Source organism: Priestia sp. SB1 (genome assembly GCF_038898415.1).
On sequence record NZ_JBBJSS010000008.1, the window covers coordinates 1 to 57,671 of the forward strand.

Below are 57,671 nucleotides of genomic sequence, written 5' to 3' on the forward strand. Positions count from 1 at the left end.
GACCCCTGTAGAATACAGAATTCAATCCTCATTAGCTGCCTAAATAACGTGTCTAACTTTTTGGGTTCAGTTCAAATTGTTCAGTTGATTTTTCAAGTAGTTTTTTCTGGTTCACGATTTTCAATTTGCAACAGTGAGAATTACCAAACTGACGCTTCACAGCGTCCTTTCTATTTTGGTCCGGTTAAAATATTTTCATACCCATATAAAAGTAAATGCCCCTAAACGGTCTAATTTAGGGGCATTTACTAGCTCAATTCATAGAAAGGTGTGTTGAGTTCATTTTTTAATAGTATGTTTGCCCTTTAGAACGTATGACAATTTATTAAAAAATGAAAAGCTACCTTTCATAAAGGTAGCTATGTCTACAAGTACGTTAGGTTGTAAGTGGAGCTACAATGCTTCTTAAGTAGTTTGTTCGAAGGATATTGCTCAAATGCATAAGATACCCTCTTTTCAAAAAGAATAAAAAAAGTGTTTGAAAGAGGTGTTGTTTTTATGGCAGGAACTTGGGCGTGCCTAATTCCATTTATTCTCGTAATTCCAATTTCAATATTGACCAAACAAGTACAGTCTGGTTTATTTGTGGGGCTGTTAGTTGGGAGCTATCTCCTTTATCCGGACATATTAGGTGGGGCTGAACACGTAATTAAATACTTAATTAACAATATTGTTGTCACAAATAATATTCGAATTATTGTTTTTCTATATGCATTCGCTGGGCTAGTAGGGATTATAAAATTAACCGGAGGAATTAAAGGATTTGTTCATTTAATTAGTAAAAAGGTAAAAACAAAAAAGAGTGCCATGATCCTTGCATGGGTTTCCACTCTTGGTACATTCAGCGAGCCTGATTTTCGTATCGTAACGATTGCTCCGATTATGAAAGCATTAAGTAAACGTCTTGGTATGTCTAAAAAGAGAATCGCTTATGCAATTGAATTTACCGCAAACCCAGCTATTGCTTTGATTCCAGTTGCAACGGCTTTTGTAGGGTACATGGTATCCATTATTGGCCAATCCCTCAAAACATCTGGAATCCATGAATCAGCTTACATGGTTTATGTAAAGAGTATACCTTTTAATTTTTTCTCCATTGTCATTATCTTAGTGGGCGTATATTACAGTTTTTTCAAAAAAGAGAAAGAAAACGAAGACGAACATATGGAGAACGCCCAAAAGAATCATCAAGCAAAATCTTTTAATCAAAATGAAAATACAAAACATAAACCACCACACACGACTGTTTTTAATGCTAAAAGAAGCAATTTAAAGAGTTCATTTAACATGGAGGCAGGAACAATCGTTGATGAACCAGATATTCATGGGGAAAGGACGGGAATGTTTGATCGAAACACTCCAAACCATGCGGATCAGCAAGAAGATTTAGATGCAGCTCACCGTGCCTATATTAAGGATACGCCAATACGTCCGTGGAATTTAATTGTCCCTATAGCTTTATTTTTATTGTTAACTCTGTTTCTCAGCTGGTGGGATGGTCATTCCAAAGCAAATGGCTTTTTTAATGCGTTTATAAAGAGCGATATGTTAGGAGTCATGTTAACTTCGTTATTAATCGCTATTATCATAGCATTTGCTATTTTTATCTTTCAGCGATTTCCAGTTAGCACCCTTGTTACCCATTTTGTGAAGGGTGGAAACGAATTGGTTAACGTTATCATTATGTTAGCACTTATTTGGGCTGTAACAGCTGTTTCGGAAGATCTAGGATTTTCCAAGTACATTACTTCTCATTTAACACCTTGGATATCTCATATGTTTATTGCTCCATCACTTTTCATCTTAGGAGCCGTGATTTCCTATTTTATTGGCTCATCGTGGGGAACATGGGGACTTTTAATGCCTCTCGGCGTAACATTAGCAACCCAATCGCATACAAGCATTTTAATGGCAATTGGTGCTGTCTTTGCTAGTGGTACATTTGGAGCATTTGCGTCCCCTCTCAGCGACAACACCGTGACAACCTGTACAGTTTTAGGAATAGATGTAGTTAAATATGCTCGTTCAAAACTTGTTCCAGCACTGATAGCTGCAGGTATTTCTGTGGTTTTATACGTTGGTTTTTCGTTCTTCGGATAGGATTTGGATAAGTAACTATTTATAGATAAAAAACACTAGCCTTAAGCTAGTGTTTTTTACGCTGTAAGCTACATTGTACCAAGTAGAAAAAAGAAGTGTCTTATCATTTACTTATAGTCAACAAGTATCAAGTTTTCTAAGACATGTTTACACTAGTATACCTACATGTCTTGATGCCAGCTTAAAGGTATTTTGCAGGGGACTAATAACTAATGGCAGATAGAATATTTTTTAAATAAGGAGTCTTAAGATAGTTAGTTTTTTCTTAATTGAAAGTATGCATATACACTTAGCGCAATAGATACTGTGACAATGCATGTAAGGGGAAAGAGGATCGTATTGATAAAATGATCATAGAACCACGTATACAGAAAAAACACCTCTCATGATTGGAATTCGCGCTTATAACTAATGTTTCGTAATTATTAGTGGCGTTTGAATTTTTTATTATCCTGAAAATTAGTAAACAAACCTGTTATGCTTTCTGCTTCTTTCTATTTTTCAAGAATGCAACTAGAAAAAGCAGAACCGGAATAATTGCTACGAGAGGAATATGAACAACAAACATTGCCATCTTTAGTCCTTCATAGTTATGTTCTTGAACATTGCTAGCAATAGTAATTGACAAAAAGAGAATGATTAGCCCAAATGGGTACGATAACCTTGATGGCGACTTCACATGAAATAAATTAGCTGCTCCTATTACAGCTGCATAAAATAACAAGCAGATTTTAAAGAAAATAGTGATAATTAAACCAAGCATAAAAAATACATCAAGTCGTTCTAAGAAATCGGCCACCTGGATACTTTCAACTGTACTAAGAAGAGGGAATTGGGAACGTGCAGTTAGATTAACACCGAGCACACTAATATTAATGAGCATCGTAATAACCAAATTAATTCCACTTAACCCGGTTGCACATAACATAGTCACTTTTGCCTTCTTAGGATTGTTCAAATAAGGCAAAATCATCGTAATTACAATAACTTCAGTAAATGGGAAATATAAAGTTTGCGTAAATACCACTTTTAAGACCGGTGATAACCCATTTTCCAAAATAGGCTGTAAATTTTTAAAATCAATTAATCCAGAAGATACAATTAGAATGAATCCACCAATTGCAAGAACATACATAAATATAAAAAGTAGCTCTCCTGATCGAGCAATGACCTCAATGCCTTTTCTAACGGTATAAATGATGACAAGAATTAATAGGGCGTTCGCGATAAATAAAGGTGTATCTGGATAGGCAAAAGTCAACAGCATTTCACCAAAATCACGCAAAACCCTTGAAGCGTCGTACATAAAGTAAAGAATGTAAACAAAGGCTAATATGCTGCCTAATACTTTACCTAAAATTTTTTGCATGTATTGAGTGGGCAAAATATCTGGGTAATAGAGGTAAAGCCTGTGGTAGACCAGCAGTAAAACAAAGCTGACCAACATTCCAAGTAGAATTGCAAGCCATGCATCTTGTTTCGCATCAATTGCAAGAGGAACTAACAAAGCGCTGCCTAGTTCAAATAAGATCATTAATATAAAAAGCTGACTAGCACTAATTTTAGCTTTTTCCATCTAGTTCTCCTCCTTTCCATTTTCCTTTGTTTTTGGATTTTTTTGCAATAGATAATGAATTTCTTATAAAAGTAACAACAGTCTAAAAATACTTTTTTTAGCTAATTAAACGTACTTTATCTCCATATCATTCCTTTTTTTAAAAATCTATCAAAAGAAGAATGACAAAAATCACGATAACAAGAGGTACCATTAAATCACTTCCTAGTTGGTATAGGTCCATTAAAATAAAGAGTTGAATGGCACCTCCCTTTCTTTACTTTTGATTTTCTTTTACTCCTGAAAGGAAAGATTTATTTCGCAAACCAGCTCGACGTATATAGGCCTCCACTGTAATATCCACATCTATTTTTGGAAAATACACATCATTCCATTCTGATTCTAGTTTTTTAAATTGATTCGGTCTAGTACGATGAATTACCTCGCCAAATCCTAGAATATCTGTTCTGTTTTTTTGTGCTCGTCTAATAGCCATCTTTAAGTCTTTTTTAATCTTTTGCCTTACGGATTGTTCCATCTTTGTGATGATCTCTGGATTCGTAATATCAACAGGTACCTCCATATCACCAATATCTCCTTCAACACGTGTATGAACAGAAATATGCGGTTGGCCATTCTTTACTTGCCCAGTGACAATTGTTTTTTGTCTTACAGTTTGGTAAGCAATGGCTTGTTTCTTTCCTTCCCAATCAATATCAACATCAGTACCTTGAACTTTATCAAGGAGCCATACTGTTCCTAGTGCTGGTTTTCCATATAACCAATCGACTAGTTTTCCCTCTTTTAATACTGCAATACCAGAAGCTTGAAGTGTTGCTTCTGGTGCACTTTCCTGAAGGTTATCTAGCTTTTGTGCTTCCTGAGGATTACCCACTAGACGAAAACCTGATACAACGGTTCCTCTTCCAGAAGATTCAAGGCTCTTCATCACCTCTTGGAGGGATGTTTTTAAATTCTCTCCCCATTTTCTTTGTGTAAATTCTAAGGTTTTCAGTATTTTGTTTGCTGGAATCTTATCAACGGGAGTTAGCGTTTTTACAATATCAGCTGCAGAAGAATGATTAGCAATCACAATTGTTGATGTATTCCGAAACTCTGGATCTCGATCTAGACCATCAATTAAGGTATTTAGCCCTTCTTCTTTGGCTAATTTCTCTCCAACTACAACCAAATTTGTATGGGCATAATATAATCGTCGAGAGATTCGTCCGGAAGCTCGTCTACTTGCTTCGACTAAATTATCCCCTGAAGCTGAATAGATTGTAATAGGAGGGCTTTGTGTGCCTCCACCTCCTCCTTGCATTCCTCCTGCAACGTTACCAGGATTAATAATTTGAAGCGTTATGTGATATCTTCCATCTTTTGTTTTATCAATGCCCAGAGCTGCGACAATAGCAAGGTCTGTTAATTCTTTTTTACTCCAACAACTTGTAAGAAATAGTGTCATTGTCGCTATCAATAATAGAAAAATTGCTCTACGCTTCATTGTTGTCACCCTCTTCAAAATCACGATTTACCATATTACGAGATGCAGGAGGACGTGGCTGTTGATCTTCAGCTTCCCGAATCGTGTTAGAAGTAACTAATCGAGGTCTCTGTCTCAACGTCCACCATGGTAGCCTTACAACAGTGTCACCATTGTCAACGGGGATAAAGGGAGCAAATGGAGACATATAAGGAATTCCAAACGACCGTAAGCTAGACAAATGTACAACGATCAGTAGAAGACATAAAATAATACCATAGAAACCAAATGTTGCTGCACCAATCATAAATAAAAAACGAATTAAGCGAGCTGAAATGGCCATATTAAAAGAAGGTGTAGCAAAACTTGCAATGGCTGTAATCGATACAATAATGACCATTGCGGGGGACACAATACTTGCTTGAACAGCTGCTTGACCAATTACGAGAGCTCCAACAATCGAGACGGCTGAACCAATGGCTTTTGGCAAACGTATACCTGCTTCTCGTAAAATCTCAAAGGTTAATTCCATTAGTAAAGCTTCTACGAAGGCTGGAAAGGGAACGGCCTCTCTTTGTGCTGCGATTGCGACAATAAGAGTTGTTGGTACCATTTCTTGATGAAAAGTTGTAACTGCCACGTATGTAGCTGGCGCAATTAGCGAAATCATAAACATCAAAATACGCAAAAGACGAATAGAAGTCGCAATATCAAAACGCGCATAATAATCTTCAGCCGATTGGAAAAACTGTATAAACACAGCTGGTGCAATAAGTACAAAAGGGGTTCCATCCACAAATATAGCAATGCGTCCTTCTAACAGATTTCCTGCTACAACGTCAGGTCTTTCCGTATTGTATACAGTTGGAAAAGGAGTAGCTGTTTGATCCTCTATCAATTGTTCAATATAACCTGACTCCAAGATGCTATCAATGTCAATTCGTTCTAATCGCTCACGAACTTCATTAACAACTTTATCATTGGCAATGCCATGTATGTACATGAACGTTACATCTGTCTTTGTTACACGTCCAACTTTTATAGATTCCATCCATAAATCGGGAGTCTTAATGATGCGACGTACCATAGCTGTATTTGTTCCCAGGGACTCTGTAAACGCTCCTTTTGGTCCTCGCACAACCATCTCGGTAGTAGATTCCGCAATAGAACGTTTCTCACCGCCTGCTGTACTAGCACTTAACGCTTGTTCTACTCCATCCACTAAGATAAGAGTATCTCCTGCCATTAAAGCTCCAAATAAATCATCAAAATTAGTGATGGGAGATATGTTTCCAATCGTCATTATATCTTTAGAAAACAAATCTATCACATTGTATCGATTTATTTCGTTCTTATTATTATCTTTCATGATAGATTGCAAAATGTACTCTTGAATCGATTGATTGTCTACAATTCCTTCTATATAGACAATTGCCGTTCTCATGTTATAATTTTCTCCTATTTTTATCTCTCGAATGACGACATCTGAACTATTTCCAGTTTTTTGTTTGATTATGTTGAGATTGTCTGACAAAGAAATTTGTATCAATTCTTCTTGATGATTAGTATCTTGGTTCTCTTTATCCTGTGTTCGTTTCTTTTTTTGTTTACGATCTTTAAAAAACGAAGGCATAGATTTAAACACCCTTCTTTTAGTTTTTATTACTTTAACCATATAAGCTGTTTTTATGTAGAAAGGTGTCAGCAGAAAAACTCACGCGGGTCTCATTCATGATTCTTGGAACTGCTTGGTCTCTACTATTCCTTGTGATATTGATTACACATGCATATTAAAATAAAAAAGAAGTTATCAAGGGATAACTTCTTTTTTATTATGAATATCTATAAAGTTATTAACTCTTATTATAACTGAATTACTTTAATTGTTTATTTTCATTTTTTTATTCGACATTTCATTTTCCAGAGATGTTTTTAGTTGTTCTTTGCTCATTATTAGTGCGGCCACAAATGCAAGCACGGTAGGAATGAGCGCCCACATAAATGTATGGGCGATAGAAGAAGAAAGAACTCCTACAATTTTATCTAACACAGGTGCTGGGATATGAGCACGAGCCTCAGGCGCAAGAATTACGCGAGGATCGTTAAATGTTGGGTTGTTGACCATTTGATCTTGTCCTGCAAAAATCTCCTTAAGTTTAGAAGAAAATTCGTCCCGTTGAATGATTCCAAAAATGGTAATACCAAGCGTCATGCCTAATGAGCGAATAAAAGAAACGGTTGAGTTAACGGATCCTCTTTGTGCCGGCTCAAAATGATGAATTGCTGCGTTACTAAGAACAGAGAATGTTGCTCCAATTCCTAGTCCTGTAAGAATCATATAGATTGTAACCAAGAAACGACTTGTATCAGGACTCAACGTTGTTAGTAAGAATACACCTGCTCCTAGAATAATTGTAACGACAATCATAATGCTACGATAGCTTAATTTATTCATTAGAAAACCACCGGTTGTGGCTGAAACGACAGAGCCTAACATCATCGGAAGCAATACAAGACCTGAGTTAGTAGCTGTTCCTCCAAGCACACCTTGGATATAGATAGGGATATAAACTGAAGCCGTGATGAATGCCATCCCACTAAAAAGACCCAAGAGGTTACTTGTAGTAAATAAACGAACTTTGAACATTCGAAAAGATATAATAGGATCTTTTACTTTTCTTTCAATTAAAATAAAAGCAACAAATAATACGACAAAAGCAATGAATAAACTTAAGATTTCTCCAGAACTCCACTCATATTTATTACCGCCAAGCTCTAAGGCAAACATTAAGCTGACAATAGAGCCAACCAGAGTTACAGCACCCCACCAATCAATTTTTTGTTTGGTATGCACTGGTGATTCCTTGTAGAAAAATACGATAAATGCTAATGCTAGAAGTCCCAAAGGAATATTTACATAAAATACCCAGTGCCAGTTGATGTAATCTGTAATATAAGCACCTAACAAAGGCCCAAAAATACTCGACAAACCAAAAACTGCTCCAAATAAACCGCCTAGTTTACCACGTTTCTCAACAGGAACCGTATCAAACATAATAGTAAAAGCAATGGGGATAAGTGCTCCGCCGCCAATTCCTTGAATTGCTCGGTAAATACTGAGTTGGATAATACTTTCTGCTGTACCACACAAAATGGATCCAATTAAAAAGACGATTAGTCCAAAAATAAAAAACAACTTACGTCCAAACATATCTGAGAGCTTACCGAATATGGGCATTCCCGCCATTTCGGCTACCATATAAGCTGATGTAACCCAGACAAATTTATCGAGCCCACCAAGCTCTCCAACTATAGTTCCCATAGCAGTAGCGACAATGGTGTTGTCCATAGACGCCATTAAAATTGCTAGCAAAAGACCTGCCAGCACTAGCTTTAAATTACCTTGTTTTGCATTCATATTTAATCATTTTTCTCCTTTTGTAACACAATAAATTCTGAAAGTGTGTAAATTCTAAATAACTGAACAAGCACCAGCCAGGGCTAGTCCACTGGTTCTTCTTTAGAATTAAGATATAACGATATCTCGCGTAACCATTCCCAATCCCATTTTAATTTTTCATCTTGAATATCGTCGATGGTAGATTGGATCCATTCTAACTCAGCTAGTGACATAGTTCTCTGATATTCCACCTCAAGTAAGAATAAGCGTGGAATCCCCCTACTTGTCGCTATTTCCATCTGTTTTTCTACGTAAGCTAATGTTTGCTCTAAAGCCAGCACTCTTTTTTGAAGTTGCTCTTTCACGTCTTCAGGTGTTAAAAGAGGGAGGAAAGAAATAGCAGCTGGAAATTCTAAGAATTCCTGTTTGGGTGTAGAAAGCATTTCTCTTATCCACTCGTACGCAGCTTCTCTCCCTTCTTCTGTTACTTCATAAACAATTAAATCTGGTCTCCCTTCGTTCTGCTTTTTCTCTTGAATGACAATCGCTCTATCGCGATGCAAACGATCAATGGTTTGATAGATGCTATTTCGATAACGAACGTTAATAACTTCATCCTTTCCTCTCTCTTTAATAAGCTGTTGCATACGATATGGATGCATAGGCTCTTCAACGAGGAGACAAAGTATAGCTAAAGCAAGAGGTGATTTTTTAATTTTATTTTTCATAGTTATAATATTACTATTAATAACATTACTAAAGCAAGAGTGAGATAAATCCAATAAGTACGGAGATAGATTTATCAGTTCCTAAAATATATCCCTAACTAATTGACTTAATGTTTTTTTATTTCCAAAAGAATGTATGATGTACTTAAATCTCAAGCCTTAAATGGTTTTATGTAAATAAACAGTTCCCGTAATATGTCATAACAAAAAAGCCGAAACGGTAACTCTCGGCTTTTTGAATCACATGATATCTATATAACTTTGTATACAATTAGTAAGAGCGTTTAATCTTCCCAAACCTCATTTATTAGGTCTTCAATTTCTTTTGAGAGTTTTTTCGTTTCGCTTTTATCAACCTCAACTTTGTCTCCGATGATATAAACCACGTCCCCAACTTGTGTATCTCGAGGGAAGATATCTTTAGGGTAGTCCTTTGTCTCGCCTCTGATTTCCACAACAGCAAATCCCTCTTCAAACCGATCAATAATACCTTTTATCTTTTTCATAATTACCTCGATTTTTTAACAGAATAAGATGTTCGATCACCAGTGATAATAATTGTATCACTTTGGTCTGTTCGGAGAATACTTGCTCTAGAATTTTTTAGTAAGTTCGCTACTTGAGAAGAGAAATTGATAAAGCCTTAAAAACGCTACTAAACGGTTAATTTATGCTTATCATCATTGTACTAGATTCATGAGTTGAATAAAAAGAGACATTACATATTAGTCGTATAAAATATATAAAAACCTTTTATTTATCTATCTTTTTTCAACTTAAGTCTTGATAATAAGGTCAGTGGTAGGTGCGACAACTGCAGCTCAGCTTACTTCAAAAGTTCGGTAAAAGGTGGCATTTTCTTACGTGAATGTCGAGATTGCAGCATGAAGAAGAGCATCTAAGTATAGAGCTTATATAGTAAAAGGAGAGTGATTTTTACCCTTCTCCTAATTATGTAAATGTAAATGTAAATGTAGTTGTGTTGACTCATTTTTAGAATTAGAAATATTTACTCTATTACACTGACGAGACCTTGTATTACAAACTACTTTAAAACGTAAGGCATCCGTTAATCGCTCCTCTTTTACCCTCTAATAATCACCTATTACTGCCTGTTCTGTCATCGTGAGAGAACGAAGTTTCCGAGGAATAAAAGCTCTTATCTCTTCTTCTTTATATCCAATTTGCATTATTTTATGATCTTGTAGAAATAATTTCATCTGTACCCTTTTCTGTCATACTAAGAATAGTCTTAATTTCATCTTCTGTAATAGGTTCATACGATAAATTTCTCTCAATATAATCAATTTGATGTTTCTCAAGCCAAGCCTTTGCTTTTCGACAAGAAATACAGCTGGTTGTCGTATATAGATGAATCATTTTTCACACCTCGTCTATATGTATTTTTTCAATCTTTAATTAATCAATGTAAATAAAAGTATATAGATTTCTAATAAGTAAAAGCCACTTGTATACTACAAGTGGCTTTTCGCTACGTGGAATACATTAGATGATTCACGTATTATTCCCATCTCTATTGTAGCATAACTTATCTATCTGTTTAATGTATTCTCGTCTTACTACGGATGCAAACAAGAGGCTGGCAATCTACGGTGTTCTTCCTGCTTACTTGATATTCTTGTTTATCATCCTTTTTCTCCTACATGGCAAACAACAAAAGCAGCAACAACAACGAATTATTAGTATACGGTGCTGAACAAGCAATCGATCAAATGAAATATGAAATGGCGAGCGAATTTGGTGTAAACCTTGGTGCTAATACAACTGCACCTGCAAACGAATCAATAGGTGGCGAAATCACAAAACGTTTTGTACAAATGACTGAACAACCACTTGGCAGGGGGACGTTTCTAAGACAATTTTATAATGATGGCTGAAGGAAGAATGGGTATCCATTCTTCTTTTTCCTTATTAAAATTAGACATATATACTTACATTTTAAAATAAAGATTTTGTTAAATGAAGCATCTCATAAGAATAAAAGACATCAATTTAATCTTTATCATGTATTGAAAAAGTAACATAACGCTGAGTTAAAAATAAAGAACAAATAAAGAATAGCTCAAAGATATTTATTATAGCTGTACTTGGAAGGTTAATGGGTATAGCACTTCCTGCAACCATAAGAGCTACTCCAATCATCATTATCTTCCATCGTGTTTCGCGATAGAGAGAAACTCCAACAACAAGTAAAATGAATGCCACAATAATAACCATTAAAGGTGGACCAGAGGCTCCTACAAGAGTATATCGAACAATGCCATACTCGCGTAATATCTCCGGATTTTTATTAATCGCTTCTATAATCTCATAACTAATAAGAGCAAGTGTACTCATTAGGAAGATGATTTTGAATATAAATTTGTTAACCCATTGAAGGTTAGATTGTTTAGCTACTCCATAAGCAAAAAGTAAAAGAGTAGGCGTGAATAAAGCATGGAACCAAAAGCGAAACATACTAAGAAGAAGGAGTACATTACCTTCCCCAATAAATGATCCCACAAAAATAATGATATTATCGTAAATCAAACCAACTATTACAAGAGGTAGAAATACCATATAAAAGGATACATTTCTTTTTTTAATAAGCTTTATGCTTAAAATCAGCAACGTTAAATAGCAAATACTAAACAGAAAATAGAGTATTGTATCAATCATTTTTTTCTCCTTGATTATTTAAGTCGAAACTAAAAGCTAAGTCTTATAATTTATTTTAGTGTCCCATCCCAAAGTTGCTTTTGTTCATTTAGCAATTGGCAACTTTTCCACTCCTTGCGCGTATTATTTTTTACTTTTACCTTTTGAACTGGAATGTTTTTTGCTCTTAAGGCTTTGATTAAAAGATCTATTGAATTCATAAAAGTCACCCTTCAACAAAATTCTCTTATAACAAACCATTAATTAGTTAATATTTTCTTTTAACCATGTTGAAGTAACACGAACCATTTCGTTCTGTTGTTTCTTTACAGATATAGATGATTTAGAGTCACCTTTCTGTGCTCCATAAATGCCAAATTGACCATGATTACCACCTTTTATTTCATGCATGGTTGTTTGTTGGGACAATAAATGCTTTGTATCTTCAATTTTTTCTACGGTTGATAAACCATCTTTTTCACCATAAATTGAAAGCATAGGAAGATTCTTATTTGAGAAATCAGTTCCTTCATCTGGATAAGAACCTAACAAGAACACACCATCAATTTCTTTAGGATGATTATAAGCAAATTTAGATGCAGTAACCCCGCCTAAGGAATGACCACCTACAACCCATTTTTGGACAGAGGAGTGAGCATCTATTATCTCCTGTGCTTTATTAGAGTCAAATAATGCAAAGTTAAAATTCACATTAGGTATAGCCACTAAATAACCTTGTTTTGCTAATTGTTTACCGTAATAGCTGTACGCTTCCGGTTCTACTTTTGCTCCAGGATACAACACAATTCCCACTTGATTATTATTTTTCGAGTTAAAAATAATCCAATCGTTTTCATACTTAATGTCCTTTTTATTCACAAGTGTATAAAGTTTTTGAGATGGTTCATACGTTTGTTGTGACCATGTAAAGAAACCAAGAAAACCTACCATGATCATTGCAACGAGACCAATGAAAAAATACGTCACTTTTTTCTTCATAGATGTATCCCCTTTCGTACTCCTTTGAATTTTTACAACTAATTCCCATTTCTATTTATGTTTTTATTCTAAGGACTTAGTGAGAGTTAGGTGAAACCTTACAAGTTAAGTAGCACTATATATTTAATTATATATACCAGAAGGTTAATTAATCAACTAGTTTAATTTTGGAAATATTTTGATCTGAAATAAGAGAAGTATGCTGAATTTCTGTATAAGATTAGGAGCTGTTGCAATCACTGCAAGTCAGCTTACTTCAAGAGCTCACTAAAATATCACATTTATCTTCAATAGTTAGGGAAGCTTCTGAACTCTCATTTACTTTATGCAAAAGGTGGACTATTAGGAATAGATACAGCATATAAAAACTCATTCCTTCTTACATAATTGGCTAACTCTTACCTACTGCGGTAAGGGTTCTTTGTTCTTTTCCGATTAGACAGACAAGATTACTGCAGTAGCTACATAGTATCTAAAGAATCTTAACTTCATCACCTATTTCAGTAACGTTACTGCGTTAATACAAGCTGTATACGCTTAGTGAAGCCCTTCATGGAATCTGTAAATGTTGTATCTAAAAAATAGGATATTCTGTTTTTGGGGATCACTACAAGAAAATGTGCGTATAAAAGCAGTGTATTTCACGATTGAAATTACACTGCTTTTGTTGTTGGAGCAAATATGCTGCTAAATAAATGAAGAAAGCCTAAAACACTCGATTTCTCTCTTATTACAATAAGGTTCTATCTGTGTTCAGGCCTCATTTCTAAGGATTCTTCCTCGAATTTTTGGTAGGCATTCTGTAATCCCATTATCACTTTTTTTATTTTAAAGTAGCCATTGGAATAAGCATATGTATCACGGATTTCTTCCCACATAAAATGATACATTTTTAAGTCTGATGTTTCACAAAAGATGAAATCGGTATAAGTACCGTCTCCAAACGCATCCGCGTCAAAGAATTTCACTTTAACATTCTCATTGTACTTTTCAATTATTGAATATAAATCTTCCGCAAGCTCTCTTCTTTTTTCACGTGTTAATGCTAACCACGTAGGATAAAACTCTAATAAAATTATAATGCCATGATTTAAGTTGTTTTTTTTCATCTTATTATCTCCTTTAGATTCACCAGAAATACAATGTAATTATACTACCTTTTAGTATTTAATGGTAAAATCGGTTTTCTTTACCGTTTAAATACTCGAATAAGTTAAATAGAGAAGGACCCCTACTAGGCTCTTTTAAATGCTCTAATGAAAATTAACATCATTTTTCTTTTAATCTGTTGCCATTGGTATGTTAAAACTAAACTAGACAGTTTTTTTAAGGTGTTTCATTTTGTATTGAATAGGACTCATATAATCAAGGGTTCCGTGGATACGCAAGTGATTAAACCAATGGACATAGTCTTGTAATTCCCTTGTTAATTCTTCTAGACTAGCGAAATTTCGCCCGTTCACAAATTCCGTTTTAATGATTTTAAAGGTGGCTTCAGCGACCGCATTGTCATATGGACAACGTTTCATGCTTAACGATCTTCCGATTGTAAATGTCTCTAGTGCTTTATCTATGAGGTTATTTTTAAATTCATTCCCTCGGTCCGTATGGAAGAGCTGAATTTGATGAAGATTTGCTTTTATGGATGCAAACGCTCGATAAACCAAGAGGGCATCCTTATTGGCGCCTACACTATAACCAATGATTTCTCGATTAAAGAGATCGACAAATACACATATGTAAGACCATTTTTTATCTACTCTTACATACGTGAGATCACTGACGACAACGGACAACACTCTCTCTTGCTTGAACCGTCGGTTCCATTTGTTTTTTTGTTCGGATTCATTTGGTTCAGTAGAACATGGTTTAAACTGAGCGACTGTGTAGATAGAAACTAAACCTTGCTCTTTCATGATGCGGCTAATGCGGCGTCTTGAGACAACTTTCCCTTGTTTCTTTAACTCATACTTAATTTTGTGTGTCACATAAACCTGACGATTGGCATGGGAAATGTCTATGATGGCAGAGGTAACGTCATCTTCCGTCGGACGCTCCTTCGCTTCATAATAATACGTACTTCTCGGGAGTTGTAGGACTTTGCACATTGCTGATATCGAGTATTTGTGTTGGTTATTTTTAATCACTTTTACTTTCGTCCTAGTATCAGCGCGGCTTGCTTTAAAATATCATTCTCCATTTCTAATTGTTTATTTCGTTTGCGAAGCTCCATCAGTTCTTTTTGTTCCTCGGTCAGGTTATCTTTTTCGTTAAACGAACCAGATGTTTGACTTTGCTCTATCCACTTATCTAAAGTCGAAGGAGTCAAGTCATATTCATGAATGATCTCTTTTCTTGGTTTTCCGTTCTGATACAGCTGCACCATCTGTTGTTTAAATTTCTTTGTAAATGTTCGACGTTCTCTTCTGGTCATTGTAGATGCTCCTTTAGTATGTTATCTGTAGTCTACTTGACCTTAAAAATTCTGTCCAACTGAGTGTAGCCTATCCACCCAGTGGGTTTTTATTTAAAGCTTAATAAGGATGACTATGTAAATGACCCCTACATTATAAAATGTAGAAAGATGAAGTAGAGGCGATATCCATATTCGGGAAAACTTTAGAGTTTTTATCGAAAAAGAACATCTGTTCGTATATAATGTAAAAAAGGAAAAACCTCATATTTTTCCTTAATTGAAACATATAGGATATTTAATACAGAGATAATTTACAATTAGTTTTTATGGGGGAGAAAAAGCGATGAATTCTACATACCATCATTTAAAAGATACAAAAAAAGAAGAAGGGCAAAAAGAATTACTTGAGAGAAACCTAGAAGCTCATAGAAGTAGAAGATGGGTAACCAACTCTATTTACGCCATGTCCCTACTTGTAGTCGTACTTTGTTTCTATTTTCATGTACCACAGGCTGCAATTATTACTCTAATCTTATTTTTGATATGTGCAACTAGCGAAATACTATATAGAGCGTTAGATAAAAAGATAGAACTACGGTTAAAACGGATTAAACAGGAGAAAAGAAAGATCATATTTAAAGGAAATAAATCCTAACAGCTTTTCTATAAATTCCTTTCTGCTATACAGATTTGAAATTATTTTTCACATGAGAACGAAGAAGAAAGAGTTAGCTTCGTTATAGAATAAAGTAAAAAAGCAGTTCTTTAACTACTCAAGGACTGCTTTTTTACTTTATAGAAGAGAAAGAGTAGCAAAAAATCATCCTTGATAAAGTTTACGACTATGCTGAATTTCCGAATAAAGTTAATGTCCAATGCGATAACTGCAATTTATCTTACTTCAAAAGTTCTATAAAAAGTTGAATTCGTCTACGTGAACGTCGAGAGTGTGCCATGAAGAAAAGCATTTAGGTAGTACTTGGACTATAAAAAATAGCCTGGTTTGAATGGCATGTGGTATTTTTAGACGTTTATACCGAAAATAAGCCACCTAGGGATATCCCAAGTAGGTGGCTTATACGATAAACTTAATATGGAGCAAGCTGTTAAAAATTAATTTCTGTCAAAAAGAGAGCTGCCAGATATGCCTGGGTTCGTCATTTCATAGGGATTTAAAATTAACTCAAGCTCCTCCTCAGTCAATACGTCATATTGCAAACATAGTTCTCGTACCCACTTTCCATTTAAAATAGCCTCTCTAGCAATTCGTGCTGCTACTTCATATCCGATATGTGGATTTACGGCTGTAATAATCCCTACACTTTTTTCTACATACTCTTTTAAACGTCCCTCATTTGCTTCAATGCCTCTTAGACAATGGTCTGTGAAGACGTGGAATGCGTTATTCATAATACTGATTGACTGAAGCAAGTTAAATACAAGAACAGGCTCCATCACATTTAGTTCAAGCTGACCTGCTTCCGATGCCAGGCAAATTGTATGATCATTACCTATAACTTGAAAAGCTACTTGATTAATCATTTCAGGCATGACGGGATTGACCTTTCCAGGCATAATAGATGAACCAGGTTGACGAGCTGGTAATATAAGTTCAGCTAATCCTGCACGAGGACCCGACGCCATTAATCGGATATCATTCGCAATTTTAGACATATTAATCATGCAAACTTTTAAGCTAGCGGAGACTTCTGTATAAGCGTCTGTATTTTGAGTCGCGTCTACAAGATGATTGGCCTTCTTAAGTGGTAAACCACTAATATTTGCTAGATATCTTACAACATTTTCGATATAACGTGGATCTGCATTTAAACCCGTTCCAACTGCAGTTGCTCCCATATTAACCTCATATAAATGTCCATAAGATTGCTTAATACGTTTCATATCGCGCTCAAGAACACGACTATATGATTCAAATTCTTGACCAAGACGGATTGGAACCGCATCCTGTAGATGAGTACGTCCCATCTTTATAATAGAATCAAATTGTTCTGCCTTTTTCTGAAATACACTGTACATATAATTCATTGTTTTCAGTAACTTATTTAACAGATTAAGCGTTGCAATATGGATAGCAGTTGGGAATACGTCGTTTGTTGATTGTGACATGTTTACATGACTATTAGGGCTTAAATCGGAATAAGAACCTTTCTTGTGACCAAGTAACTCTAAAGCTCTATTTGCAATAACCTCATTTGCATTCATATTCATTGAGGTCCCCGCACCGCCCTGTATTGGATCAACAATAAATTGATTGTTTCTTTTCCCTTCAATAACCTCGTCTGCTGCTTCAATAATTGCATTACCTAACCCATCATATAACCTTTTTGTTTCCATGTTAGCAAGAGCAGCAGCCTTTTTAACGATCCCTAATGCTTTAATAAGTTCTGGGTGAATTTGATATCCTGTTATTGGGAAGTTTTCAACTGCACGTAAAGTTTGAATCCCATAATAAGCATAATTAGGAACTTCTTTTGTTCCTAGGAAATCTTTTTCAATTCTTACATTTTGTTTTTCTGGTATTTCTATATTTGTCATAACATTGATCTCCTTCTTTACATAAAAAGAAATTTTTTTATGCTACGTCCGATTTTCTAATAGAATCTGTATAATGCTTTGCTTTTTCTTTGTCGAATCCGCCTTCCCACTTAGACATCACAATAGCAGCTAATGCGTTACCTACTACGTTGACAGATGTACGAAGCATATCTAAAATACGATCAATACCAGCAATGAATGCCATACCTTCTAGAGGTAATCCCATTGATCCCAATGTTGTTAATACAACAACAAATGAGGCGCCCGCAACTCCTGCCATTCCCTTAGAAGTCAACATCAACACAAGTAAAAGTGTAATTTGTTCTACGAAAGATAAATGAATCCCATACATTTGTGCAATGAAAAGGGCAGCAATGGCTTGGTAAATGGATGATCCATCAAGGTTAAAGGTATATCCTGTCGGAATAACAAATGATGTGACAGCTTTCGGACAACCAAAGTTCTCCATTTTAGTCATTAACCTTGGCAATACTGCTTCAGAGCTTGCGGTTGTAAACGCTAAAATCAACTCATCTTTTAAGATTTTTATAAGGACTAAAACATTAGTTCCAGCCATCTTTGCAATAATACCTAATACTACAAAAACAAAGAAAATCATGGTCAGATATATAACGAGTACTAACTTTCCTAAAGGAATCAATGAACCGATTCCAAACTTCGCGACATTCAAACCAATTAAAGCAAATACCCCAAATGGAGCAAATTTCATAACTAAGTTTGTCATCCAAAACATGGATTCTAGTACGCCTTCAAAAAAGTTTAAAACTGGTTTACCTTTTTCCCCAATTGCTGCAACTCCTAGACCAAATAAGACTGAGAAAAAGATAATCGCTAATAAATTTCCTTCAGTTAATGATTGGAATATATTAGTTGGGATAATATGAACGATTTGAGCTGCTACACCTGCACTCTCAGTTGTTTTAGATGTTTCTTCATATTTGGATATGTCACCTTTCTCAAGGTTTCCCATATCTATACCACTACCTGGGTGGAATAAATTTGCGGCTAATAAGCCCACTGCTAATGCAATCGTAGTAACAATTTCAAAATAAAGAATGGTTTTTCCACCTAGTCTTCCTAGCTTTTTAATATCACCTACACCAGCTATAGATACGATTAGTGCAGATACAACGATAGGAATAACAATCATTTTGATTAGGTGAAGAAAAATATCTCCTAAAGGTTGAAGAGTGGCCATCGCTGTATTATTTCCATAAAAAATAGCGCCTATAGCAATCCCGAACGCAAGTCCAATAAATATTTGTGTAGCTAATCCCAATTTCTTCATAGTTGTAACCCCTTTCAATTTACAGTTCATTAAAACACTTAAAGAGAGCCTATGCATAGGCTAGCGTCTATAAAAAAAGACAATAATTAAAAATAAGTCCAATATGTAAATAATCTTTAAAATAAATGGTAATCATATAATTTGAAATTAACTCCCCCCTTCAGTAAAGCGTTTTCAAAATCTTTAATGTAAAATACACTTTTTCGGCTCACCTTATATACCTGAGCATATAGTATCATTTATAAAGAGATTTTCTATTATCCTTTTAACCTTTTGAAATCCTGTTTATTGTCTAACATTCATATAAACCTAGAAGTGACTGTTACTAGATTTATATGAATGTTAGACAAGAGTACCTTAATCTATTATCCCTTCATTTCAGATAAAGAAATATCTTCTTCTTTTATTTAGAGATAAGGAAATCATAACATTAGATATCTCTATAACTTGTTAAAATAATTAAATCTCTTAAAATGTTTTTCTTCAAATTAAATGATATCGCTTTCAAAAATTTCAATCGTAGTAACTACATATATCTTCTCTGAAAGCTAAAGGAATTTAGGATTTATTTCAAGTGTAACTTAATTAACTAAACTACAGCATTAAGTTGGGGTATCTCCTTCAGCCTCTTCATACTGTAATCTCATTATAATAAACATGCGTTTCTTGTATATAGGTAATGAATGGAATCAAAAAAATGATAATAACGAAAAGTATATTTTTAATTTCATGTTCTCTTTTTGCGTACTTCAGTTACATTATATTTATATACGACAGATAAATCAAGAAAATTATTATTCATTTCGCGTACATTTTATTTAGACAGGTCTCATAGAAGTAAATAATATTTTAATAACGACGAACTGTTATGGAAAAAACAAAGTAATTTTAACATACACCTTTTATATAGACCTAATTGTGTTAGTCTAATAAAAGTCAAATAGAAAAGAATGATCAACCTGGAAGAAATAAAAGAGCAAGAAATCGATTTTGATAAAGTGTATGACTATGTGGAATTTCCGAATAAGGTTAGTGGCCGTTGCGATCACTGTAACTCAGCTTACTTCAAAAGCTCCGTAAAAGGTGGCGTTTTCTTACATGAATGTAGAGAATGTGGCATGAAGAAGAGTATATAAATATATGATAACCAGGCCCTTCAGAATTTAAAGGGGCCTTTTGTTTATGTTTAATAAGGTTGAGTAATAGATACTTCAGTTTAAGTGAGGAAGCTAATCCCTAACCTATAAAAAAGCGCAGATTCTAGGGCCGTTTACGCCTGACCTACTGCAGTAATGAAGCATATCTGCACTTTATTTTTAAATATTTTCCATAATAATAAGCGACCCTATATACTGTAAACAAAGTTACTAAGGTCGCTTATACTATATTTTGATTTATTGTTTTTTTGTCTGTTTCTTTATAATAAAATATCTGTAATCTCATTAATCTTCTGACAGAATTTCGCTATCATTATTAATTTGATCGAATAAATAAGTAAGATAAGAATCTAGTTCAAATTGATTACCTTCAACAAAATCATATAGCATAGAATTATTTTCTTCTCTCATTTTTAATCACTCCAATTTAAGTTTTTTCAATTTTTATACATGATGACCATGATTCTTTTTTTGACCCATTTTTCTTAAAAGAAAGCTTACAATTAATACTAAAATGATTGATCCAATAATTGCTGGGATAATTGCAAAACCGCCAATGACTGGCCCCCAACTTCCCAAGATAAGGCCGCCCAACCAAGAACCAATAAAGCCAGCGATAATATTACCAATAATACCTCCAGGAACGTCGTGTCCCGTAATTAAACCGGCGAGCCACCCGATAATTCCACCTACAATTAGCATCCATAGAATCTCCATTACTACTTCCCTCCTTTTAAATTATTTAGTTAACTTTACCCCTCACTAAAACTCATTAATCTTGTTATTTTTTTCCTGATCAGAGTTTTTCTCGTATATAACCATCTACGCCTTACTTACTGCAGTAAGAGCTCCTTGTTGTTTTTTGAGTAGACAGGTAAATTTACTGCAGTAGCTACATCATAGTATCTAAAGAATTACGACTTGATTACTAATCAGTATCTATTTCAGTACCGTTGCCGCGTTAATACGCATTGTGGACGTCCAGTTTTAATTAGCCATTTTTCTTTCCTTTGTTAATCCGGATTACACGTTATCTTTCCATATCTTAATGCATCATAGATAGCTCGCCCATCACTTAAACTCGTTTCTGAATATTCAAAGGGTAAGAGCGAGAAAACAATATAATAAATAGAGAAATAAACAAATTGGTAAGAAAAGAGATTCTTTGAGAGAACACCCAACATAATTAAACCATACACAAGAAGGATAGACGCTACATTAGCTACGGTACCTCCAGCATAAACACAAGCATGAGTAAAACGGTTATCATACTTTAATTTTTCGTAAATACAAAAGGAGTGCAAAAAATAAATAGATTTTATTTTAATTTTCTTCCACCTAAAAATCGTTCTCCCCTGTCCAATGGTAAAATCGACCTTTCCTCCTAGAATGATAGCCATAAGTGAGTGCCCCAGTTGGTGAATAACAGACACAAGTGGAATGACAATCAAAAAAGAAAATAATAGTTTCGGCATATCACTCCATCCAAACATACCTGTCTCCCTTTCCTCTTAAAATAATCTTACATTTGATATTCCACATTTTCGCCTATCAAAACCGGTATTTTTATGAGGGCTGTATAAGAGAATGATGCTTTTCTATTCTTTGTATTTATGATTTCCATTAGGTTAACTAAATAATTAAACCGGACTTTCTTTACAATAAAAAGAGCTACCTCGAAATAGAAAAACTAACCTGAAGAGACATAAGAATACGAGGAAAGAGCTTATAGTGGTAAATAAACTGAATGGATGAAAAGGAGCCATTGATTTCTTTAAAAATAAAAAACGCTTAGTATGATCGATTAAGCGTTTTTTATCTTTATTCCAAATCAGTTAATGGCCGGTATTGTTTAGACGTAATTAAATCACCTTCAATGAGAACATAAGGGTGTGTTTCCATCAGAATAGTTTTGAGATACTCTGGCATTCTCTCTCCTTTGTATGCACAAATCAATGGGAATGAGAGTTTATTCACCGCACTATCCACTATTCTTTCAAAATCTTCGATTAGATGTAAAGGATCTTCCATTGTGCTCCATTCTACATGTGCCCATGACCTGAAAGAAATTTTATTTTCTAAGTAGGGCTGAACGCTCTTATTAAAATAATTAAGAATGGCGGGAGGGTGATAGCTACCACTTGAATAATAGAAATCAAAGTTGTTTATACGATGTATCATTTTCATTTGATCTGTGGTCAATAGTATTTTCAAATGATCATGAATAAAAGGATAAAAACGGTCATTTTCAATAAGAAGAATGCAATCTCCAGCAAAAATCCCCTCTTGGATATAACTTACAACTTGTCGTATATAATTTTCTTGCTGGTCGTAGGAATACAGTATATGAATACTCTTTTGTTCTGCAAACAACTGATTCATTTTACTTTTCAACACATAATCCCTTCTTTCTTCTCGCTCTCTCATTATACTAGGATTATGTAAACAAAATATAGTGGTAACTTATTGAATTTTCAAACAAATAAATAAAACCACATACAGAAGGTGCGCTTTTTATACACTTTTCTAAGCTCTGTCTCAAAGAGAAACCTTGTTAAATCAACGATGTATAAAAATATGCATAAAGTAAAAAACTCTTCTTCCTGCGACCCCTTTTCTATAGAAGTAACATCTAACGTATTTTATTAAAAATATCGTTAACTATTACACACATTGTATAAAAAGTTCATATTTGTCGTCACTAAGTGTAAATAATAAAACTTTAATAATAACTAAAATACTTTAATGTTTACTTAACTAATAATAGAACGAAGATGAGGTTATTTTACACTCGGAGATTTAATCACAATATTTATTTTTAAAGCTATATGTATATGAATCTAAAAATCTGGTCAGACTAATAACGTATTCCCCCTATCCCAATAAATTCCTATCGCGATCATATAATTTTTAGATAGATGCCATATCTCGGGGAGGAGAACAATCGTTAAAAACATCATAAGGGTCATAACAGAAGTGGTCATAAGTAGATGTTTAAGTAATGTATTATCCGTTTTTATCATCATTTTCCCCGAATTGGTCTTTCCAGTTCCAATAACTATCATAAACCTCGTCATGTAGCATTAATTCACTATGTTCATCTTCCAATTCTTGTTCAGGTAATAAGTGCTTTGGTTTTATTTAAAGACCTAGCCAGACTCCATCGTTATCAATTTCAATTTCATTCGGATCTGAAACGCCATCTACTAAACACATAAAATCATGAAATAAGCCCATCATATTATCCTTAACTATTTTTTCAATTGCTTTTATTGATGCTGGCGATAAATTTTCGCTACTTAAACTTAGGGCTTCTTCATCTGTTAAGTTTAGTTCCTGCCAAACGAGTTCTTTATTAATATTAGTTAGTTGGTTACCCATTTGCGAATATTCATGTATAAGTTTCTGCATTTCCATCAACATAGCTTTTCTTGAATCCATCGTTATATCTCCATTCTTTTCTTATTAGTGAAAATTTAATCCCAGTAGTTATAAAGAACTTCCCCTACAGTAATTGGTTTCCAATATGCTATTTGTGCTAATTCTGCATGGTTTAGTTGGTTGTCATTTTTTATTAGAACAGATCCTTTGTTACGCATATATAGTAACCTTTCGTTCAGTGACTCTGCATTTAATAATGTTTTTATTTAAATAAAAGATCTATTTCTTCCCGGTCATAATCTAAAATCCAATAATTATATTCTTCATAAAGAAACTTTATAGATTCTTTATTAGAGGCTAATAAATCACAACCTCGATCATCATACAAATGAAAAATGATTTCTTTAGAAAGATTAACAAAATAAATATCATAACCACTTTGTGGGTTGTTTTTAAGTATGCTAGATGGATGATCAAAGTCTTCATAACAAATAGCTTTTAAGAGTTGTACATATTTTAGTTCTGGTTTCTTACAAGAAAGTGCAAATCGATGAGTGACAGATTGATCATCTGCCTCATCAAATACACTAGGTAAAGGATGATGACTTAATTGATATAGCTTTTCCTTATTTTTTATGTATTTTAAATATACGTTTAAAGGTCTTTTTTGGAGGAAGATATCTTTTTTTATGGAGTGTACATCCGTAACAAGAAGAATCTCATCTTCTTCCTCAAATACTGCTTCAAATAATCGGATTGAACGATAAAATGCTTGCTCTAAATGTTCCTTCTTATAATAAGGTATCAAAGGATCCGATATTTCAAAACGAATGCTATTTTTCCATGAATAAAATAGAGAAGGGCCTAATATTAGTCTTTCAAAATGTTTTTCTAAAAATGAGTGTAGAATATCATGGTTCATATATTTTTCTCCGTGGTTTTTGATTTTATTTTAACATTTTTCTAAGTGAATTCTTTATATACGATATAAAAAGCTCTCTTTATAAATTCTGTTCTCAGAACACATTAAAAAGGAAATTTTATGAAACTTCAATACTCAATTTAAAGGTAGAAATGAATAGTAATAAAAAAAACACCTGAATAATAATTTATTCAAGTATCTCTTGATAATAGTGATTTAATTTTCTTTAATTACACTTGAAGGTCTCTTTTTATTAGGCAAAAAGACAAACTTCGAATCAATAATGAAATGTAGTGCGATAGGAACCCACAAAGAGCCTGTCCCCACAAGAAGAAAAAACATAATGCCACCTAAATAGGAAGTGAATAGTACCCCTTTCCAGCCTTGGTATAGGTGAACAATTCCAAATAACAGACTTGAAATAATTCCAATTGCAACGGTAGATAAATGAAAAGGGAGGTGGTCGAAATAATGAAACATTGCGCCACGAAAAATAATCTCTTCGCAAACTCCTGCTGTAACTGCTACCAAAAGAAAAAACAGCCTTTCCTTGAAGTTTGATGGCAACAGAAATTGAATACTCTCATCACTTAATCCTTCGGAAATTTTCTCTCTAGCATTTTTGGAAAAGGAAATCATAAAAACAATCATTATAATACTAATTCCTGCCCCCACTCCCGCAGACAGTAAAAAATCTTTATCTAAAGAAAATAAAGGTTTTTTAATAGAAAATAAGTTGTTAAACGTGTGTTTAGTCAAAAACCAATAGACTAGAAATATGATGACCAATATCCATTGAGTAATAACAATTTCCCCGTACATTCTCCATTTGTTTAGTTGATTGCTTTTTATTTTCTTTAAATAAAAATAGTCCCATACTGGATACCCTACAATAATTAATAGTAAAAACAGAGTAAGAAATATCATGTTTATCCCCTCTTAGTTGTTAAATATTTTCAAACCCATTTTATTATAACATTGTGATTTTTAGTAATTAGAATAAATTATGTTTTATTTTCCAATTGTAAACAATTAATACTGTAACCATTTTTGTATTGAATATTAACAGAAGACAGGTGTTAACACTGAGACAACTGTCTAGGGTTCCTATTTAATGAGCAAAAGAAGTTCCCCCCTCTCCCAAAAGGTAGGTTCTTTTGTTTTTAAGTTCTATTTAATTTTTTTATACCTCTAGTTTTTATAAACCACGTTATTGGCGCAGATTCAACTATATGGTAAAATGACCCTTTAAAGGATTAATAAAGAAATAGGAGTGTATTTTATTTGTTACATGTAGTAATACCGCTTTTAGTACTAACAACTGTGCTCTACTTTTTCATTTTAAGAGCTAGAATAAAAAAGTAGGTTTTCAACCTAAAGAAATTCTCTCCAGTTTATGTTTTTATATCATATCCATTAATTGTTTTTTATCGATGTGGCTAAATTATAACGGTACAATAAGTTGGGTTGTTAATATGATGTTACTATTACTCGCTGCTTACTTTACAAAGTATTTAAAAGTAAATAAAAATACATAAGATATTTGATTTGTAATTAATATAATGGACTTTATTGGTAGTGAAGCTAAATATTAATAGCCACATCTGTGGTTAGATATGGCCATTATGTATACATAAAAACTATCGATTATGAGTTTATTCTGTTTATGATTGTCGCCCTGTTTGTAGTGAAAAGTATGTAATTTTGCTTCTTAGTTTTAATAAAAATTCGATCAGTTGTTCCATATGGAGGACCTATGCGGATTGCATCAACTGCTTTACCTCCATACGTATCGTCTTCCGTAATCTCAATAATATCTTCTAGTGCAATATTAAATTTAGCAAGTTGCCATTTTATGATTAATTCTTTTTCTGTTTTCTTAACGTCAATTCCCACTGTAAACATATAAACATCCCCTTTTTCCTTATAATTACATTTTAACACACTATAAGAGAAGATAAATTAATGAATACAATATGCCGAGTTAATTAACATAAAACCTATTATAAGAACCATAAACATTTGAAATAATTAGATGTTTCTCTTTTTGATTTGGTAAAATTATCTAAGAAGATAAAAAGGGGGAAGAAAGCATGAGCACAACCGAAATCATATTATTAAACATAAAAGAGATTAGAAGAAGAAGCATAAAGATATGGGAAGCAATTCCTCAAACTGAATTGGATTGGAAGCCAGATAAAGAAGCCATGACATGCATAGAGATGGTTCGACATGTCTTAGAGTCAGAATATTATTATCATCTAGCTATTAAAAATAGGGGTAGCTTAAAAGAATTTGACTCTCCTTTTGAAAAAAAACCATTGATTTGTGTAAAAAGTGAATTGGAATTTGCAGACATATACCATCAACAATTTCTAGAGATGATAAGTACCTTTTCAGATGAGGATTTAACATATATTCAAATAGATCGTTCAGATGTAGGCTATATTCGTTCTTTAGGTGATATGTTATTGCGTATAGGTTATCATGAGTCCGTACACGCAGGACAACTCTTACAGTATTTAAGAACAATGGGAGTTGATCGTCCTAAAGTCTGGGATTAAACAAGTTAAGCGCTTATGTATACCACATATACAAACCCAGTTAACATAATCAGCATTTCAGATTCTAACTGTTTCATTAGAATCTCAACTCTGAGACATATAGTGAAATTTTCACTATACACCGCTTGAAGATATTATAAAGTGCCTTGCTGTCGATAAAAAAGTTCCAATTAATTTGACATTATCCAGTCCCTAGAAACCTAACGCGTTTTCTTTTTCAGGTTTCCATCCAATATGCCATATTCGTTTTGAGAAATTCTTTCACTTTCTGCATAGCTTATAGATTACAATAAGCAATGTCAATTCCCATTAAGTGCCCAAAATGGTGATATACGAGTGTGTTTGACATACCTTTGTTATCCACACTGTAAATTCGTTAATCATGTTAATTAACTCACGAATGTACTGGTTTTTGTGATGATCAAACTGTTTGTACGTTTCCTCCACTTTGCTAAAATCAATCCATTTCTTTAGTTTAATCATAGGCGGGTTGGTGCTCAAAAAATACGCGAGTTCTTGCAGCTGATTACTGATTCTCAGCCATGTTTCTGCTTTGATTTCTGTCACTTGGGTAGGTTGATACTGTGGCACATACTTGCAAATCGTGGTGTAGAAATAAGCAAAAGCTTCATCAGCAAAATAGACCGATTCTTTATTCCAATACTTTGCATTGTACTCACCTGGCTTCACTTCGATATAATAAGCATTTTCGACCTTGTCCACGTTGGTTATCATTTCAAAAGGAGATTCCATAGTAACACCTCTTCTTTAGATAACGTTAGTATGTCCGTTTTTATTAGTGATTCACCTAAAAATCACTCCCAAGTTAATATCATGTAATTTTATTTTTTTAACCATTTATAAAACATAGGTATGATTGCCCTTCCTTTGAATAGGTTAGTTGAAAAAAAACATATAGCCGAAAGGAAGTAGCAATTATGCATATAGAAATAAATACCTTATTTACTTTAGGTTCTTTAATGGGTTTATTAGTAGGTGGAGGACTTCTTAAATTAGTTAGTCACCTGTCACGAGGTAGAATTCAGTTTATGTATGCGATATGTGGAGGAATCTTATTAGGGTTGTTATTTTTTGATATCCTTCCTTCCACATCGCATCTGTATGATTTAAAAGGCGTTCTATTAGGCATCGTAGCAGGATATATCGTTATGCTATGCATTGACCTCTTTTTGCATAAAACAAATAGTGCAATTTCACCTTTTCAGTCACTTATTTTATTAACGGCTGCAATCTTTTTTCATAATATTATTACAGGAATTACCTTTGGGATAACAGATCTACATCAGTCAACTTCCGTATTCGTAGCTACCCTCTTACACCAAATTCCAGAGGGTATGGCCCTGATGACGGTGCTCTCCATAGCAAAAATACCTAACGTCTTCTTTTTATTCATTATAGTCCTTCTATCACTATCTTTGGGTGGGAGTCTATTACTTGGAGAAAATGTACAAGCTTCCTCGCTTAAAATACAAGCCTTATCTACCGGAGGAGCAATTGGCACCCTATCTTTTGTTATTTTTCATGAAATAATAGGAAAGGCCATTAGTCACTTCAGAAACCTACATGTATGGCTATTAATATCGCTAGGAGTACTAATTATTTATATTTATCACTATTCCCTTTCACTATTTCATAGTCATTAAACTTATATAGAAAATTTTAGAGATCTTAATTTATAAGGTCTCTTTTTTTATTCTTATAAGATTAATCATATTACATAAGAAATTCAAAAGTCGTGATCCGATTTTTTTCTGATTTGTTAAAAAGAAGTATGAGATTGATTTGGAAACAGCTTTTGAGTGACATAAATGATTTTTGATGAAGTTGAAAATACTAAAACAAATGGTCAAATTAAATCTTTAAATGATGAAGCTTCTGTTAGGGTTTCCCAGAACTTAAAAGCACCATCCCATCATAAAAGAATTAACATTCTGTATCTACTGTCTTAAAAGGAATCTTTAGTATATAAGGCTTTCGGGGATTTAAAGATCCACCCATTGAGTTTTTTGAATAAACTACTTTTAGTGAAATCCAGAACAAGAGAAATAACGTTTTTTCAAACAATGATCATGTTTTTGCAGCAAGGAGAGATTTTTATGGGAAACAACCACAATCACGACCACGGAGATGTATTTCACTCCCATGCTCCGATTGGGAAAATGAAATTAGCATTTTTTCTTACTTTAATTATCCTGGTAGTCGAATTAATTGGAGGATTCATTTCACACAGCTTAGCCCTACTTTCTGATGCTGGACATGTACTTACAGATATTGCAGCCATAGGGCTATCGTGGTTTGCTATGCACCAAGCCCAAAAGCCAGCTTCGGAAAATTTCACTTACGGGTATCACCGTTCAGGGATACTAGCTGCTTTTATTAATGCCATGACGTTAATTGTTATTGCTGTTGTCATACTATACGAAGCGATTGATCGCTTTAAGGATCCCCAACCAGTGGGAAGTACATGGATGTTCATTAGTGCATCTGTTGGTTTAGCCATGAACCTTTACTTAGGTCTTGGCTTAAGGAAGGAAGACAACATCAATGTGAAAAGCGCCGTACTTCATATGATTGGGGATGCAATGGCTTCGGCAGGAGTTATTATCGGAGGACTTATTATCCTATTCACTGGCTGGAATATCGTAGATCCAATCCTAAGTGTTCTTATTGCATTCTTAATTGCTTTGGGCGCATGGAAAATTGTAAAGCAGACAATAGGAATTTTAATGGAAGGTACACCGAAAGGAATCTCTTTAGAAAAAGTAATGGAAACAATTCATGCAGTTAAAGGTGTACTAAATGTCCACGATTTACATGTTTGGAGTATAACTAGTGGGAAAAATGCATTATCCTGTCATGTGGTGTTAAATAATCAAATAAGTTTCCTGGAAAGTCAGGTCATATTAAGAGAAATTGAATCCAAACTTCAACATCAAGAAATTGAGCATGCGACTATCCAGTTAGAAAACGAAGAGCACCCTCATGATGATTCAGCTATTTGCTCTACCACCAAACGTGAAGGTCATTACTAATACAATTTGGTGTTTTTATATGTGTAAACCCTGAAGAATATTGCTGTCGATAATAAACTAAATGTATAGGTCAACAGACAAAAAAATCATGACTCATTTTTACGAATTATTATTTCCCAGCTCTTTCTTACATTATGAATGAGTTTTTGTGTTTTTAAAAAGATATATTTTCACGAACAAAATATTCAAATCTATTGCAGAGTGTTAAAGAAATTATTATCGTTAATAAAATAAAAAGCCATCTAGTATTTGAAGTAAAGGTGGCTTTTTACTATAATATGCACGTCCAGACATACATACTATATCTTTTCATACAATCACATGTAAAAAAGACTAGAAGAATTTAAAGAAAGTATTAATAATAAAAATCACACTTAAAAGTGCAATAAAAACAATCAATTCAATTGTTTCCTCACTATCTTTTATTTTATACTTTAAATCTCTATCTTTAAGCTGTATGTTTTTCTTATATCCTAATTCCATATGATTAATTCCTTCCCTTTATGTATTCGTTTTAATTGGCATGTTTACTATTTGGCTTGTTTCCACATATAAGTTAGCACCCTCTATACTGTGTTCTTATGCTAATGTATTCTCTACTTTAGCTGTTATATTATGAGCAGCGTCTACTCCCAAGATGGAATTTGCGAGAATGGAGATATCTACTACGGGACTCCATAATGTTTTCTCTCTTTTATCCTAACAAAGCAAGTTCAAGTGGGTCTATAGCAACCTTTTTGAAGGATTCTATAAAAATAAACCCCTATCAAGAAAGTTTCGTTAAGTAAAAAAAGTAACAATCTTAGATTTATCTGTTACATGTTTAATTGAATTTATTCAATATTTCATGGGACGTAGCTTAGATATAGGCGATGTTCTATTTAATATGTTTGGAACAGTTATAAGTTATGTGGTTCTTTTAATAAAATAAGCAAGCCAGTAAAATAAAAAAGGACGACTATATAGATAGATGCCTTTTTATTCTAATAAGCTGGTTGATGGTAACTAGGTATATAATTTATAAAACAGAACAACCTACTGCTCCTATACAGTAGGTTGTTCTGTTGGGAATACGTTATTAGTCTGGCCAGATTTGTAGATTCATATACATATAACTTTAAAAATAAACATTGTGATGACTCTGTTTTTAAAAAGCAACCTTACTTAAGTTTTTTTAGTTAAGTAATTGATAAAGTATTTTATTTATTATTTATTTTTTACTATTTACACTTAGTGACGACAAAATAGTTTTTTACAAATTTTACCAAATCGATATTGCTAAATACCACTGAATTTAACGCTCATTCCGTTATCTAGATGAAATAAGAAGATACCTTTTCCTCAGAGTCCATTAGAAGAAATATTTTTTTCATTAAAACCCTCCAACTTATATTTATGGGTTTATTTCTCTGAAAAGACAACAACAATAATTTAGTGGATAGCGTAACAACATTTCTTAATTTATTATTTGAAAGGTTCTTTTTCAGGTAATCCCAATATGTCCGTATTTTTAGGTGTATGCCCTAATAGACGTAACATAACTACAATTTGTCCTTTATGATGTGATTCGTGAGTAATTGAATGGGTAAGCAATTGACGAGGTGTCTTTCTTACAAAACCACTGTTTGCTCTCCAAGCAAGTTCTTTTTCGATAGACTCATCAAATCTATCTGTGAATTGCTCCAATACTTTTTCTACATATCTATCAGCCTGTTGAAAATAATGCTGAATATCGTCTATTTTCATAGTATTAATTACTTCTTTTGTGAATAGTGGTGATGATGTTTCTGAAAGCACAAAAGAACCTAACCAAGCATGGTAGCAACCTGCCACATGAACTAGAGAATCTCTAATATTTTGAAAACCAAATGCAAACTCTTTCGTCAAGTCACCTTCACTCAATTCTCTACACTGCTCTAATAAAGTTTGTCGTGCTTGTTTTACCCATTCATATTCTAGCTTTTCCATAACAATCCCACCTCTCAGACATATAATGAAAAATTATTCTTTACTATACACTCTTTAGAATTATTATTACACCCATTTTTTCATTAATTAGTTAAGTAAATGATAAAGTACTTCGTGTATTAATGACAAATAGATCATTTTTCTACAAAAAATATAAAGTATACAACAAATATGGCCTAGTGACAGGATAGGAATGTTTTGTTTGAAAGGGATTTGTAACTTTTAAATAGAATGATTATGAAAATGGACAGATAATAAAATTTTACACATAAGGAGATAAAACTATGGAAAAAAACAACCTACTAAGAATGGACAATGTCAGCATCGTTGTAGAATCCCTTGATGACGCAATTTCTTTCTTTAAGGAGATTGGCTTGAGTCTCGAAGGGTGGGCCACCGTCGAAGGTCAATGGGGTGGCCGCGTAACGGGATTGGGTTCTCAGCGTGTAGAGATTGCGATGATGGTCACCCCGGATGGTCACAGTCGGATTGAACTTTCGCGATTTCTCAGCCCACCTACTATATCAGATCACCGGAATGCTCCTGTAAACGCTCTCGGCTATCTACGCGTCATGTTCACTGTTGAACACATTGACGAAATGGTATCCAGACTTACTAGATATGGCGCTCAGCTCGTTGGCGAAGTGGTTCAGTACGAGGACTCGTATCGCCTCTGCTACATTCGTGGAGTAGAAGGACTTTTAATCGGTTTGGCAGAGCAACTCAGTAACAAATAAGTAAGTGACGTTTTATAAAAGTCTTTACTGAAATGTACGTTTAACCTATCTGAATCTTCAATAGATCGAGATTATTTTCAGGTTTTTTCAAACCTTTATTTTACTTTTTTGCCCCCTATATATACTTAATTATGGAATTTTTGTTTTAATATTCATAAAAAGGGTATTTGTTCTAAGAATCAACTAAAATAGGAGGAGATCAAATGAGAAGAGCGAAACAAGCTGTTGTAGCTTCTGCTGTAGGTTTAGCTATGTTAGCGACGCCATTAGCTCTACCGAATTTAGGAGGTTCTGCTGGCTCCGCAGAAGCTGCAGAAGTTGGAGGAGACGTAGCGATTGATCCAGTAGCCATAGGACAAGCGATTGCAGATGCGGCTAAAACTGCCGACAATCGAAGTGGTTTTGTTAAGGGAGCGATGGAAAAAGCTTTCTTTGAATCGGGTCAGCAGTATAATGTGATAGTAATGAATTTAAGTCAAGGTTATAATTCCGACCAGTTACAAGGTGTTCAATATTTTGATACGGTAGATTATGATGGTATAACGTTCGGGGTCTGGATATTTGAAGAAGGAACGTTTATTAATGAAGGTGATGGAGGTTATGATAACTGGGCCTTTAGAGGTTGGTTTGAACGCACGGGGGACGATGAGAAAACGGTCAACTTCCATAGACCTTGATCTAATTAAACAGAACCCTATTTAATTAAATAGGGTTCTGTTTGTTTGCTATAAGAATTTTTCTGTTTAAAGAGATTGCAATAAAAAGTCTAGTATAGCGCTTTAGACAACAGTATCTCAATTAGAAATCTTGTTCCTTCCACAGTAGCCCAATTTTTTGTTTTCTCTGAAAAACCTTTTCTAGATAACGTTCCGTTATTTTACGATCACTGTGGCCAAGCTCCTTTTGAATTAAGACAATATCAGCTCCCTGCTGGCTACTATAAATCGCATAAAATGACCAAAATAATGAAGTGAAATCAGTGAAATGGATGGGCTTGAAGCTGCCGGGAAAGGCATTTTAAGCTTTTATTAGCTTTCGTTTTCACTATCGTTATCGTTATCAATATCATTATCGTTGTCAGTATTACCATATTTAAAATCGATAATGTTTTTTCTAATTTCTTCTCTGATTTCAGGGTTTTCTTTTAAGAAAACCTTAGCGTTTTCTCGTCCCTGCCCTAAACGTTCCCCATTATAAGAAAACCAAGATCCAGACTTTTGAACAATATCTACTTCAGAACCAATATCTAAGATTTCTCCTTCTCTTGAGATACCTTCTCCATACATAATATCTACTTCAGCAATGCGGAAAGGAGGTGCCATCTTATTTTTGACTACTTTAATTCTTGTTTTGTTACCAACTATGTCATTTCCCAGTTTAAGTTGTTCAGCGCGGCGAACCTCAAGGCGAACGGAAGAATAGAATTTTAGTGCTCTTCCACCTGGCGTTGTTTCCGGATTTCCAAACATAACGCCTACTTTCTCCCTGATTTGATTGATGAAGATAGCAATGGTTTTAGACTTATTAATTGCTCCAGATAGTTTACGAAGGGCTTGAGACATCAAGCGAGCTTGTAGACCTACATGAGAATCTCCCATTTCCCCTTCAATTTCTTTTTGCGGAACTAATGCTGCTACTGAGTCAACAACAATAATATCTACAGCACCACTTCTAACTAATGCTTCAGCAATTTCAAGTGCCTGCTCACCAGTATCTGGTTGAGATAACAGTAACTCATCAATATCTACACCTAGTTTTCTTGCGTAAACTGGATCAAGTGCGTGTTCAGCATCAATAAAGGCAGCTCGACCTCCATTTTTTTGTACTTCTGCAATCGCATGTAAGGAAACTGTTGTTTTACCTGAGCTTTCGGGTCCGTACACTTCCATGATTCTTCCTTTTGGATAACCATTAATTCCAAGAGCGATATCTAAAGCTAATGAACCTGAGCTAGATGCCTCAACTTTTGTATGTGTGCCTTCCCCCATCTTAATAATTGATCCTGTACCGAATTGTTTTTCAATTTGTTTTAGAGCCATATCTAGTGCTGCTTGTTTATCATTCATAATTTAAAACCTCCGATTGTTAGTACGTTTACAGTAAACGACAATGTATATGGATAAATAATAAGGATTGGCTCAAATGTTTTTGCTCCGTGCGAGAAAATTTTGTGTTTAACTGTCTTGGTTTATTCTATTGTTCCTTTATTTATCTCTAAACCCTTAATATCGAACGAATGTTCCTATTTTGTAATCATACAATAAACGCATCTAGTTGTAAAGGAGAAAGTTTTGTACAAACCAGCCAAAGAAATATCTTTTTTGTAAAAAGTAGGTTTATGCTTTTAATATTTATAGTTATTGAAATTTTAATTTATAAAATAATCCTTATTATAGGAACAAAAAACAATTCATTCTCTTGTATACATTATTCCGGGAGACATGCTAAAAACGAGCCCTTGATAATCAAGGGCTCGTTCACTTTATGTTTTTCTTTTTTATCCTTGAAATACTATTGGTTATTGTGCATTTTTACTACATCTAAATTAAACTCGGTTGCAAAAACTTGTTGTTGTGCCCCATAAAAAAATCCCCCTCCAAATATAGTGTAACCCTCACTCTCAAAGAGTAATTTCTTTACACTATACTTAGAGGAGATAATACCAAATTTTACTGTTTTTCTTGCATTACTTGAGCTACTTCAGTAAAAATTACACCTAATCCATGTGCACCTGCGTCCGGATAACCAAGGCTTCTTTCTCCAACCGTACCAGCACGCCCCATACGTGCAACAATCTGTTCAGTTGATTTTGCTCCTTCAACAGCAGCTTCTGCTGCTTTGACAAGAGCATGTTTCAATCTTTCATCCTCAGCAGCACTTGATGTTAACGTATCTGCATAAGGTACTAAAGCATCGATTAAAGTTTTATCTCCTACAACAGCTCCACGTCCAAAAGAACGTTCTCCTGTTGCTTGAATGCCTTTTACAGACGCTTGGATCATTTCAGCAAATTCTGTTAAAGTCAGTTCGGTTTTAGATTCGGTGTTCTTTCCAGCCGCACGAAATGCTGATCCCCAAATAGGACCTGATGCCCCGCCACAATGCTCCATGATAACGATGGAACAAGCCTCTAAGAAGTTGCCAATATCATTTGATTTATTTTCTAGAATTTCGTGCCATTCAGCTTTCAACTGTTTGAACCCTTTAGCAACACTCATACCAAAGTCTCCGTCACCAGCATGGGAATCTAATTCACAAAACGGTATTTCATTTCTAATAATACATTCACTCATTTGGTCTACCATAAAAATAATATTATTCAACGTCAATCGATTTTCCGTTACTACGGAATATTCTTTGTTGGTTTGCACCTCATAAGACACTTTCGGGGCCTCTACGCTACCGATGATTTCATCATAAGTGACAGCTGGTACTTCACCTTTGATTTTTAACGCAGGAGTATCGCACTCTTCAGATAGGAGACTCTTTAAGTTTTCATCTAATTTCATAATCGAAATAGAAGCACCGGCCATATCAATGGCTGTCATATAGTTTCCGACAAACGTTCTTGCAATCGTTACTTTTCTACGTGACAATTCACGAATGACAGAATGATTTAATAAATACAGTTCTTGAAGAGGTGTGCTTCCAAATCCATTAATTAGGACAGCCACTTCTCCTTTTCCATCTTCTATCCCTATTTCTTTTAATAATGCCGTTACCATGCGCTCTGCAAGTTCGTCTGCTGAAACAATTTTTTCACGACGGATACCAGGTTCTCCATGAATGCCAACGCCAAATTCCATCTCATCTTCTGCAATCTCGAAAGTAGGAGTTCCTTTAGCGGGAACTGTACAAGAAGTTAATCCAATACCAATGCTTTTAACATTCGCAATAGCGCTTTCTGCTGCCTCTTTCACTTTTGATAGATCATATCCGCGTTCTGCTGCAGCACCTGCTATTTTATGGACAAGAACAGTACCAGCCACTCCACGTCTTCCAACTGTATATAAACTGTCCTGTACAGCGATATCATCATCTACTTTTACATAATCCACTTGAATTCCATCTTCTTCAGCTAGATAAGCAGCATTCTTGAAATTCATCATGTCACCACTGTAGTTCTTAATCACGAGTAAAGTTCCCTTATCGCTAGCAGTTTCTTTAATGGCTTGATAAATCTGTATTTGAGAAGGTGAGGCAAATACATCACCACAAACTGCTGCATCTAACATACCCTTCCCGACATACCCAGCATGAGCAGGTTCATGTCCACTGCCGCCCCCGCTAATTATGCTTACTTTATTTTTGTTAATTTGTTCTTTTTTAATGATTTTATATTTTTCAATTAAACTCAGTTCCTGATGTGCTAGAACCATCCCTTTACACATCTCAAGTACGACATCTTCTGGTTTATTAATAATTTTTTTCATCTTATATCAACCTCTTCTTATAATCATTTCCAATTTGATCTGCTGCAAGGATAGCTGCAGCTACTGACTCTGGAGTAACAGGGAATGGCATAGAATAAATAGATTCCTCTGGAATACAAGCTTTGTTAGCTACTTCCATTAACTCTTCTTGTGTAATTTGTTCTACTCCAATATCAGCAAGACAAACTGGGAGTCCTACTGCTAAACAGAAATCTAACACTTCTTCTATTTCCTCAGTTGGCGCATTTTCCAATACCAATTGTGCTAATGTACCAAAAGCTACTTTTTCACCGTGGAAGTAGTGGTGCGCACTTTCTAAAAGAGTAAGCCCATCATGAATGGCATGTGCTCCAGCTAATCCACCACTTTCAAACCCTAATCCTGATAATAAGATATTGGCTTCAATAATGTTTTCTAAGGCTGGAGTAACAACATTATGATCGCTTGCTGCTTTTGCTTTAACTCCGTCCTCTAATAGAGTGTTGTAGCAATGTTCTGCTAAAACTAGCGCTGCATTTGTACCTTTTGCTGGTGCACATACGTCCTCACGCACTCCACAAGGTAATCCAGCATTTACATTAGAGAAAGAACGTGCTGTTGCTCTTGCTTCGAAATAAGTAGATAACGCATCCCCCATACCAGATACTAAGAATCTAGTAGGTGCATTAGCAATGACTGTTGTATCAATTAATACAACACTTGGGCTTTGCTTAAAGTATGCGTAATCATCAAAAGCACCCTCTGGTGTATAGATAACTGCGGAATGACTTGTAGGTGCATCCGTAGCAGCAATTGTTGGGACGATAATTAACCCTTCTCCCTCTGCTACACATTTTGCCGTATCAATTGCCTTACCGCCACCTAAACCAATTGTACAATCACAGTTGTTTTCTTTTGCTATTTCCTGCAATCTAGAAATTTCTGGTCTTGAACATTCGCCATTGAATCCGCCTTCAAAAAATGTAATACCATATTTTTCTGCTGTTGCATCTAATTTGCCTTGTACACGTTTAATGTCTTCAGGATGTGCTATTAAAAGTGCAGAGGTACCAAATGTTTTCACAAAATAACCTAAATTTAAAATCTCATCTTCACCTTGAATGTATTTTGAAGGACTAATAAATGCTTTTCTCATAAATAAAACCTCCTAATTAACTTTGTAATCCCTTACAATCGGAATTTTACTATCTTTTGTGTAAGATTACATTAGTCTTAAATGACGAGTTTTTACAACTTTTTATCGTATTTTTTTGCTCTCTTCATTTAATATGGTATTATTATGACATTATTTCAGGTGAAAATACTACTAGGTTCACGTTGAAAAGAGGTTACCTTTATCACTTAACACTCTTTTATTTTACAAACTCAGGAATAAAATAAAGGTATTCTCAAGTAGGTAATCCAAACTACCACAAGGGAAGTAGAAGCAAGGGAGATAAAAACATCATTGAAAACTACTTACATGAATTTAGATAAAATACTAGATTTAAAAAAATGGCGAAATCTTCAAGATTCACTTGCGCTTGTTACAAAACTAGCGATTGTCACTGTTAACTATAAAGGAGTGCCCATTTCTCAACACAGTGGTGTACGTCCGTTTTGTGAGACTATGCGTAAAGATCCTACTACAGCAAAACTTTGTGAAAAGTGCGATGCGCGGGGAGGATTAGAGGCAGTTAGAACCAATGCTCCTTATATCTATTTATGCCACTGGAATATTGTCGATATTGCCATTCCCATTATAATTGATGATAAATATGTAGGCGCTATCATGGCGGGAGAAGTAAAAATTGAGGATGGTGACAAACATCCTCAATTAGAACAAATGCTTACTGTTCCATCGAAAGGATTTGAACAGAAGTTAAATAATAATGAAGAAATACAGCATCTATATGATTCTATTCCTACTCTATCCTATACAGAAATTAACGAAGCTGCTCAAATGTTATATAGGCTTTGTAACTACATTGTAGAGGAAGCTATGAATAAAAACTTAATTTTAGAAGTATATGAAAAGATGGCTCCAGTAAAAGAGGACCTTTCTACTGAAGATATTTCTTACGGTTATTCTCTAGATAATATTCAAAATATAAAAAAGGAATTAGCCAACACAGTTACTAATGCTTATGTAAAAACGTCTATTAACGATCACTTAGTTTGTAAAAACAAAGTATTACAGCCAGCCTTTGACTACATTTATAAACATAAAAGAGAAAAAATATCTCAGCAAAAGATGGCTGATTTATGTCACATTAGCACAGGTTATTTCAGCCGTATATTTACCAAGGAAACGGGTATGAATTTTTCTGTTTTTATTTCGCTCAAAAAAATAGAGTGGTCCAAGCAATTATTAGAAGAAACGGATTTGTCTATTGCACAGATTAGCGATGAATTAGGTTTTAATGATCCTGGATATTACATCAAGACATTTAAAAAATATGAAAATATAACTCCTAACGTCTATCGGAAATATTATCAAGAAAAGATGTAGAGTTTTCAGTCCTGACGTAAGAAACATATAACTTTTCCATACTGATACTAGTATTCTAAAAAGGGTGCTTTTCAGTATGGAAAAGCAATGAGACACAGTCATGTGCTGGCCTTTACGCTATAAATAATATATAAATCTCTATTCCGCACGCTTATAAACATTGGGTCTCAGGCCTTCAAATATTGGGATGTTTTTTTGTTGTTCTGTAACTTTCTGTATATGGATTTCTGCTGTTATGATTTCTTCTTTGTCTCTCCCCTCTTCTATAATGTTTCCATTTGGATCGATGACCATTGAATGTCCAGCGTATGTGTTGCCGACATGATTTTTATGATTCACATTCCCCACGCTGTTACATGCAATGACGTATACACCATTTTCTATAGCTCGTGCTTTCAATAGTGTTTTCCAATGGTCTATATTTTTAATAGTCCATTGTGCAACGTAGAATACAATTTTTGCACCTTGAGAAGCCGGAAAGCGTGTGATTTCTGGAAAACGTAAATCGTAACATATAATTTGACTAGTTTTGATACCGTTAATTTTGAATACTTCCGGTACTTCATCTCCACCTGTTAAATAATGATGTTCATCTAACATCGGCACGAGATGTATCTTATCTTTTTGGTAGAGTAGCTCCCCTGTTTTTGATACCGCAAAGGCCGTATTATAAATGTTTTTATTCCTTTTATTTGAGACTGAACCTGCAATGATATTCACCTGATGCTCGGTTGCTAAACTTTGGATAAAAGGAAAAGCCCTCTGTAAGTCAATATCAGCTTTTTGTGCTACATTTTTTAAATCATAACCAGTGTTCCACATTTCAGGTATTACAACAATTTCCGTATCTATATCCAGCTTTTCTGCAAATAAGGATACAATACGGTTTTCGTTTTGCTTAACTTCTCCTTCAATAATCTCCATTTGAAATAATTGTATTTTCATGTTTTTCCCTCTTATTCATAGATAAATTTATAAATAGAATATAAATCATTGCTGTATTTGACATCTTCGCCATGTGAAGAAGAAATAATAGAGGGTTTAATTTTATCTATAATTCGCCCGCTATTAATATTTTCATCCATATCAACTGTGAACTTTCGAATCGGTGGATGTAAGGATTCAGCATTAGAAAAAAATAAGTCTCCAGTTAGCAGCACATTGTCATCTTTATGATGGTATATGACATGTCCTGGGGTATGGCCGGGTGTTAGATATACGTCTACGGGTAACGTTTTAATGATATTGTCACTTAAACCTTCAACTTGATGTTCTACACCTGTTGTTTCTTTTTCTGCCTTGTTTGGATACGGTTTTTCGCCATTGATAAAAGGCGTTTCAATTTCGTGTGCGTAAATAGGAATATTTAAATGATCTTTTAAATACTTGGCACCATTAATGTGATCCAAATGGCCATGTGTCAGCAAGATACTCTTGGGAATACCTAAAGATTTTGCTGCATTCAACTGCGCATATGCATAGTCTTCCATTCCGGTATCGATGAGATAAACATCCTCACCATCCACTATGTACCATGTATTGATCTTAACTCGGATACCAACGACGGTTTCATAAGTGAGCCTATAAACATGTTCAGATATTTGAACCAATTCCAATTCATACACCTTCTTCTGATTTATTTGATATCATAAGTGTAGTCAGAAAAAATAGGAGTAACAAGAAGGCACAAATTTGTTACTCCCCATTGAGGTGAGGAAATGTCAGAGTTTAAAAGTGATCAATACGGCCCTTGTACGTTAACTGTAAAGCAAGCCTGTCCAATTGAATTAGCGATGCATATTATGGGCGGTAAATGGAAAGGCATTATTTTGTCTTTGTTATCAAAGTCACCTATGTATTATAATGCAATGCGCCGTGAAATACCGGGTATTACTCAGCGCATCCTTACACTCCAGCTTCGCGATATGGAAAAAGACGGATTAATAGAAAGAGAAGAAACAAACGATAACCCTAAAAGAGTTTTATATTATTTAACAGAGCTTGGAGAAAGTTTTATCCCAATACTTAAATCTTTAGAGAAATGGGGCAATGCTTATATAAGCAAGCAGGAAGAAGGAATAAAAGAGTCTCAATAATTAAGGAGAGTTGGCATTTTTATTTTTGGTAACAGACTCTTTAGAATTTAGCCTATACATGGCTATAAACTCCCAAATTTAGTTTTCTATACATAAACATCTATAGCTATTTTAATGAAGATTAAGAAATAGTGATAACGATACAAATACTAAAGTTTCTACTATTTTTTTTAGAATGGCATGATTTTTTTCATTTTCCTTTCGAAAAGGCATATGTTAGTTAATAAAAGATACCTTTATTGTTGAAAGGAAATTGATCCTATGATTGCGTCAAAGGTTAAATTTGCTGCCTCGTTCTATGCAATAATGTCTATTAGTTTTTGGGGAATTTCCTTTGTCTCTACCAAAGCTGTTTTAGATAAACTAGATCCATACACACTCCTTGTTCTTCGTTTTGGAATTGGGGCACTTTTTTTATTGGTATTATTAGTGCTAAAGAGATATCCATTAAACATTCCGCTTAAGTATATTCCTCATTTGATTGTGTTAGGTATCCTTGGAGTATTCATTCATCAAGTTATTCAGGCAACAGCACTTCTCACAATAAATGCTTCTGCAGCAGGGTGGATTATTTCGTTTTCTCCTGTATTTACGGTCATTCTCTCCGTATTTTTTTTGCATGAAAAGATGACGTTATTAAAAGCATCAGGGATTATTGTAGCTATTATTGGCGTTCTACTGGTGACCACTTCTAGCAATCAGCATTCACTTCAGCTTCCGGTTAATATCGGTTACCTGTTAATGATTTTAAGTACGTTAAACTGGGCAATCTATTCTGTCCTATTAAAAAAGCTGGATATCCAACTTCCCTCTCTTGTTGTTACGTTTTATATGTGTTTAATAGGATTTACTCTAACGACTCCTTTTCTCGTAAGAAATAAAGGCTGGGAGATCATGCCTTTTTTAACAAGCGTGGAGTGGGCTCATTTATTATTTCTCGGTGTATTCGTTTCAGGTGTTGCCTATTGGTACTGGGCAAAGGCATTAGAGGTTTTAGAGGCGTCCCAGGTATCTCTGTTCCTTTATTTAGAACCAGTAGCGACATTGATAACAGCTGTTTTACTGTTACGAGAAAAGATTATTCCCGTCAGCATATTAGGAGGAGTCATAATTATAGTGGGAGTGATTGTAGCCAATGGAAGACTACTAACTTTTTTAAGGTACTTGCCGTGGAGAAACAAAAAATTGTAGCTATGCAGAAAAACCAAAAATTTGTGCTGCTCATAAGGAGGTAATGCGTGTATGAGCTTAATTGAACAGGTAAAGCATATTTTAGATAACTTGGACTCCCCTACCAAATTGGAACTGAGAGAGGCTCTTTTGGCTTTAGATATAAACTTTAATGATTTAAAACCACTATTGCAGTCAGCAAAAGACAAGCCATACTATAGAAAGCTTCTCTATCAAAATGACGAAGTGGAATTACTTGTTATGAATTGGTCAGCAATAGAGTGTGCTCCTCACGATCACGGTCATTCGCATGGATGGATTCAAGTAGTAAATGGTACAACTATAAATACGGTTTACGAAGTTAAAGAAAACCAAATGCCAGAAGAGCTGTTTTCTCAGCATCAGGGAAAAGGTAAGCTTTTTTTTGCTCCCAAGAAAGGTGTGCACAAGATGAAGAGTGCTGAAGGCGCGGGTCTAGTTACTCTTCATCTCTACTCTCCCCCAATCAAGGAGATGATGGTTTATGATTTCAAAACATGCGCTGCTTGCATTGTATCTGATGATTGTGGAGCGTGGTGGCCAGATCATCTTCGTCAAAAGGTAAGAGAGATTCAATTAAAGAAGAAAGAATGATGTTTGTTGACCCTTGGAATATTTCTCATACAGAAACAAAATAACTGTTTAGTCGAGTTAAAGGACGTACATCACGAGATTTTCTTGTTTACAGTTAGCTGTCTTAGTAAGAAAACTCCACTAAACATAATCGATTTTATGCTAAATAAAAAAGACAGAAAGAGTCTACTTCTTCCTGTCTTTTTTGTCATTTAAGCATCAGCAACATGAGTTGCTGGCAGGTGACTTTTCATTCACCCCAACGCTATCCTCAGTCTTATGAACCTCACTATCAGATTTCGTAAAAAAAAACTCCCACTCGTTCCCGTCAGGATCTGTTACCCAAAACTTATCTTGCACAGCATAGCAGCAGGTCGTATCTATTTCTTCCCGAGCAAAGAATCCCTCTTTTTCTAGTCGTGATTTATGAGAATGAATCTCCTCAGGAGTTTCTACTTGGAAGCCGAAATGATTCACTTGATTACCTTTTACATCGTCACGTACGTTCAAGGTGAAATTTAATCCGGGTTCATCTAACAAGAATTTAGCATAATCTATTTTCGTTTTCACAGGTTGAACGCCAAATACCTTTTGATAAAACTTAATGGACGCCTCTAGATTCGTTACATTAATTCCTACATGAACATATTTCATTCACACTTCCTCCTTCGCATGCTAAATAATATTATTTGGAATGTAGTAAATTAAGAACATGGGCCGCTTTTACTTGTATCTTTTCTAAACAAGCAGCATAGTTCTTCTGATAAGAGATGGTTCACCTCTTTATCATTTAAATCGTAATAACTCCATGTCCCTTTTGTTTCTTTTGTGATGAGGTTTGCTTCTAATAAAATCTTTAAGTGGTAGGAAAGTTTAGATTGAGACATCCCAAAGAATTCAGTTAGATCACATACGCATGTCTGTCCTCGCTGGCAGAGCTCATACATAATTTCTAATCTCTTTTGATCAGCAAGAGCTTTAAATTTTTGTTCGTACTGTTTAAATGGGTGCTTTCCTTCCTTGACTGTTTCCATTGTCATTCTCCTTCATCAATTTTTTTTGATTTAAAGTTCGAAGCTCTCGGTAGCTTTTTTAAAGTTACTGTATGTAGTTTCCCCTCTTAACGTAGGATCTTGATGAAAAAAACGCTGAAAGATTAGACTTTGTGCTTCCTTATAGTTCATCCCTTGAGTGTTCATAACTAAATGAAAATAGGCTCGAAAGTACGTAACCGATAAGTTTCCAGAGTTGTTGACTCTCACTGCTTTCACTCTCACTTTTATAAATCAATTTTTTTTGATGTATTCATCATATCTGGAAAATTTAGATAAATCAAGACATTAATCAAATTTTTTTGTTTAATAGTAGTGTATATTTTTGTTGAATGTATAATAAAATACTTATATAATTATATTTGAAAATAAGGAGGTGAGTTGGATTGGATGTAAAAGTACAAATAGAAATGGAGAAAGCAGCACAGATACTGAAGCTGCTTGGCGATAAGACAAGATTATCTATGATGAAACTGCTCCAAAATAACGAGTGCTGTGTTTGTGAGCTAGTTGAAATTTATAAAGCAAGTCAACCGGCTATTAGCCAACACTTGCGTAAATTAAGAGATATCGAACTTGTAAAGGAAAGACGACAAGGACATTGGATTTTCTATTCATTAAATAAAGAAACCGGCTATTATCAGTTTGTCCTTAATATACTTGAATCTTTACCAAGCGAAGATGGACGATTAAAAGAACTAGAAAAACAAGGATTACGCATTAGTTGTTGCTAATAGTAGGAGGTTTGTAAAGTGGTATCAGTTATAGTAGCCTCCCTCATCTTCTTAGTGACATTGATTTTTGTCATTTGGCAGCCAAAGAACTTGTCTATTGGTTGGTCAGCGTGTGGAGGCGCAGTAATAGCTCTTTTAGCAGGTGTGGTTGATTTCCATGACGTGCTGGATGTAACTCAAATTGTATGGAACGCAACGTTAACGTTTATTGCAGTTATTATTATTTCTTTAATTTTAGATGAAATTGGATTTTTTGAGTGGGCAGCGTTACATATGGCGCGTGCTGCAGGAGGAAATGGCGTTCGCATGTTTGTATATGTATCCCTCCTAGGAGCTGTAGTAGCCGCATTATTCGCAAATGATGGGGCAGCCTTAATTCTAACACCTATCGTACTTGCTATGGTGCGGGCACTCAAATTTGAAGATAAAATGGTCTTTCCTTTTATTATCGCCAGTGGATTCATTGCGGATACAACATCGTTACCTCTTGTAGTAAGTAACTTGGTCAACATTGTATCAGCTGATTTCTTTGGTATTCGTTTTTCTGAATTTGCCTCACGCATGATTGTGCCAGATTTATTTTCACTTTTGGCAAGTATTACTGTCTTGTATTTGTATTTTCGTAAAAGCATCCCTAAGAAATACAATCTAGATGATTTACAGAAACCTGTTGAGGCCATTAAAGACATGAAAATGTTCCGTTTATCAGGAATCGTTTTATTTATTTTAGTTCTTGGTTACTTTATTGGTGAGTTCTTCAATGTTCCAGTTTCTATTATCGCAGGTATTATTGCCATTTTATTCTTAGGAATAGCAAGAAAAAGCCCGGCTGTTCACACGAGAAAAGTGTTAGCAGGAGCTCCGTGGGCGATTGTTTTCTTTTCGATTGGTATGTATGTTGTTGTGTATGGATTACGCAATGTGGGGCTAAGTGAAGTGCTAGCAAGCCTTATTCAAACAACCGCTGATCAAGGATTATTTGCAGCAACCATTGGTATGGGATTTATTGCAGCCATTCTCTCATCGACTATGAACAACATGCCAACCGTGATGATTGATGCTTTGGCCATTGATGCAACTTCTGCAACAGGTACGATTAAAGAAGCTCTGATTTATGCAAATGTCATTGGTTCGGATTTAGGACCAAAGATTACACCTATTGGCTCTCTAGCGACGCTCTTATGGCTTCATGTTCTCTCGACAAAAGGAGTTAAGATTTCTTGGGGAACTTATTTTAAAACAGGTATTATCTTAACCATCCCAACATTGTTTATTACACTTGTTGGTTTATATATTTGGTTATCAATTATTTCTTAACACATCATAAAGGAGATTTTACACATGTCTAAAAAAACACTTTATTTCTTATGTACAGGTAACTCTTGCCGTAGCCAAATGGCTGAAGGATGGGCAAAAAAATATCTAAATAACAATGAATGGGATGTACGCAGTGCGGGATTAGAAGCTCATGGATTAAATCCTAACGCTGTAAAAGCAATGAAAGAAGCTGGTGTTGATATTTCAAACCAAACATCTGATATTATTGATCCTGAAATTTTAAATAATGCAGATTTAGTGGTTACATTATGTGGCCATGCAGCTGATCATTGCCCCGTAACACCTCCTCATGTGAAGCGTGAACACTGGGGATTTGATGATCCTGCAAAAGCAGAAGGAACAGATGAAGAGAAATGGGCATTCTTTCAACGTGTCCGTGATGAAATTGGTGAGCGTATTCAGCGTTTTGCCGAAACAGGTAAATAATTAATTAAGAAGCAGTCTATTTGTGTAGACTGCTTTATTTTTTCTCCACTAATAAGGGGCTTTTCACTTTTATAGTTCCTGAAAATAATAGGCTCTTGTTTAGTACCTGAACGGCTAATAATTAATTGTTCGTAATAAATGCCACCTCTGATGTAAACCGTAGTTCCGGGTGGAGCTGCTTCACTTGCCTTTCTTAATGTTCTAAAAGGTTTGCTTTTAGTACCTAAGTTTTTGTCGTCCCCTGTAGGAGAAACGTAGATCTCATGATGTATAGGTTCTACTGAAGGCTGATTAGCTGCCTCAACCCTTTGGTTTATACAACACAGTAAAATAAGAAAAATACCAACTACTTTTTTCATAAGATACTCCTTAAAGTTAATGAGTTTCACTTACAAGATGTTTAAATTATACTATTGCTCTTTTAATAAATATGTAAAACATCGCACTATGTCTTGTTATTTTTTAAAACTACAGCAACTTTTACATTTAAAACGGAAAGTGCTAAAGTAATGCTAGAATATGGAGGTTTGAGAAATGAATAAGGAACTTAAGTTACGTCCTTTGGAAAGAGAAGATTTAAAATTTGTCCATGAACTCAATAATGATGCAAATATTATGTCTTATTGGTTTGAAGAGCCTTATGAAGCTTTTGTAGAGCTACAGGACTTATATGATAAACATATTCACGATCAAGGTGAGCGTCGGTTCATACTAGAAAAGGACGGGGATATGCTTGGATTAGTGGAATTGGTCGAAATTGATTATATTCATCGTAGAGCAGAGTTTCAAATTATCATTGACCCTACATATCAAGGTCATGGTTACGCCATGGTTGCCACAAATCTAGCAATGAATTATGCCTTTTCGGTATTGAATATGCATAAACTTTACTTAATTGTAGACAAGGAAAACGAAAAAGCAATTCATATCTATAAGAAGGTCGGTTTTTCTATTGAAGGTGAGTTAAAAGATGAATTTTTTGTCGATGGAAGCTATCATAACGCTATAAGAATGTGTATGTTTCAAAAAGAATATTTACAAACCAAAAATAAAAACTAAGGTTGAATTAGTATAAGCTTCCTGCTCAGACGCAACAGGAGCTTTTCTCTTTTTAAGCTGTAGATGATATACAAATTTCTATTCTGCATGCTTATAAACATCCGGTCTCAGGCTTTCAAATATTGAAAAGAGCCCTTACCATGGCGGTAAAGGCTCTTCATATGCTCTTCCCTGATGGGAGTCTTATGTTATCTTTAGTTAAGGTCTATGAAAATTGACTGTTTTCTCGTCATCTCCTGTGCGTTCAAACCAACCTCTAAAGGCCCAGTTATCATAACCTCCATCACCTTCATTAATAAATGTTCCTTCTTCAAATATCCAGACTCCATACGTAATACCATCATAATCTACGGTATCGCCTAATTGGAAAAAGTTGCGGTAGCTTATTCAACATGATAATCAACTATTATTTAATAGATTTAGTCGCAATATAACAAGGCATATATTTGGTGATTTTTCCCTTGTGGTGATGATCTTCATAAAGATCTTGTAAGGTGAATCCAGCTTTTAGCTGTCCGCCAATTTGAGTTTCTAATGAATGGCTAAACTGTACACCGCCATTTTTTATAAGTTCTTCATCATTTTCTACTGTGTTTTTAGTTCCATCATAAGGTAATTTATTAACCACTTGTAATGCTTTCTCATCTTCTCCAAATAAATAAAGAGCAGGATTTGCAAAGCCAGATAGCAGGACGCCACCTTTTTTAAGAACTCTAAAACATTCTTGCCAAACGTGTTCAACATCTTGAACATAGCAGTTTGATACAGGGTTAAAAATCATATCGAACGTCTCATCTTCAAATGGAAATGTCTTACTCATATCCCCTTTAACTAAGTCAATAGAGTAGCCTTCTCTAGTGGACACCATTTTTTCTAATTCTAATTGCTTATCAGAGTAGTCAAAAACCGTAACTTCCGCATGTTGGGCTGCAAAGACTGGGCACTGCTGTCCTCCTCCGCTAGCAAGTCCCAATATTTTCGCTTTTTTAAATGGAATAAACCAGTTATGCGGAACAGGCTTACAAGGTGTTAAGTAGATATCAAAATTACCTTGAGTTGCATCTACAAAATCTTGATGATTAATAGCTAATGACCATTCTCCTCCAGCTGAAGCCCATTCATCCCACATTTCGGAGTTGATTTTTGTATAATTAGATTTTTGCGTCATAGTTAATCCCCCTTTACCTTTTTACGTACTTTGTTTAATTTTACCATGTCACTAGAAGAATAATTTAGATGTACTAATTAATTTGTTCTGTTTCAGATAATTAATCTGTACTAGAGAAGTACTTAATAGATATTTTTAAAAATAAAAAACACCCTTTTGAAAAATCAAAAGGGTGTTTATATCTTAAATATAAAAGTTTGTATATAAACAAGGTACGAGTTTTATTTTTAATGGCTTGTCTCGAAGCTTTCAGCCATCATAAGGTCATTTTTGTAGGCAGCCATTGCGAGTTCATATCGTACCTTTTGGCTCGCTTCTACAAAATCAGCTTCCTTTACAAGTCCTGATAATGAATATTGGTGACCTTTAAAACCTACGTTCAGTTCAGTAATTTGATTGAATTGAAAGCTCTCTATAGGAATTCCATTCACATCTTTTAACAAATATTGACCATATTTCTCGTTACATGTTTGTGCTACCTGCTCCATTACTTTGAAGGCATCGTCCGGGTTTTGCCTATAGTTGAGAATAAGACTTTCATTTACCCGGCGTCTTCCTCGGGTTCCGTTCTGAAGTTCCGTAATGTTGCTATATGAGACGGTATAGAGGTAGCCGTCATATTGACGAATCTTTAAGTAACGCATCGTAATTTCTTCTATTTTCCCTTGACGGTTTCCGTTGAGAATAACATAATCTCCGTGGTGGATCTGGCGTTCAAACAAGTAAGTCAGTCCCATTATATAATCACGGATGATATGCTGGAGGATTATTGCCAGGGCACTGGCTAACACTACCGAACTAGTGAGAATCTTTCCGAAGTCAAAGAAATGGCTAAGCACATAAATAAAGAAAAAAGCCAGCCCCAATACTCTTGTGACCTGATTAGAAAAGTGCATGAGCGTCTCTTCTCGTTTTTCATCTAAAAAGCTCGTTTTATCAAAGAAAAGCTTAATGAATTTGCGAATAAAATAAACGATAAGTACAATCAGCAGCCCTACCGTTAAAACCTTTACGGGAAACTGCTGGAAAAATTCAGTGAAAACCAACTTACCCACTCCTTATTTCTAACACTATACCAAAAAAATGTACGGAAAGACAAAAATCTTCGGTTCCTTACAAACCTTAATGATAATAGCACGGTTTCCTCAAAAAAAGAAGCATATTCTATGCTTCTTGAAGGTCGGTCATATTCGGCGACAGTCTTTCAAATTGTCTTCCATCCTTATATATCTTTTGAATTTTGGAGGCTTTCTAATAAAGACATTCCTATATGTTCATCCTTATTTCTACTTAGTCTATAATTAGCTAAAACGACGGAAGCAACTTTCTTTTCTTTATCAATCCCTAAAAATGAGCTGAAGCATCCTGTTCCACCGCCGTGCAATATCACATTATTGTTTTTCTTTAAAAGCAACCATCCAAGACCCATATCAAACTTCTTTGTTCCATTGGCGTATTTTTTATAACAAAAAGACAGATATGGGTTATCTTCATCCATATTTATTTTTGCGTATTTAAGTAAATCATCAGCGGTTGAGGATACTGCGCCCGCAGGTGATATAAAATTCCCCTTGTCCCACTGCCAGTTGCCACAATCATTATTTTTGCGGTCATAGCCATGTAGATTATTGTTTGAAGCGCCTAAACAAGTATCCTTTAGTCCAAGCTCATTAAGAAGAAAGTCATTCATAGTATCCCAATACCCCTTCCCCGATATCATTCCCAACACGTATCCAATAAGGGATATACCGAAATTGGAATACTTCCATGAATAATCTACTTCTTTTAATTTACTTTTTTCAATCAGCATCTTCATTTTGTTAAAATCCATATGTAACGGATTATTTTTATTCAAATCACTTCCGCCAAAAATCAAATTAAAAATTATTTTAAAATATTCCCGTTTATTTAAAGGTAAGCTTCCTGAATATCCAGAAGAGTGAGTAGCGAGGCGGAGCAATGTAGGATAATACGTGTCTTCCTTAAGTTCTTTTATGTACTTTCGTATAGAATCGTTTAGTGTCAACTTGTTTTCAGATATGTATTTTGATAGCAGCGATATAGTAAAAGTCTTAGTAATAGAACCAATTTCATAATGGTATTTTTCGGATGAGTCAATTTCACCGCTTTCATTATAAATTTTGATAACATATTGGTTGTCCGTTAAATAGCCAACGGTTAATTTCAAATTCTTTTTTCCTCTACAGGTCTTGTTAATTAATCGTACTGTTTCATCACTGATTTCAAACATAATGAGTGCTCTCCCTTATCCTTTATTTCGAAAATCATTAAAAGGATCGATATGCTTCAAAGTAAAGTAGCCTATCAAATTTATTTTTATAAGTTCTTTTTTATATTATCAATTGCTTGAACTCTTCGACTTTCAAGCTCCCTTATCACTCTCAACTGTAATTCATTGTGATCTTCATCCATTTTGATGTTGCCTTCTTCTTCAAATCCATCATGTTCTTCCCCGTCAAAGCTATAAAGTTTCTTTAAAAGCTTCCACATTATTTCCAACTCTTCGGTTGAAAACTTTTTAAAAAGGTCTTCCAAAAAGAAAATTCCTTTTTCTGAAACAACAAGCAGCGCCTCTTTTCCCTCTTTTGTGATTTTCACGTTAACTGCACGTTTATCTTTACTGCTAGGAACCACGTCAACATACCCCTTCTTTTCCATAATGGTAATTAACTGCTTGACGCTTTGTTTTGTGGTTCCTAATTTTCTAGCAATATTATTTAACGTTGTTTCATCTTCAGGTAAATGAGCAATTGCCACCATCGCCATATGCTGTCTTGATGTTAAGAGCTCAAGAGACTGATCTCCTTTCACCTGGACTTTATTTGCCAGAGAAAATAAGGTAGCGTAAGTTTGCTGCATTAAAAAAAGATCTTTATAAATATCCATATTAACCCTCCATTTTAGACAATATATTGTCTAAAATAATAGTATATTTTGGTAATTATGTCAATGTACTGTTTATTTTAATTTTGACTATTCTGTTACACTAAAGCAGGCAAAGAAATAGTGGCCTTTCGTAAGCAAAAGTTGTCCTTTCTATATCTAATTAGATATACTAAAAAGGCACTCTAATTTAATATCACTCTAAAAAAATGTAAGAAAACCGATATGAAGTAAAGGAGAAAAAACATGAACCAACACACACAACCTTTAAACCCTATCGCCTTCCACCTTGGTCCACTTGAGGTCCATTGGTATGGAATTATTATAGGGATAGGAGCTTTTTTAGGCTTTTTGTTAGCCTCGAAAGAAGGAAAGAAACGAGGTATCTCTTCAGAAACCATCTCTGATTTACTTCTGCTAGCACTACCCATTGCTATCGTTACTGCTCGAATTTACTACGTACTTTTTGAATGGAGTTACTATAAAGACCACCCAGGCGAAATTATAGCAATTTGGCATGGAGGCATAGCTATTCACGGTGGAATTATTGGATCTGTATTAACAGCTATATGGTTTTGCAGAAAAAAGAATCTTTCTTTTTGGAAAATGGCTGATGTTTTAGCTCCTAGCTTATTATTAGGCCAAGCTATTGGCCGGTGGGGAAACTTTATGAATCAAGAAGCACATGGCGGACCTGTTACACGTCAGTTTTTAGAAACTTTACATTTACCTGATTTTATTGTTAATCAAATGTATATCAATGGAACTTATTATCATCCTACATTCCTTTATGAATCCCTTTGGAACATAATAGGTGTTCTTGTCTTGATCGTACTAAGAAAATCTTTGTTAAAAAGAGGCGAAGTCTTTCTTACTTACCTACTATGGTATTCGATAGGACGATTTTTTATAGAGGGATTGCGTACAGATAGCTTAATGCTAACTTCTCATATCAGAATAGCTCAGCTCGTTTCTTTCCTTTGCGTGCTAGGCAGTTTGATCGTGCTATGGTATAGACGTAAAAAAGGCTTAGCAACTAGTAAGACTGTATCTCTCTCATAAGCACATATGTTTTTGTATGAATGATTTTTTAAAGAATTAAAGGATAAAAACATACAAAAGGAGCAAATTGATTTTCAGTAACTCTGAAGATCAACTTGCTCTTTTTTTGTTTCGTTTATTAATATTTTTAATCTTAATAATGATTTATCTATATTTTACTAATAATAAAATGTCTTTTATAGTTAAATTATACACTTCTTGTGTGAAGCCGTGCTTGATAAGAATTCATATTGGAGATGAAATGTATGATAAATATAAATAAAGCCCAAAAGCGGACTGTATTCTTACGAACAAATGCCCGGACGTCATCTAATGTTTCTTTATGGGCCGGAGGAATTGCTTTTACTTTTCTTTTTGCTTTACTTGCTTATGGATTAGCGAAAGTCCCGAGATTTAATCATATCGGTCCACTAGCCTGTTCAATTATAATGGCAGTAATCTATCGTCAAATTTGGGGATACCCCGAAAAAATAAGGTTTGGAATTGAGTTCTCTTGTAAAAAGCTGTTACGTTATGCGATTGTTTTATATGGACTAAAACTTAATATTGATGTTGTTATTCATCAAGGGCTAGGAATGCTACTTCGCGATGTGGGAACGGCTGTATTTGCGATTGTTTTAACAATTCTTCTAGCCAAATGGATGAAGGCTGATCGTGGTTTATCTCTTCTTTTAGGAATAGGAACAGGAATATGCGGTGCGGCAGCTATTGCAGCTGTTTCTCCGATTGTAAAAGCAAAAGAAGAAGATACAGCTATCGGAGCTGGTGTTATCGCTTTAGTGGGAACTCTATTTGCAATTGGATATACCATTTTAAGACCTTATATACATTTAACAAATATACAATATGGAATTTGGTCAGGCGTTGGCCTCCATGAAATTGCCCATGTAGCTCTAGCTGCAGCACCAGCTGGACGCGACGCCCTAGCTATTGGCCTGTTGGCTAAGTTAGGCAGAGTGCTTTTACTTGTGCCATTAAGCTTTATCTTAATGTACTGGATGAAGCGAACAGGAAAAATGGAAAAGGATACGAAGATTGAATTTCCTTGGTTTTTAATAGGTTTTATCATCATGAGTATTTTTGGAAGTTATGTCGTAGGCAAGCACCTTATCATACCTAAAACGATTATGAATGATATTTCAACTCTAACCACGTTTCTTTTAACAATGGCTATGGTCGGCTTAGGGTTAAATGTAAGTATGAAGGCTCTTCGAACAAAAGCATTAAAGCCGTTGATTGCGATGTTTATTACCTCTATACTCTTATCATTTCTTACGTTTTGGACGATGTAAAGACCAGTAAATTAAAATGATTAAGTAACAGCTAATACTTCGTATACAACTGTTAATGTGAAAAAGTCTTTTATTTCTCAGGTTTTAAATATCTTTCCAAATTTATGGATTAATTATAGAGAAATCTAAACCTATACTAGATACTAATGGCAGTTCCTCTCCTTAATAAACGGTTTCAATTAAAAAACACCCTTTATTGCAGTAAGTAGTGATGTAATAAAGGGTGTGTTTGTATATACTAGGGGTTGTAGTGCTGAACTTGGTGTTGTTTTAAGAGCATCAAGCGGATGAAAAGATAAAGCATCTTCTACCCATGGAATACAGTAAAGCATAGACACATTTAGAAAATACATTGACGCCTTTGAATCAGTCATGGTATAAACACAATAGGAGAGTTTAGTGCTTAAAAGCATAAAAGCGATAAAGTTTAAAAAAATACATAAATAGACGACATAGGAGGAAATAAATACCATGGAACATAATAGCAAAATTATAGACTGTACCATTCGTGACGGAGGTTTAATTAATAATTGGGATTTTAGCGTTGAATTTGTGCAAGACTTATATAACGGCCTAAGCGCAGCCGGCGTTGAATATATGGAGATCGGTTATAAAAATTCACCTAAGCTTCTTCAAGCAACTGAGCCCAACCCATGGAGATTTCTTGACGATAACTTTCTCAAAGAAATTATCCCTGAGAAAAAGTTCACGAAGCTATCTGCTTTAGTAGATATCGGGCGTGTAGATTCGAATGACATCCTGCCGCGTGAACAAAGTATGTTAGATATGATTCGAGTGGCATGCTATATTCGCGAAGTAGATAAAGGCTTAGAGCTTATAAAAATGTTCCACGATTTAGGCTATGAGACTTCACTTAACATTATGGCACTATCTAGCGTACCGGAAAATCAGCTTATTGAAGCATTTGAAATGGTAAAGAAAAGCCCCGTAGATGTTGTGTATATTGTTGACTCCTTTGGAAGCCTAGACCCTGCCGATATCGAGCATCAAGTGAAAAAGTTCCAAGCCATGATTCCTAGCAAGCAGCTTGGGATCCATACGCATAACAACATGCAACTAGCTTTTGCTAATACATTAACTGCGATGCGTAATGGCGTTACATTCCTTGATTCATCTGTTTATGGTATGGGCCGTGCAGCTGGTAACTGTAACACAGAGCTGCTTGTTAGCTACATACCAAAACCAAGCTATGAGATGAAGCCGATTCTTGGCGTAATTGAAAAGCATATGCTTGAAATGCGTCAAAAGTGGGAATGGGGCTATATCATTCCTTACATGATTTCTGGTGTGCTGAATGAACATCCACGTGTTGCTATGGCTTACCGTGATAGCGAGGATCGTGACAAATTCGTAGATTTTTATGACAAAGTAACGTCTCCAGAAGTTACTACGTCTCCAGCATCAAAATAAGTTAAAATGCTAAAAGTACCTCTGTTAATCGGGGTATTTTTTTGTTTTCGTACAAAAAGCCCATGATTGTATAGCATATCCTTAAACTTTGATACCCTCGATCTCGACAATTAACTAAATGTAAACAGTCGTGCTCTTCTTAAACTATTATTTATGTATATAAACCGGCGTTCCAATAGGAACTGCAGAGGAAAGTTCTAGAATATCTTCATTATCCATTCTGACACATCCATGTGACATATCTCTGCCAATAGAAGCTGGATCATTGGTCCCGTGTATTCCATATGTAGGCTTTGACAGTCCCATCCATAAGGGGCCAAATACAGCTGGAGGGGTCGTATCTTTATTAATGATTTTAAATTTTCCAGTTGGAGTTGGAGTAATCATTTTCCCTACAGCAATAGGATATGTCTTTACTAATTTAGCTCCATCATATAGTTTTAATTGATGCTGCTTTATTGAGACATCTATCCTTTTTGCCATAGAAGAACCCCCCACCCTCTTATAATTTACTATACATGAAATTTTCTGGATTGATCCATAATGACTACTGCTATTTATACCGTTCTAATAGTGAAAAATTTCTTTAAAAGCCAAGGCCCTGGCGTAAATCCAAGTGTTAATTGCCAAGCTCCTATTGCTTGCAAGCCGAATTGACGAACTAACACCATTTTTTCACTCATGCTTCTTACATCTTCAAACCATACTTCATGCATCTGCCCCGCTTGATCTTTATATCGAAAAAATGGGGATTTGTACTCCTTTGAATATTGGATGGGCGACTGATATCTCATCGCTGTTTTAATCGCATTTTGATTTGATATAGCAGATGCTACTGTCCCAGGCCTGTAAGGAATTGACCAGTTATATCCATACAACGGGACTCCAATGATAAGTTTTCTTCGAGGAATACTTTTTATCGCGAATTCTATTGTTCTTTGTACTTCAGTAATAGGTGCAACAGGCCCTGGTTCGCTGCCTGCATGATGCCAATCATATGCCATAATGAACATATAGTTAACAACTGCACCTATTCCCCCGTAATCATACCCTTTTAACCAAGGAATATCTTCGCTTGTCTTGGCTGGAACCGCTATGGTCAACACGTACCCTGCAGGTTTTAAACGTTCACCCAACTGACGTAAAAATCCTGTAAAAAGATCTCTATCCTCGGCCTTTACACGTTCAAAATCAATATTCACCCCTCCGTATCCTTTTCTAGATACTAAATAAAAAATATTATTAACAAGATTGTTTCTTGCCTGAGGATTATTTAAAACTTGATGGGCAAGATCAGAACTAAATCCTTCAGAAGTTAGATTAGTAATCGTAACTAACGGTGTAACTCGGTTTTTCCAAGTCGTTTCAATCGCTACTAAATCGTTTAAATTATTTATAATATCTCCATTGCTGC

At 34.8% G+C, this 57,671-nt stretch carries 60 protein-coding genes and 3 pseudogenes (1 of these 63 running past the window's edge); 23 read left to right on the plus strand and 40 right to left on the minus strand.

The genetic code is table 11. The features are described from left to right. Positions 1-498: 498 nt before the first annotated feature. A complete protein-coding gene (locus WKH56_RS26120; RefSeq protein WP_310884341.1) occupies positions 499-2,100 on the plus strand; it encodes a Na+/H+ antiporter NhaC family protein in 1,602 nt (533 codons plus the stop codon). Between the two features lie 475 nt (positions 2,101-2,575). Here the strand turns inward: WKH56_RS26120 and WKH56_RS26125 are convergent, their stop codons facing one another. From WKH56_RS26125 to WKH56_RS26150, 6 genes are all read right to left on the minus strand, one after another. Next, positions 2,576-3,676: a GerAB/ArcD/ProY family transporter gene (locus tag WKH56_RS26125; protein WP_063247038.1), complete on the minus strand. Its 1,101-nt coding sequence runs from the start codon at positions 3,674-3,676 to the stop codon at positions 2,576-2,578. A gap of 256 nt (positions 3,677-3,932) precedes the next feature. Next, a complete protein-coding gene (locus tag WKH56_RS26130) occupies positions 3,933-5,162 on the minus strand; it encodes a Ger(x)C family spore germination protein (protein WP_221833565.1) in 1,230 nt (409 codons plus the stop codon). Continuing rightward, positions 5,152-6,774, minus strand: a complete 1,623-nt coding sequence (locus WKH56_RS26135; RefSeq protein WP_168760637.1) for a spore germination protein — start codon at positions 6,772-6,774, stop codon at positions 5,152-5,154. The genes WKH56_RS26130 and WKH56_RS26135 overlap by 11 nt, the downstream gene beginning before the upstream one ends. A 246-nt stretch (positions 6,775-7,020) precedes the next feature. Then, a complete protein-coding gene (locus WKH56_RS26140; protein WP_048018712.1) occupies positions 7,021-8,559 on the minus strand; it encodes an MDR family MFS transporter in 1,539 nt (512 codons plus the stop codon). An 83-nt stretch (positions 8,560-8,642) separates the two neighbouring features. Further along, a complete protein-coding gene (locus WKH56_RS26145; protein WP_048018711.1) occupies positions 8,643-9,269 on the minus strand; it encodes a PadR family transcriptional regulator in 627 nt (208 codons plus the stop codon). 284 nt (positions 9,270-9,553) lie between these two features. Continuing rightward, positions 9,554-9,775, minus strand: a complete 222-nt coding sequence (locus WKH56_RS26150) for a DUF3006 domain-containing protein (protein WP_048018710.1) — start codon at positions 9,773-9,775, stop codon at positions 9,554-9,556. Positions 9,776-10,057: 282 nt separating this feature from the next. Between WKH56_RS26150 and WKH56_RS35170 the strand changes: the two are divergent. Then, a pseudogene (locus tag WKH56_RS35170) lies at positions 10,058-10,171 on the plus strand (DUF8096 family protein); the annotation flags it as partial. A gap of 189 nt (positions 10,172-10,360) precedes the next feature. Here the strand turns inward: WKH56_RS35170 and WKH56_RS26155 are convergent. Next, positions 10,361-10,649 (minus strand): annotated as a pseudogene (locus WKH56_RS26155) (glutaredoxin domain-containing protein). Between the two features lie 284 nt (positions 10,650-10,933). Between WKH56_RS26155 and WKH56_RS26160 the strand changes: the two are divergent. Continuing rightward, complete coding sequence (locus WKH56_RS26160; RefSeq protein ID WP_048018709.1) at positions 10,934-11,167, plus strand: alpha/beta-type small acid-soluble spore protein; 234 nt, start codon at positions 10,934-10,936, stop codon at positions 11,165-11,167. Between the two features lie 115 nt (positions 11,168-11,282). Here WKH56_RS26160 and WKH56_RS26165 read toward each other — a convergent pair whose 3' ends face one another. The 5 genes from WKH56_RS26165 to WKH56_RS26185 form a co-directional block, all read right to left on the minus strand. Next, entirely contained in the window at positions 11,283-11,948 is a 666-nt protein-coding gene (locus tag WKH56_RS26165) for a hypothetical protein (RefSeq protein ID WP_048018708.1), read from the minus strand. Positions 11,949-11,998: 50 nt separating this feature from the next. Continuing rightward, positions 11,999-12,148: a hypothetical protein gene (locus tag WKH56_RS26170; RefSeq protein ID WP_155404441.1), complete on the minus strand. Its 150-nt coding sequence runs from the start codon at positions 12,146-12,148 to the stop codon at positions 11,999-12,001. 43 nt (positions 12,149-12,191) lie between these two features. Continuing rightward, entirely contained in the window at positions 12,192-12,926 is a 735-nt protein-coding gene (locus WKH56_RS26175) for an alpha/beta fold hydrolase (protein WP_310884340.1), read from the minus strand. A gap of 743 nt (positions 12,927-13,669) precedes the next feature. Then, positions 13,670-14,035, minus strand: a complete 366-nt coding sequence (locus WKH56_RS26180) for a darcynin family protein (protein WP_048018706.1) — start codon at positions 14,033-14,035, stop codon at positions 13,670-13,672. A 204-nt stretch (positions 14,036-14,239) separates the two neighbouring features. Further along, a protein-coding gene (locus WKH56_RS26185) for an IS3 family transposase (protein ID WP_310884339.1) occupies positions 14,240-15,360 on the minus strand; the annotation gives its coding sequence in 2 pieces (ribosomal slippage) (positions 14,240-15,111 and positions 15,111-15,360; 1,122 coding nt in all). A 325-nt stretch (positions 15,361-15,685) separates the two neighbouring features. Between WKH56_RS26185 and WKH56_RS26190 the strand changes: the two genes are divergently transcribed. Together WKH56_RS26190 and WKH56_RS35175 are read left to right on the plus strand one after the other, a co-directional pair. Further along, positions 15,686-15,997 carry a hypothetical protein gene (locus tag WKH56_RS26190; protein WP_048018699.1) on the plus strand — a complete coding sequence of 104 codons (312 nt, stop codon included), beginning with the start codon at positions 15,686-15,688 and terminating at the stop codon, positions 15,995-15,997. A 167-nt stretch (positions 15,998-16,164) separates the two neighbouring features. Beyond that, complete coding sequence (locus WKH56_RS35175) at positions 16,165-16,266, plus strand: DUF8096 family protein (protein ID WP_478354407.1); 102 nt, start codon at positions 16,165-16,167, stop codon at positions 16,264-16,266. Between the two features lie 189 nt (positions 16,267-16,455). On the opposite strand, the gene aspA is transcribed toward WKH56_RS35175, so the two are convergent. Both aspA and WKH56_RS26200 read right to left on the minus strand, forming a co-directional pair. After that, complete coding sequence (gene aspA / locus WKH56_RS26195; RefSeq protein WP_310884338.1) at positions 16,456-17,898, minus strand: aspartate ammonia-lyase; 1,443 nt, start codon at positions 17,896-17,898, stop codon at positions 16,456-16,458. A gap of 37 nt (positions 17,899-17,935) precedes the next feature. Further along, complete coding sequence (locus WKH56_RS26200) at positions 17,936-19,207, minus strand: cation:dicarboxylate symporter family transporter (RefSeq protein ID WP_221833569.1); 1,272 nt, start codon at positions 19,205-19,207, stop codon at positions 17,936-17,938. A 950-nt stretch (positions 19,208-20,157) separates the two neighbouring features. Between WKH56_RS26200 and WKH56_RS26205 the strand changes: the two genes are divergently transcribed. Further along, a complete protein-coding gene (locus WKH56_RS26205; RefSeq protein ID WP_243494471.1) occupies positions 20,158-20,343 on the plus strand; it encodes a DUF8096 family protein in 186 nt (61 codons plus the stop codon). 306 nt (positions 20,344-20,649) lie between these two features. Here the strand turns inward: WKH56_RS26205 and WKH56_RS26210 are convergent, their stop codons facing one another. The 8 genes from WKH56_RS26210 to WKH56_RS26245 form a co-directional block, all read right to left on the minus strand. Then, positions 20,650-20,775: a hypothetical protein gene (locus tag WKH56_RS26210; protein ID WP_255219823.1), complete on the minus strand. Its 126-nt coding sequence runs from the start codon at positions 20,773-20,775 to the stop codon at positions 20,650-20,652. Positions 20,776-20,808: 33 nt separating this feature from the next. Further along, positions 20,809-21,081: a GlsB/YeaQ/YmgE family stress response membrane protein gene (locus WKH56_RS26215; protein ID WP_048018696.1), complete on the minus strand. Its 273-nt coding sequence runs from the start codon at positions 21,079-21,081 to the stop codon at positions 20,809-20,811. A 296-nt stretch (positions 21,082-21,377) separates the two neighbouring features. Further along, positions 21,378-21,857, minus strand: a complete 480-nt coding sequence (locus WKH56_RS26220) for a site-2 protease family protein (protein WP_063247027.1) — start codon at positions 21,855-21,857, stop codon at positions 21,378-21,380. 328 nt (positions 21,858-22,185) lie between these two features. Beyond that, on the minus strand, positions 22,186-22,791 hold the full coding sequence (locus tag WKH56_RS26225; protein ID WP_342836972.1) for an MEDS domain-containing protein: 606 nt from the start codon (positions 22,789-22,791) through the stop codon (positions 22,186-22,188). Positions 22,792-23,505: 714 nt separating this feature from the next. Then, positions 23,506-23,805, minus strand: coding sequence for a hypothetical protein (locus tag WKH56_RS26230; RefSeq protein WP_221833571.1), 300 nt, complete (start codon positions 23,803-23,805; stop codon positions 23,506-23,508). Positions 23,806-24,007: 202 nt separating this feature from the next. After that, complete coding sequence (locus tag WKH56_RS26235) at positions 24,008-24,667, minus strand: DUF3885 domain-containing protein (protein WP_221833573.1); 660 nt, start codon at positions 24,665-24,667, stop codon at positions 24,008-24,010. A gap of 216 nt (positions 24,668-24,883) precedes the next feature. Next, positions 24,884-25,594, minus strand: a complete 711-nt coding sequence (locus WKH56_RS26240) for a type II CAAX endopeptidase family protein (protein ID WP_221833575.1) — start codon at positions 25,592-25,594, stop codon at positions 24,884-24,886. A 720-nt stretch (positions 25,595-26,314) separates the two neighbouring features. Next, positions 26,315-26,572 carry a SunI/YnzG family protein gene (locus WKH56_RS26245; protein WP_063247025.1) on the minus strand — a complete coding sequence of 86 codons (258 nt, stop codon included), beginning with the start codon at positions 26,570-26,572 and terminating at the stop codon, positions 26,315-26,317. Between the two features lie 188 nt (positions 26,573-26,760). Between WKH56_RS26245 and WKH56_RS26250 the strand changes: the two genes are divergently transcribed. Next, a complete protein-coding gene (locus WKH56_RS26250; RefSeq protein WP_063247024.1) occupies positions 26,761-27,231 on the plus strand; it encodes a DinB family protein in 471 nt (156 codons plus the stop codon). Positions 27,232-27,540: 309 nt separating this feature from the next. On the opposite strand, the gene WKH56_RS26255 is transcribed toward WKH56_RS26250, so the two are convergent. Continuing rightward, positions 27,541-27,984, minus strand: a complete 444-nt coding sequence (locus tag WKH56_RS26255; protein WP_063247023.1) for a hypothetical protein — start codon at positions 27,982-27,984, stop codon at positions 27,541-27,543. A gap of 185 nt (positions 27,985-28,169) precedes the next feature. On the opposite strand from WKH56_RS26255, the gene WKH56_RS26260 reads away from it, so the two are divergent. Both WKH56_RS26260 and WKH56_RS26265 read left to right on the plus strand, forming a co-directional pair. Beyond that, entirely contained in the window at positions 28,170-28,895 is a 726-nt protein-coding gene (locus WKH56_RS26260; RefSeq protein WP_168760631.1) for a ZIP family metal transporter, read from the plus strand. 453 nt (positions 28,896-29,348) lie between these two features. Further along, positions 29,349-30,284, plus strand: a complete 936-nt coding sequence (locus WKH56_RS26265) for a cation diffusion facilitator family transporter (protein WP_081213958.1) — start codon at positions 29,349-29,351, stop codon at positions 30,282-30,284. 333 nt (positions 30,285-30,617) lie between these two features. On the opposite strand, the gene WKH56_RS26270 is transcribed toward WKH56_RS26265, so the two are convergent. After that, positions 30,618-30,767, minus strand: coding sequence for a hypothetical protein (locus tag WKH56_RS26270; RefSeq protein WP_155404197.1), 150 nt, complete (start codon positions 30,765-30,767; stop codon positions 30,618-30,620). A gap of 316 nt (positions 30,768-31,083) precedes the next feature. Here WKH56_RS26270 and WKH56_RS35180 point away from each other — a divergent pair, with 316 nt between their 5' ends. Beyond that, positions 31,084-31,215: a VanZ family protein gene (locus WKH56_RS35180; RefSeq protein WP_080968571.1), complete on the plus strand. Its 132-nt coding sequence runs from the start codon at positions 31,084-31,086 to the stop codon at positions 31,213-31,215. A gap of 533 nt (positions 31,216-31,748) precedes the next feature. On the opposite strand, the gene WKH56_RS26275 is transcribed toward WKH56_RS35180, so the two are convergent. Beyond that, positions 31,749-32,252: a DinB family protein gene (locus WKH56_RS26275; protein ID WP_063247021.1), complete on the minus strand. Its 504-nt coding sequence runs from the start codon at positions 32,250-32,252 to the stop codon at positions 31,749-31,751. A 284-nt stretch (positions 32,253-32,536) separates the two neighbouring features. Between WKH56_RS26275 and WKH56_RS26280 the strand changes: the two genes are divergently transcribed. Next, complete coding sequence (locus tag WKH56_RS26280) at positions 32,537-32,989, plus strand: VOC family protein (protein WP_310884337.1); 453 nt, start codon at positions 32,537-32,539, stop codon at positions 32,987-32,989. A gap of 203 nt (positions 32,990-33,192) precedes the next feature. Continuing rightward, complete coding sequence (locus WKH56_RS26285) at positions 33,193-33,666, plus strand: hypothetical protein (RefSeq protein WP_028413794.1); 474 nt, start codon at positions 33,193-33,195, stop codon at positions 33,664-33,666. A 351-nt stretch (positions 33,667-34,017) separates the two neighbouring features. On the opposite strand, the gene recA is transcribed toward WKH56_RS26285, so the two are convergent. The 3 genes from recA to WKH56_RS26300 form a co-directional block, all read right to left on the minus strand. After that, positions 34,018-35,055 carry a recombinase RecA gene (gene recA / locus WKH56_RS26290; protein WP_063247019.1) on the minus strand — a complete coding sequence of 346 codons (1,038 nt, stop codon included), beginning with the start codon at positions 35,053-35,055 and terminating at the stop codon, positions 34,018-34,020. 603 nt (positions 35,056-35,658) lie between these two features. Continuing rightward, positions 35,659-37,422 carry a dihydroxyacetone kinase subunit DhaK gene (gene dhaK / locus WKH56_RS26295; protein WP_310884336.1) on the minus strand — a complete coding sequence of 588 codons (1,764 nt, stop codon included), beginning with the start codon at positions 37,420-37,422 and terminating at the stop codon, positions 35,659-35,661. Between the two features lies 1 nt (position 37,423). After that, a complete protein-coding gene (locus WKH56_RS26300; RefSeq protein WP_028413806.1) occupies positions 37,424-38,557 on the minus strand; it encodes a glycerol dehydrogenase in 1,134 nt (377 codons plus the stop codon). 312 nt (positions 38,558-38,869) lie between these two features. Between WKH56_RS26300 and WKH56_RS26305 the strand changes: the two genes are divergently transcribed. After that, a complete protein-coding gene (locus WKH56_RS26305) occupies positions 38,870-39,913 on the plus strand; it encodes a PocR ligand-binding domain-containing protein (protein ID WP_155726306.1) in 1,044 nt (347 codons plus the stop codon). Between the two features lie 138 nt (positions 39,914-40,051). Here WKH56_RS26305 and WKH56_RS26310 read toward each other — a convergent pair whose 3' ends face one another. Together WKH56_RS26310 and WKH56_RS26315 are read right to left on the minus strand one after the other, a co-directional pair. Next, on the minus strand, positions 40,052-40,858 hold the full coding sequence (locus WKH56_RS26310; protein ID WP_221833582.1) for a carbon-nitrogen family hydrolase: 807 nt from the start codon (positions 40,856-40,858) through the stop codon (positions 40,052-40,054). Positions 40,859-40,869: 11 nt separating this feature from the next. Next, positions 40,870-41,529 (minus strand): MBL fold metallo-hydrolase, encoded by a 660-nt coding sequence (locus WKH56_RS26315; protein WP_221833583.1) that lies wholly within the window; start codon positions 41,527-41,529, stop codon positions 40,870-40,872. A gap of 102 nt (positions 41,530-41,631) precedes the next feature. Here WKH56_RS26315 and WKH56_RS26320 point away from each other — a divergent pair, with 102 nt between their 5' ends. The 3 genes from WKH56_RS26320 to WKH56_RS26330 all read left to right on the plus strand — a co-directional run bounded on the left by WKH56_RS26320 (position 41,632) and on the right by WKH56_RS26330 (position 43,812). Beyond that, positions 41,632-42,009: a winged helix-turn-helix transcriptional regulator gene (locus tag WKH56_RS26320; RefSeq protein WP_047751227.1), complete on the plus strand. Its 378-nt coding sequence runs from the start codon at positions 41,632-41,634 to the stop codon at positions 42,007-42,009. 261 nt (positions 42,010-42,270) lie between these two features. Beyond that, positions 42,271-43,200 carry a DMT family transporter gene (locus WKH56_RS26325; protein WP_221833585.1) on the plus strand — a complete coding sequence of 310 codons (930 nt, stop codon included), beginning with the start codon at positions 42,271-42,273 and terminating at the stop codon, positions 43,198-43,200. Between the two features lie 51 nt (positions 43,201-43,251). Then, complete coding sequence (locus WKH56_RS26330) at positions 43,252-43,812, plus strand: cysteine dioxygenase (RefSeq protein WP_048018678.1); 561 nt, start codon at positions 43,252-43,254, stop codon at positions 43,810-43,812. Between the two features lie 198 nt (positions 43,813-44,010). On the opposite strand, the gene WKH56_RS26335 is transcribed toward WKH56_RS26330, so the two are convergent. Both WKH56_RS26335 and WKH56_RS26340 read right to left on the minus strand, forming a co-directional pair. After that, a complete protein-coding gene (locus WKH56_RS26335; protein WP_310884335.1) occupies positions 44,011-44,445 on the minus strand; it encodes an ArsI/CadI family heavy metal resistance metalloenzyme in 435 nt (144 codons plus the stop codon). A 50-nt stretch (positions 44,446-44,495) separates the two neighbouring features. Next, entirely contained in the window at positions 44,496-44,825 is a 330-nt protein-coding gene (locus WKH56_RS26340) for an ArsR/SmtB family transcription factor (protein WP_033578631.1), read from the minus strand. Between the two features lie 404 nt (positions 44,826-45,229). Here WKH56_RS26340 and WKH56_RS26345 point away from each other — a divergent pair, with 404 nt between their 5' ends. Genes WKH56_RS26345 through arsC form a run of 3 tightly spaced genes read left to right on the plus strand, consistent with a single transcriptional unit; the run spans position 45,230 to position 47,341 of the window. Further along, on the plus strand, positions 45,230-45,577 hold the full coding sequence (locus tag WKH56_RS26345) for an ArsR/SmtB family transcription factor (protein WP_154972799.1): 348 nt from the start codon (positions 45,230-45,232) through the stop codon (positions 45,575-45,577). Between the two features lie 18 nt (positions 45,578-45,595). Beyond that, positions 45,596-46,894, plus strand: coding sequence for an arsenic transporter (locus tag WKH56_RS26350; protein WP_310884334.1), 1,299 nt, complete (start codon positions 45,596-45,598; stop codon positions 46,892-46,894). A 24-nt stretch (positions 46,895-46,918) separates the two neighbouring features. Next, positions 46,919-47,341, plus strand: a complete 423-nt coding sequence (gene arsC / locus WKH56_RS26355; protein WP_049163975.1) for an arsenate reductase (thioredoxin) — start codon at positions 46,919-46,921, stop codon at positions 47,339-47,341. On the opposite strand, the gene WKH56_RS26360 is transcribed toward arsC, so the two are convergent. Further along, positions 47,314-47,700: a DUF1565 domain-containing protein gene (locus WKH56_RS26360; protein WP_243494454.1), complete on the minus strand. Its 387-nt coding sequence runs from the start codon at positions 47,698-47,700 to the stop codon at positions 47,314-47,316. The genes arsC and WKH56_RS26360 overlap by 28 nt on opposite strands. Positions 47,701-47,875: 175 nt before the next feature. Between WKH56_RS26360 and speG the strand changes: the two genes are divergently transcribed. Further along, entirely contained in the window at positions 47,876-48,400 is a 525-nt protein-coding gene (gene speG, locus WKH56_RS26365; RefSeq protein ID WP_013056444.1) for a spermidine N1-acetyltransferase, read from the plus strand. A 198-nt stretch (positions 48,401-48,598) separates the two neighbouring features. Here the strand turns inward: speG and WKH56_RS26370 are convergent. The 5 genes and pseudogenes from WKH56_RS26370 to WKH56_RS26390 form a co-directional block, all read right to left on the minus strand. Next, a pseudogene (locus WKH56_RS26370) lies at positions 48,599-48,748 on the minus strand (stress protein); the annotation flags it as partial. 58 nt (positions 48,749-48,806) lie between these two features. After that, the gene (locus WKH56_RS26375) at positions 48,807-49,568 is read right to left on the minus strand and encodes a class I SAM-dependent methyltransferase (RefSeq protein WP_168760619.1); all 762 of its coding nucleotides are present in this window, start codon (positions 49,566-49,568) and stop codon (positions 48,807-48,809) included. Between the two features lie 227 nt (positions 49,569-49,795). Continuing rightward, complete coding sequence (locus WKH56_RS26380; protein ID WP_034264905.1) at positions 49,796-50,614, minus strand: mechanosensitive ion channel family protein; 819 nt, start codon at positions 50,612-50,614, stop codon at positions 49,796-49,798. 176 nt (positions 50,615-50,790) lie between these two features. After that, positions 50,791-51,819 carry a serine hydrolase domain-containing protein gene (locus tag WKH56_RS26385; RefSeq protein WP_342836984.1) on the minus strand — a complete coding sequence of 343 codons (1,029 nt, stop codon included), beginning with the start codon at positions 51,817-51,819 and terminating at the stop codon, positions 50,791-50,793. A gap of 86 nt (positions 51,820-51,905) precedes the next feature. Then, complete coding sequence (locus tag WKH56_RS26390) at positions 51,906-52,475, minus strand: MarR family winged helix-turn-helix transcriptional regulator (protein WP_028413823.1); 570 nt, start codon at positions 52,473-52,475, stop codon at positions 51,906-51,908. A 243-nt stretch (positions 52,476-52,718) separates the two neighbouring features. Between WKH56_RS26390 and lgt the strand changes: the two genes are divergently transcribed. The 3 genes from lgt (at position 52,719) to WKH56_RS26405 (ending at position 56,257) form a co-directional block, all read left to right on the plus strand. Further along, on the plus strand, positions 52,719-53,534 hold the full coding sequence (lgt, locus tag WKH56_RS26395; protein WP_048018669.1) for a prolipoprotein diacylglyceryl transferase: 816 nt from the start codon (positions 52,719-52,721) through the stop codon (positions 53,532-53,534). 245 nt (positions 53,535-53,779) lie between these two features. Beyond that, positions 53,780-54,826: a YeiH family protein gene (locus WKH56_RS26400; RefSeq protein WP_221833600.1), complete on the plus strand. Its 1,047-nt coding sequence runs from the start codon at positions 53,780-53,782 to the stop codon at positions 54,824-54,826. A gap of 471 nt (positions 54,827-55,297) precedes the next feature. Next, entirely contained in the window at positions 55,298-56,257 is a 960-nt protein-coding gene (locus WKH56_RS26405; RefSeq protein ID WP_014460650.1) for an aldolase catalytic domain-containing protein, read from the plus strand. A 147-nt stretch (positions 56,258-56,404) separates the two neighbouring features. Here WKH56_RS26405 and WKH56_RS26410 read toward each other — a convergent pair whose 3' ends face one another. Both WKH56_RS26410 and WKH56_RS26415 read right to left on the minus strand, forming a co-directional pair. Further along, complete coding sequence (locus tag WKH56_RS26410) at positions 56,405-56,740, minus strand: L,D-transpeptidase (RefSeq protein ID WP_013056432.1); 336 nt, start codon at positions 56,738-56,740, stop codon at positions 56,405-56,407. A gap of 74 nt (positions 56,741-56,814) precedes the next feature. Next, positions 56,815-57,671 carry the 3' portion of a glycoside hydrolase family 18 protein gene (locus WKH56_RS26415; protein ID WP_028413826.1) on the minus strand. The gene runs 406 nt beyond the window's last position, so the window shows 857 of its 1,263 coding nt (coding positions 407-1,263); the start codon falls outside the window, past its right edge; its stop codon occupies positions 56,815-56,817.

Excerpts from the sequence above, each read along its gene's own strand:
- WKH56_RS26285 (WP_028413794.1), top strand. The coding sequence starts at position 33,193 with ATGAGAAGAGCGAAACAAGCTGTTGTAGCTTCTGCTGTAGGTTTAGCT.
- WKH56_RS26180 (WP_048018706.1), bottom strand. The coding sequence starts at position 14,035 with ATGAAAAAAAACAACTTAAATCATGGCATTATAATTTTATTAGAGTTT.
- WKH56_RS26385 (WP_342836984.1), bottom strand. The coding sequence starts at position 51,819 with ATGTTTGAAATCAGTGATGAAACAGTACGATTAATTAACAAGACCTGT.
- WKH56_RS26275 (WP_063247021.1), bottom strand. The coding sequence starts at position 32,252 with ATGGAAAAGCTAGAATATGAATGGGTAAAACAAGCACGACAAACTTTA.
- WKH56_RS26260 (WP_168760631.1), top strand. The coding sequence starts at position 28,170 with ATGCATATAGAAATAAATACCTTATTTACTTTAGGTTCTTTAATGGGT.
- WKH56_RS26205 (WP_243494471.1), top strand. The coding sequence starts at position 20,158 with ATGATCAACCTGGAAGAAATAAAAGAGCAAGAAATCGATTTTGATAAA.
- WKH56_RS26300 (WP_028413806.1), bottom strand. The coding sequence starts at position 38,557 with ATGAGAAAAGCATTTATTAGTCCTTCAAAATACATTCAAGGTGAAGAT.
- WKH56_RS26170 (WP_155404441.1), bottom strand. The coding sequence starts at position 12,148 with ATGAATTCAATAGATCTTTTAATCAAAGCCTTAAGAGCAAAAAACATT.
- WKH56_RS26135 (WP_168760637.1), bottom strand. The coding sequence starts at position 6,774 with ATGCCTTCGTTTTTTAAAGATCGTAAACAAAAAAAGAAACGAACACAG.
- WKH56_RS26335 (WP_310884335.1), bottom strand. The coding sequence starts at position 44,445 with ATGAAATATGTTCATGTAGGAATTAATGTAACGAATCTAGAGGCGTCC.
- WKH56_RS26215 (WP_048018696.1), bottom strand. The coding sequence starts at position 21,081 with ATGGAGATTCTATGGATGCTAATTGTAGGTGGAATTATCGGGTGGCTC.
- WKH56_RS26325 (WP_221833585.1), top strand. The coding sequence starts at position 42,271 with ATGATTGCGTCAAAGGTTAAATTTGCTGCCTCGTTCTATGCAATAATG.
- WKH56_RS26265 (WP_081213958.1), top strand. The coding sequence starts at position 29,349 with ATGGGAAACAACCACAATCACGACCACGGAGATGTATTTCACTCCCAT.
- WKH56_RS26145 (WP_048018711.1), bottom strand. The coding sequence starts at position 9,269 with ATGAAAAATAAAATTAAAAAATCACCTCTTGCTTTAGCTATACTTTGT.
- WKH56_RS26240 (WP_221833575.1), bottom strand. The coding sequence starts at position 25,594 with ATGATATTTCTTACTCTGTTTTTACTATTAATTATTGTAGGGTATCCA.
- WKH56_RS26405 (WP_014460650.1), top strand. The coding sequence starts at position 55,298 with ATGGAACATAATAGCAAAATTATAGACTGTACCATTCGTGACGGAGGT.
- WKH56_RS26310 (WP_221833582.1), bottom strand. The coding sequence starts at position 40,858 with ATGAAAATACAATTATTTCAAATGGAGATTATTGAAGGAGAAGTTAAG.
- lgt (WP_048018669.1), top strand. The coding sequence starts at position 52,719 with ATGAACCAACACACACAACCTTTAAACCCTATCGCCTTCCACCTTGGT.
- WKH56_RS26270 (WP_155404197.1), bottom strand. The coding sequence starts at position 30,767 with ATGGAATTAGGATATAAGAAAAACATACAGCTTAAAGATAGAGATTTA.
- WKH56_RS26250 (WP_063247024.1), top strand. The coding sequence starts at position 26,761 with ATGAGCACAACCGAAATCATATTATTAAACATAAAAGAGATTAGAAGA.
- WKH56_RS26125 (WP_063247038.1), bottom strand. The coding sequence starts at position 3,676 with ATGGAAAAAGCTAAAATTAGTGCTAGTCAGCTTTTTATATTAATGATC.
- WKH56_RS26150 (WP_048018710.1), bottom strand. The coding sequence starts at position 9,775 with ATGAAAAAGATAAAAGGTATTATTGATCGGTTTGAAGAGGGATTTGCT.
- arsC (WP_049163975.1), top strand. The coding sequence starts at position 46,919 with ATGTCTAAAAAAACACTTTATTTCTTATGTACAGGTAACTCTTGCCGT.
- WKH56_RS26245 (WP_063247025.1), bottom strand. The coding sequence starts at position 26,572 with ATGTTTACAGTGGGAATTGACGTTAAGAAAACAGAAAAAGAATTAATC.
- WKH56_RS26235 (WP_221833573.1), bottom strand. The coding sequence starts at position 24,667 with ATGAACCATGATATTCTACACTCATTTTTAGAAAAACATTTTGAAAGA.
- WKH56_RS26140 (WP_048018712.1), bottom strand. The coding sequence starts at position 8,559 with ATGAATGCAAAACAAGGTAATTTAAAGCTAGTGCTGGCAGGTCTTTTG.
- speG (WP_013056444.1), top strand. The coding sequence starts at position 47,876 with ATGAATAAGGAACTTAAGTTACGTCCTTTGGAAAGAGAAGATTTAAAA.
- WKH56_RS26200 (WP_221833569.1), bottom strand. The coding sequence starts at position 19,207 with ATGAAGAAATTGGGATTAGCTACACAAATATTTATTGGACTTGCGTTC.
- WKH56_RS26320 (WP_047751227.1), top strand. The coding sequence starts at position 41,632 with ATGTCAGAGTTTAAAAGTGATCAATACGGCCCTTGTACGTTAACTGTA.
- WKH56_RS26390 (WP_028413823.1), bottom strand. The coding sequence starts at position 52,475 with ATGGATATTTATAAAGATCTTTTTTTAATGCAGCAAACTTACGCTACC.
- WKH56_RS26130 (WP_221833565.1), bottom strand. The coding sequence starts at position 5,162 with ATGAAGCGTAGAGCAATTTTTCTATTATTGATAGCGACAATGACACTA.
- WKH56_RS26190 (WP_048018699.1), top strand. The coding sequence starts at position 15,686 with ATGAATTCTACATACCATCATTTAAAAGATACAAAAAAAGAAGAAGGG.
- WKH56_RS26280 (WP_310884337.1), top strand. The coding sequence starts at position 32,537 with ATGGAAAAAAACAACCTACTAAGAATGGACAATGTCAGCATCGTTGTA.
- WKH56_RS26400 (WP_221833600.1), top strand. The coding sequence starts at position 53,780 with ATGATAAATATAAATAAAGCCCAAAAGCGGACTGTATTCTTACGAACA.
- WKH56_RS26255 (WP_063247023.1), bottom strand. The coding sequence starts at position 27,984 with ATGGAATCTCCTTTTGAAATGATAACCAACGTGGACAAGGTCGAAAAT.
- aspA (WP_310884338.1), bottom strand. The coding sequence starts at position 17,898 with ATGACAAATATAGAAATACCAGAAAAACAAAATGTAAGAATTGAAAAA.
- WKH56_RS26410 (WP_013056432.1), bottom strand. The coding sequence starts at position 56,740 with ATGGCAAAAAGGATAGATGTCTCAATAAAGCAGCATCAATTAAAACTA.
- WKH56_RS26160 (WP_048018709.1), top strand. The coding sequence starts at position 10,934 with ATGGCAAACAACAAAAGCAGCAACAACAACGAATTATTAGTATACGGT.
- WKH56_RS26120 (WP_310884341.1), top strand. The coding sequence starts at position 499 with ATGGCAGGAACTTGGGCGTGCCTAATTCCATTTATTCTCGTAATTCCA.
- WKH56_RS26360 (WP_243494454.1), bottom strand. The coding sequence starts at position 47,700 with ATGAAAAAAGTAGTTGGTATTTTTCTTATTTTACTGTGTTGTATAAAC.
- WKH56_RS26220 (WP_063247027.1), bottom strand. The coding sequence starts at position 21,857 with ATGTTTGGATGGAGTGATATGCCGAAACTATTATTTTCTTTTTTGATT.
- WKH56_RS26165 (WP_048018708.1), bottom strand. The coding sequence starts at position 11,948 with ATGATTGATACAATACTCTATTTTCTGTTTAGTATTTGCTATTTAACG.
- WKH56_RS26330 (WP_048018678.1), top strand. The coding sequence starts at position 43,252 with ATGAGCTTAATTGAACAGGTAAAGCATATTTTAGATAACTTGGACTCC.
- WKH56_RS26375 (WP_168760619.1), bottom strand. The coding sequence starts at position 49,568 with ATGACGCAAAAATCTAATTATACAAAAATCAACTCCGAAATGTGGGAT.
- dhaK (WP_310884336.1), bottom strand. The coding sequence starts at position 37,422 with ATGAAAAAAATTATTAATAAACCAGAAGATGTCGTACTTGAGATGTGT.
- WKH56_RS26225 (WP_342836972.1), bottom strand. The coding sequence starts at position 22,791 with ATGAGAGAGCGAGAAGAAAGAAGGGATTATGTGTTGAAAAGTAAAATG.
- WKH56_RS26175 (WP_310884340.1), bottom strand. The coding sequence starts at position 12,926 with ATGAAGAAAAAAGTGACGTATTTTTTCATTGGTCTCGTTGCAATGATC.
- WKH56_RS26210 (WP_255219823.1), bottom strand. The coding sequence starts at position 20,775 with ATGAGAGAAGAAAATAATTCTATGCTATATGATTTTGTTGAAGGTAAT.
- recA (WP_063247019.1), bottom strand. The coding sequence starts at position 35,055 with ATGAATGATAAACAAGCAGCACTAGATATGGCTCTAAAACAAATTGAA.
- WKH56_RS26340 (WP_033578631.1), bottom strand. The coding sequence starts at position 44,825 with ATGGAAACAGTCAAGGAAGGAAAGCACCCATTTAAACAGTACGAACAA.
- WKH56_RS26230 (WP_221833571.1), bottom strand. The coding sequence starts at position 23,805 with ATGGATTCAAGAAAAGCTATGTTGATGGAAATGCAGAAACTTATACAT.